This is a genomic window from Mycetocola tolaasinivorans (assembly GCF_003667565.1).
Taxonomy (GTDB): domain Bacteria; phylum Actinomycetota; class Actinomycetes; order Actinomycetales; family Microbacteriaceae; genus Mycetocola; species Mycetocola tolaasinivorans.
The window spans coordinates 172,309-229,979 of sequence record NZ_RCUX01000005.1; the positions used below are offsets into that span (position 1 = coordinate 172,309).

Below are 57,671 nucleotides of genomic sequence, written 5' to 3' on the forward strand. Positions count from 1 at the left end.
GGGTTTCGCCCGCCGGGGTGCCGGCGAAGTCGTCCAGCCCGATGCCGCGGGAGGCCTCGGGATACCCGGCCGATACCGGTAGGGTTTCCCACCCGTCCTCTCCCAAGCGGCGGATCTGCACGTCACCGGCGAATCCGTTCGGGTCCGGCACGATCAGCGAGGCGGTTTCACCGTGGATCTCGATGTTCGAGGAGCGGGTGGCTACCGCGTCGAAGCTCATGAACAGCGTCGACAGCGCGCCCGACGCGTGGGTAAGGACACCGGTGACGTGGGAGTCGGTGCTCACCGGGATGCGCTCCCCGGCACGCGGGCCGGAACCGATTGTGCGCTCATCACGGGTGTGGCTGGCCGCGCCGATCACCGAGGTGACCGGACCGAGTAGGGTGACCAGCGCTGTCACATAGTAGGGGCCCATATCCAGCAGCGGGCCACCACCGGGCACATAGTAGAAGTCCGGGTTTGGATGCCAGCGCTCATGCCCCGGGGTCACCATGGTGGCGGTGGCGGAAATCGGGCGGCCAATCGCGCCGGCATCCACCGCCGCGCGGGCGGTCTGTACGCCGGTGCCCAGCACGGTATCGGGGGCAGAGGCCACCCGAACCCCGGCAGCCTCGGCGGCGGCCAGTACCTCGACGCCCTCGGCGACGGTGGCGGTGAGGGGTTTCTCCCCGTAGACGTCCTTCCCCGCGGCAATGGCGCGCAGGGCGATATCGGCATGGGCGCGAGGAATCGTGAGGTTCAGCACCACGTCAACCTCGGGGTCGGCGAGGAGCTCATCCACCGTGAGGGCGCGTACGCCGGGAATCGGGGCGGCCTCGGCGACGCTGCGTGCGCGCTCCATGTCGAGATCGGCCACGGCGACCAGGTGCACGTTCGCGAGCTTTGGGAAGCTTGCGAGGTATTGCCCGGCGATCGCCCCCACCCCGATGATGCCCACTCGGGCGGGTGCGATTACCGACTGGCCCACAGCAGCCCCCGCTCGATGATGGTCTTCACGTTGGCATCCTGCAGCACCTCGACGCGGTGCCCCGGGGTGCTCACAAAGATGCGCCCGCGGCCCCACTGACGCGTCCAAATGGCGGGGGAGGTCACCGGCCTGTTCCAGGCATCCCAGGGGCGTACGGCCTGCGTGGTGGTCGCGAGGACGTCATTGTAGTCGTCGGCGAGTACCCAGTACTGCTCGGTAGTGAGCTCGAAGTCCTCAATGCCCGCGACGATCGGGTGCTCCCGCTGCTCGGGCAGGATATTGACGGTGTGCGGCACATAGTTATCCGACTGCTCACCGATGCGCTCGTCCTCGTGCTTGCCGGGGTGGCAGGCGAACTGTCCGCCGATGAGCTGGAGGTAGTCGGCGTTGTTACGGTAGGAGTCGGCGATTCCGCCGTGCCAGCCGGCAAGACCCGTGCCGGCCTCCACGGCGCCGCGGAGCCCCTCGAACTCCTCCTTCTCGATCGTGGTCATGGTGTTGCACTGCACGATCAGGTCCACGGTCGCCAGATAGTCGGTGTCGGCGTAGACGGCGGTGGACTCCTCCACCCGCACGGTGAAACCGTTTGCTTCGAGGAAGGGGATGAAGAGGTTGGTGGCTTCGACGGGCTGGTGTCCGTCCCAGCCGCCACGAACCACGAGGGCGTTTTTCATGGGTGTACTTTCCTTAGGGGGTTACCGGAAAACCGGGGTGAAGGTGCTGTGATCGGCGGAGCTGCGCTCCACCGCGTCGAGAACGCGCTGCACGCCGAGAGCCTCGGCGAAGGAGGGGGATGGCGCGGTACCCGCGCCGATCGCGGTCACCAGATCCACGACCTGGTGGGTGAACCCGTGCTCATAGCCGAGCCCGTGGCCCGCGGGCCACCAGTTCGCCGTGTACGGATGCACCGGTTCGGTGACGATGATGCGCTGGAACCCCTGGGTGTGTGCGGGGGCGGTCCCGTCGAAGAACTCGAGGACGTTCATATCCTCAAAATCGAATGCGAGTGACCCGAGGGTGCCGTTGACCTCCAGCCGCACCGCGTTCTTCCGGCCGAGAGCGAAGCGGGTGGCCTCGAAAATGCCCACGGTGTTATCGGTGAAGCGGGCGGTGAACAGCGCCGCATCGTCCACGGTCACGTCCGCGTACTCGCCATCGGTGGCCCCGGATCCGCCGAGCCCCACGTGCTCGCCGGCCACCGGCCGGCGGGTCACGAAGGTCTCCAGCAGCGCCGAGACGCCGGCGATATCGGTGCCGGTGACAAACTGGGCCGCGTCGATGATGTGGGCACCGATATCGCCGAGCGATCCCGACCCGGACTTTGTTTTATCCAGCCGCCAGGTCATCGGCGCGTTTTCATCGCTCAGCCAGTCCTGAAGATACTGGGCGCGCACCTGACGAACGGTGCCGAGGCGGCCCTCGGCCACGAGCTGTCGGGCGAGAGTCAGCGCCGGTGTGCGACGGTAGGAGAAGCCGCACATCGAGAACACGCCGCGGGCCTCGGCCTCCTCGGCGGCGGCCGTCATCTCCTCGGCCTCGGCCACCGAGTTCGCGAGCGGCTTTTCACACAGAACGTGCTTGCCCGCGGCGAGAGCCGCGAGGGCGATCTCTCGGTGGGTGTCACCCGGGGTGCAGATGTCGATGAGGTCGATGTCATCGCGCGCGATAACCTCACGCCAGTCGGTGCTTGCCTCGGCCCACCCGTACTTGCGGGCAGCGGCCGCGGTGGACTCGGGGTTGCGCCCGGCGATGACCGCGAGCTCCGGAGTGAGCGGGAGGTCAAAGAACCGGTGCGCGGTGCGCCAGGCGTGTGAGTGCATGGCACCCATGAAGGCGGTGCCGATCATTGCCACGCGCAGGGCGGGGGCGGGGGAATTACTCATTACTGTCCTACTTTCCAAAACCGGCGGTCAGGCCGCCGAGAAGCTGTTTGCGACCCACGAGGTAGAGCACGAGCAGCGGAATGCTGGTGAGCACAACGCTCGCGAGGATCGCCGGAATGTTCATGCTGAACTCACCCTGGAACGCCCACAGCGACAGCGGCAGCACCGCAACGTCGGCGCTCTGGGTCAGGATCAGGGGGAACAGGAAGCTGTTCCACACCTGCAGGCCCTGATAGATACCCACGGTTACCAGCGCGGGCTTGACCAGCGGGAAGGCGAGCTTCCACAGCATCTGCCAGTTGCTGCAGCCATCCAACCGCATCGACTCGAACAGCTCATTGGGCACGTTGCGCATGAAGGTGTTCAGGATGATGACGGACAGCGGAATCGCGAACGCGATCGAGGGCAGGATCAGCGCGAGCAGGGTGTCATACATGTTCGCCCGGGTGACCATGAAGTAGATCGGGATGATGGTGGCCTGCAGCGGGATCGCGAGCCCCAGAAGAAACAGCGAGTTGGTGCCGGCGAGGAAGCGGGAGTGGCCGCGCACGATCGCGTAGGAGGCCATGAAGCACACCAGCAGGATGGGGATGACCGATCCGATGGTCACGATCGCGCTGTTCAGAAAGTAGCGTGCGAAATCGTGCTCGAGCACCATCACATAGTTGTCGAGCGTGGGGCTAGCCGGCGGCAGCAGCGGGTTCGAGGAGTAGTACTCGGACTGCCGCTTGAGGCTCGTGATGATCACGTAGTAGATGGGCAGGATGATGATCGCGAGCCAGATCCAGCCGCCGAGGCCGCCCAGAATGTTCGGGCGTTCCCGGCCACTGCGTGCGCGCGGCGGCCGTGCACCGGTGTTGGTGTTGGCATCGGACGGGGTGGTGCGCGGTGCGCTGAGCGTGCTCATCATGCTCCCTCGGTCTGGCTGGCCCGGCGGTCCTTGCCGCCGAGTCGCTGAAGAATCAGGGCGAGGCTCACGCCGATCACCACGAGAATGACACCGAGCGCGCTGGCGGCACCCATGTCGTTGGCCTTGAACCCGGTGAGGTACATGTGCAGCGGCAGCAGTCGGGTTGCGTAGCCCGGGCCTCCGGTGGTGAGGATGAAGATGAGGTCGAAGTAGGTGAGCGAACCCACCACCATCAGGGTGGAGGAGGTGATGATCGTGTACTTCAGCTGCGGCAGCGTGATGTGGAAGAACTGGGCGATGGTGCCGGCTCCGTCGATCCGGGCCGCCTCATACATCGAGGCGGGAATCTGGCGCACGGCGCCCTGATAGATGAGGGTGTGGAACGGGATGAACTGCCAGGCGATCACGAAGATCACCACGAACAGCGCGAGGTCGGCGTTGCCCAGCCAGTCCTGGTTGAGCAGCGGAATGCCGAGCCCGGCCCCGAGACCGAAGTTGGGGTCGAGCAGGGCCTTGAATGCGATCGCGATGGCCGCCGAGCTGAGCAGCAGCGGCACGAAGTAGAAGACCGCGAGGAGCGCGCGGTAGCGCTGACGGCCGGCGACGAACGCGCCCAGCAGGATGCTGATCGGTGCCTGCACGATGTAGGAGAAGAACATGATCTTCGCGGTGACGACCAGGGCGTTGCCGGTGACCGGGTCGGTCAGGACGGTGGTCCAGCTGGAGAGCCCGGAGAAGGAGAGGTCGCTGATGCCGTCCCAGTTGGTAAAGGACAGGGCGATTACCCCGCCGAGCGGCAGCAGCGCGAAGGCCGAGAACATGATCAGCGCGGGGGCGGCGAACCACCCCGAGGGGCCGGACTGACCGGCCGCTCGGGTGGATCGCGCCGACCGGGTGGCCGGCGCGGAGGCGGGGCGTGCCGAACCCTGGGGGAGCTCGGCACGCGCCTCGGCGCGGGTCTTTTCGGGAGACGTGGTGGTGGACATGTGCGGGTGCTACTTCCCGAGGGTGGCGTTCATCGTGGTGGCGAACTCCTGCGGGGTGATCTTCTTCAGGAAGATCTGCTCGAGGTTCGTGAGCATCGCCTCACCCTGTGCCGGGGGGAGCGCCTGATCCCAGGAGAGCTGGAAGTGCGGGGCGTTGGAGGCCATGTCGTAGACGAACGAGAGCCAGTCGGCGTTATCAGAGGACTTCAGCTTGGCCTCGACGCCCTGTACCACGGGTACGGCACCGGAGGCGATGATGTCATCCACGTACGCATCGTTGTTCAGCCCGTCGGCGAGGTAGGCCAGCGCGGCCTTCTTCTGTTCCTGGGTGGCCTTCGAGGAGATCGACCAGAAGTTGGTGGGGTTACCCACGATGTTCTTCGGGTCGCCCACCCCGCCGGCCACGGTCGGGAAGGTGGTGTAGCCGAGCTTGCCGTCCTTCACGAAGTCGGGGGAGTCGGTCTTGAAGGTCTGGTAGCTCCACGCGCCGTGCAGAACCATCGCGGCCTTGCCGGTGTGTACCAGCGCGAGGTCGGCACCGCTGTCGGAGGACACCGAGGCGAATCCGTTGATGAATCCGCCCGCGTCGACGAGCTGCTGAATCTTGGTGAGGGCCTCGATGATGGCCGGGTGCGACCAGGCGTCGGGCTTGCCATCCAGCACCGCCTGGAACGCCTCGGGCCCGCCGATGCGATCGGAGAGGTACTGCAGCCACATCAGGCTCGGCCACTTGGTCTGCGCGCCCAGTGAGAACGGTGCGATGCCCTTCGCGTTGAAGGTCTTAACGAGGTCGAGCAGATCATCCCAGGTCTTCGGCGGGGTGACCCCGGCGTCCGTGAACATCGCGGTGTTGTAGTAGAGCACGACCGGCTGCAGCTTGTTGTTCGGGATGGCGTAGGTCTTGCCGTCCACCGTGCCGTTCGCGAGAACCGAGGGGATGTACCGCTTCAGGACCTCGGGGTTCTCGGCGACGAAGTCGGAGAGATCCTCGATCTGCCCGGCCTTTACGAAGTCGGCGAGCACGCCGCCGCCCCAGCCGAACACGAACGTGGGGCCCTCGCCCGCGCCGATTGCGGTGCGCAGCTTGGGCTTAAAGCCGTCCTTTGCGAACGCGTTGAAGTCGATCTTGAGGTCGGAGTGTTCCTTGTTCCAGGTTTCCACCGAGGTCTTCATCACGGTGGTGTCATCGCCGGTGAGGGCCCACATGGTGGCCGCTCCGGTGGTTTGGCCCGGGCCGCCGGATCCGCAGCCGGTGAGGGCGAGCGCCAGGGCGGCGCTTCCCGCGATGAGGGTGAGCAGGTTTCGTTTCTTCATTGAGACTCCAGTGCTAGGGGACGCGGGCCTGGAGGCACCGCGATCAAACAGAGGTTTCAACGCACCGCTTCGTCGTTGAAGCCGGTGAACAGCGCAGTGGTTGATCGTACAACCCGTTCGAAATAGTTTCGAACACTTTTAGGTCGTGCTCGAAAGAATAGCCGCGACTCCGGGGGTGGTCAAGGGAAAGTTTGCGAATAATCACCTGATATCCACCCGCACCGCGATGAACGTGGTAGGAATAGGCAACGAATAACTTTCGAGCCCGCGATCGAAGCGGATCCGGGCATCAGGCGAATGGAGCTGGCATGACGGATCATCGGATCACCCTCGCGGAGATTGCGGCGCTCGCCGAGGTGTCACCCAGCACCGTCTCCAAGGTGCTCAATCAGCGAGACGACGTGGCCGCGAGTACCCGGCGGCGGGTTCAGGCCGTGCTGGATCGCGAAAACTACGCGGTGCCCGGGCGGCGCATGCCCGCGGTGCAGGATCACCCGCTGGTGGACTTTGTGACCTCAAACCTCGACAACGCCTATGGAGTCGAGGTGCTGCGCGGGGTGGTGCGGTACGCGGAGAGTACCGACGTCGAGGTCGTGGTGAGTCGCATGCCCGATGCGCGGGTACGCCGTGATCAGCCCGCGGCCTGGGCGGAACGCGTGGTGGCCTCGGGGCGGCGCGGAATGATTCTCGTGACCTCGGACCTCACCGCCGAGGAGCTCGCGGAGTTTCGCGCGCGCTCGGTATCGCTCGTGGTCATCGACCCGCTGAACCCGCTGCCGGGCGAGCACGTGAGCGTCGGATCTACAAACTGGGCGGGCGGACGCACCGCGGTGGATCACCTGATCGAGCACGGACACCGGCGGATCGGCTATATCGGCGGCCCGGAATCGGCCGAGTGCAACACCGCGCGCTTCAACGGCTACCTGGGTGCGCTGCGCGCCGCGGGCATCGCGGTGCGGGACGAATACATCACCGGCACCTCGTTCGGCCCCGAGGCTGGTATCGCCGGGCTGCGCCACTTCATGGCGCTCGAGGAACCACCCACCGCGGTGTTCGCCGGCAGCGACTCGACCGCGGTGGGCCTCATCCAGGAGGCCCGTCGCCTCGGCGTGCGTATCCCCGAGGATCTCTCGATCGTCGGCTACGACGGCACCTCGCTGAGTGAGCAGACCGTGCCGCGCCTGACCACCGTGCAGCAGCCGCTTCAGGAAATGGGGCGTACCGCCCTGCGCCTGGTGCTCAGCCAGGCCGCGGGGGACGACCTGGGTTCGCACCACATCGAGCTCGCCACGCACCTGATCGAGCGCGACTCGGTGGCGACGCTCACGCCCGCACCGTAGCCGACGCACAAAACCGCGGCATCTCGCACGGGATGCCGCGGTTTTGTGCGTGGAGGGGCGCTAGCGTGCCGGGTAGATCACGGTTTTGAGGGCGGACTCCTGGGTGCTGGCCTCCAGGGCGGTCTCGACCTCGGCGAGGCCGTACTGCCCGGTGACGAGGCCATCGAGGTCGATCTTGCCGGCGGCGACGAGGTCGATCGCGAGCGGCCAGGTGTTGGTGTAGCGGAAGATGCCGGTGACGATCAGCTCGTTGTTCTGGATCACCGAGACGGGCAGGGTCATCTCCGGCGAGCCGAGGCCCACCAGCACCACGCGGCCCGCGGGGCGCACGGCTCGGATGCCCGAGGTGACGGCCGCGGCAGCGCCCGAGGCATCGATGAAGGCGTCCACTCCGAGGGTGCTGACATCCTCCTCACGAGGATCCAGCACGCGGGTGGCGCCAAAGCGCAGTGCCTGCTCGCGGCGGCTCGCGCTGAGGTCGCTGACGATTACCTCCAGTGCGCCGTACGCGCGCGCGACCTGCGCGATGATGACTCCGATGGGTCCGGCGCCGGCGATCAGCACGCGCGAACCCGCGGTGAACTCCGCCTTGCGAGCGGTTGCGATACCGACCGAGAGTGGCTCGATCAGCGCGGCGGCCTCATCACTCACGGAGTCCGGCACGTCGTGCGCGAAGTGCGACTGAATGACCGCGTACTCGGCGAAGGCGCCGTCGATCGGCGGGGTCGCGTAGAACTCCATGTGCGGGTCGAGGTTGTAGTTTCCCTCGAGGGTTTCGCGGGAGTTGGCGCGCGGGCGCTGCGGTTCGATCGACACACGGGAACCGATGCGGGCGGGGTCAACATCGGCACCGACGGCGGCAATCACACCCGCGGACTCGTGCCCGAGAATCATCGGCGCCTCGACGATGAAATCGCCAATCCGGCCCTCGTGGAAGTAGTGGACGTCGGAACCGCAGATGCCGACGGCGGAAATCTTTACCAGCACCTGATCGGCGTCGAGGTGCGGGAGCGCGCGCTCCTCGAGGGCAACCTGACGCGCAGCGTGAAGGACGCTGGCGCGCATGGTCTGGGGGAGTTCGGGGGAGTGTGAGGGCGTCGACATTGAGTTCCTGACGGGACGGGACACAGTTTGTTGTGTCAATCAATAAAATGGTGTTTCCCTTGCACCATACAGTGATCACCGTCTCGGGGAAAGTCCAGAACTAAAAACCTGTAAATGGGTAAGCAAAACGCCCCGGACAACGAGGGGGAGTGTCCGGGGCGTTCGCGTGGTACTGGTTTGGGAGGCGCGGCTGGCTTAGGAGGCGCGGCGTGCGCGGGCGGCGCGACGCTTCAGTGCGCGGCGCTCGTCCTCGGAGAGGCCACCCCAGACGCCCGAGTCCTGACCGGTCTCGAGTGCGTACTGCAGGCACAGTTCGGTGACGTTGCAGCGACCGCAGACCGACTTGGCCTTCTCGATCTGGTCGACGGCCGGGCCGGTGTTACCTACCGGGAAGAAGAGTTCCGGGTCGGCTGTTAGGCAGGCAGCTTTATCGCGCCAGTCCATGGGGTTGCTCCTTTTTTGAATACGGTTCCCAACCAGCTAAGGTCGGTGTGAGGGGATCGTACCGAGTCTCAGAGGTCGCGAACACATAACGCGGTGGTGCTCACGACCCTGTGAGCGGCGACTCGGCCTCAAATATGGTCGCATATTGGCCACCACAGCGCAAGAGTTTTCTAAGGGTTCCTCCATGTCCACATCTGATGTCACCGATCGTTCATCCGTTCCCGATGAGCCGCGGGTGCACCGAAACCTTCGCCTGCTGAGCCTGATTCTCGGAATCGAAGCGATCGCAATGGTGATCGTCACCGGCGTTCTGGTAGTGGATCTCTTCACTCAGCGAGCCACTTCGATGGCCACCGCCGTCGCGCTGACCGCGCTGGTGGCGCTCGGTGCGGTGTGGGTGATCGCCCTCTTTATCGGGTCGCTTCGGGTGGCGCAGTGGGTGCGCGGAGGCGCGCTGATCTGGCAGGTTATTCAGCTGGCGATCGCCGTGGGTGCGTTCCAGGGGGAGACCGCGCAGCCGCTGATGGGCCTCGCGATCCTGATTCCCACCGCGGCCGCCATCGCGCTGCTGCTGAGCAAGCCGGTGACCGAGGCGCTGCGTCGCCGCGAGCTCGACCAGTACCGTGATGAGGTCGATCCGCGCGGCTAGCTCGCCCGCGACGAGGGCGACGAGCCCGGCTAACTGACCCGCGCGGTCAGGCTGCGCCGACTTGCGAAGATCGGCTGGCCGAGCAGGATGCCCGCCAGGATCAGCACCAGGCCCAGTATCTGCTGCAGGCCGAGGGATTCGCCCGCCAGCAGCGTGCCCAGGAGCACGCCAACCACGGGGTTGAGGAGGCCGATCAATCCGACGCTGCCCGCGCTCAGGTGCTTGAGTCCCGTGAACCAGGCGGTGTAGGCCAGCGCCGTGGCGAGGATAGAGACGTATCCAAACCCGAGCAGCATGCCGCCATCCAGCGCGGGCGGCGCCCCCTCGACGATGATTGCGGCCGGAATGAGCACGAGTGCGGCGGCGAGGAGCTGCCAGGAGGTGAGCGAGAGTGGGTCGACCTGCCCGGCCCAGCGCTTGGCGAGGACAAAGCCCACGGCGGTGAGCAGCATCGCGGTAACCGAGGCGAGCACACCGAGTGTGTTGATCTCGCCCCCGCCGCCGCCCAGCATGATGGCCACGCCGGCGAGGCCAAGTATGGCACCCGCGAGGGCGATCGCCCGTGGCTTTTCCTTGATGAGCGCCCAGGCGACGAGCATCATGAAGATCGGGCCGGTGGCCATGATCGTCGAGGCGATGCTAGTGGGCAGCAGCTGTGCGGCCACGTAGACCAGGGCGAAGAACGCGCCCATGTTGACGGTGCCGAGGACGAGCGCGCGCCACCACCAGGAGCCCCGCGGCAGCGTGCGCCGAATCGCGAGCAGAATGAGCCCGGCCGGCAGTGCGCGAATCACCGATCCCCAGAGCGGGGAGTCCGCGGGGAGGAGGTGGGCGGTGACGTAGTAGGTGGCGCCCCAGAGGATCGGGGCGATCGCCGTCACCAGAATCCAGCGCAAATTAGTTTCCATGGAAGATACTGTATCAGCTTCCATGGAAGCTATTTCGGAAATCGGCTAGGCTTGGGGCATGAGCACACCCGAAACGAGCGCGCCGGATCACGTCGACCGGATCCAGGCGGCCTGGGCGACCGAGCGTCCCGACCTCGACGTTTCCCCGCTCGGGGTCATCGGACGCCTGCACCGCGTGGGCAGCTTCCTGATGGTCGACCTGCTCGCAAACTACGCGCGCTTCGGCCTCGGCGAGGGGGACTTCGACGTGCTCGCGACCCTGCGGCGCGCGGGCGAGCCCTTCGAGCTCTCACCCTCGGATTTGGCGCGCAACACCATGGTGACGACCGGTGCCATGACCAAGCGCATCGACCGCCTGGAACGGGCCGGGCTCCTTACCCGGCGAACCGCCGAGGCCGACGGTCGCGCCCGCGTTATCGCGCTCACATCGGAGGGGAGGGACGTCATCGACATCGCGTTTACCGCGCATATCGGTGAGGAGCACCGCCTCGTGGCCGAGCTAGATCCGCGGGATCGCGCCGATCTCGAGCGTATCCTGAGCACCTGGCTTCGCCGCCTCGACTCCGCCGAGGATGGCGGGCCGGTGGAGGGCGGGCCGGTGGATGGCGAGCCAGCGGATACCAACCCCGAGGGCTAGATCGGATCCGGCAGGTTCTGGGTGTCCGGGGTTTCGCCGTCCGGGTCCTCGCCGCGACGGATCCTTCGCTTTCTTTCGCCGCCCCACCACATGATGAGCAGCGGAACCACCAGAACCAGGCGGCCGAGGGAGTCACCCCAGGTGGCGTTTTCGGGCTTGCCGGGGGTGATCGCAAAGATCACCACGATCGCCGGAATGATCGCGCCGAGCCACACCGGATTGCGCACGGAGAGCCAGTGGTGCAGCCAGAGCCCGCCGACACCCAGGATCGCGCCGATGCCGATCGTGAGGATCAGCAGCCAGAGCGGCATGTCGCTCAGGCGGGCATAGTCCTGGTTGAACGGATTGGCGAAAAACCGCTGCGCGGAGAACTCGGAGAATGCCGAGAACGCGAGGATGGGGCCGGGCACTAGGAGTCGATACCGAGCTTCTTGCGCAGGCTCGCGACGTGCCCGGTGGCCTTGACGTTGTACCAGGGCAGGGTCACGACGCCGTTTTCGTCGAGCACCACGGTGGAGCGTAGGGTGCCGAGGATGATCTTGCCGTAGTTGTTCTTCTCGCCGTACGCGCCGTATGCCTGGTGGACCGCGAGGTCTTCATCGCTGAGCAGCGGGAAGGGGAGGTGGTCGCGCTCCTGGAACTTCTTGAGCTTGCCGGGGGCGTCCTTTGAGATGCCGATGACGGTGTATCCGGCCGAGGCCAGCGAGGCGATATTGTCGCGGAAATCGCAGGCCTGGGTGGTGCAGCCCGGGGTCATCGCGGCGGGGTAGAAGTAGAGAATGACCTTGCCGCCGCGCAGATCCGCGAGGTGCACGGGCTGGCCGTCCTGATCGAGGAGCGTGAAATCGGGGGCGGTGTCGCCGAGTGCGAGACGGGGGTAATCGGTCATGTTTCCACCCTAGCGATTACCCCCGGCACCGACGAGTCTCCCACACGGGGATGACGATCGATGACGCGCTAGATCTCGGGTACGGTGCGCTGGGTCTCGGGTTCGGCGCGCTTCGCGAAGGTCTTGAGCAGGCGCTGCAGCGAGTCGAGCCGGGCGGGGCCGGCCTCGCCGAGTTCGCCGGAGGCGGCGGCCGCGGCGATCGCGCAGTCCGGGGCATCCTCGAGGTGGGTGCAGCCGCGCGGGCAGGTGTCGGCAACCTCGGCGAAGTCGCCGAACGCCTTCAGGATGTTGTCGGTGTTGATGTGGCCGAGCCCGAAGGAGCGCACACCCGGGGTATCGATGACCCAGCCCGCACCCTCGGCATCAGAGATGCGGTACGACACAGTGGAGGAAGAGGTGTGGCGACCGCGACCGGTGACGGCGTTGACGTGCCCGGTGGCCCGCTGAGCGCTCGGGACGAGAGCGTTGACCAGCGTGGACTTCCCCACCCCGGAGTGGCCCACAAACACCGTTGAGTGGCCGCGCAGGGCCGCGTGGATCTCGTCCAGCGGCATCTCGTCGGTGCGGCTGGTGAAGACCGGGATATCGAGGCCCACGAAGTTCGCGAGGAACTCCTCGGGGTCGGCGAGGTCGGTCTTGGTGACCACGAGCATCGGGGTGACCCCGGCGTCGTAGGCGGCAATGAGGTAGCGGTCCACCAGTCGGGCGCGCGGCTCGGGGTTTGCGGCGGCCACCACGATCAGCATCTGATCGGCATTGGCCACGATGATGCGCTCGACCTCGTCGGAGTCGTCCGCTGAGCGGCGCAGCAGCGTGCTGCGCTCCTGAATGCGGACAATGCGGGCGAGCGTGCCGTCGTCTCCGGAGAGGTCGCCCACGAGGTCGACGCGGTCGCCCGCGACGATGCCCTGCTTGCGCAGCTCGGAGGCGCGGGAGGCGGTGATCATGCGCTCATCGGTGCCGTTTTCGTCCACCATCACCTGGTAGCGGCCGCGGTCTACCGCAACGATCCGCCCGGTCTGGGCATCGCTGTGGCTCGGCCGCACCTTGGTGCGCGGGCGGGTGCCCTTTCGGTTGGGGCGGGTGCGGATCGCTGACTCGTCGATGTAGTCATCGTCGTCGTCGGGCCCGGTGACCTCATCCCACCAGCTCATGCGTAAACCGCCGTCACCGTGGTTTCGCGGCTCATGCGCGGACCGCCGCGGTCGGGTCGACGGTGCCGATCAGCATGCGCGCCCACATCTGCGGGAAGTCGGGCATGGTCTTGGCTGTCGCGCGGATGTTCTCGATCTCGACACCCGGGGTGACCAGGCCGATGATCGCGCCGGCGGTGGACATCCGGTGATCCTCATAGCTGAGCCACTGGCCGCCGTGCAGCGGCTGCGGGGTGATCCGCAGGCCGTCTTCGAGCTCCTCAACCTGGCCGCCGAGGCGTTCGATCTCGGTGCGCAGTGCCGCCAGGCGGTCGGTCTCGTGGTGGCGAATGTGCCCGATTCCGGTGAGCGTTGTAGGAGTGGTGGCCAGGGCGGCAAGGGCTGCGAGTGGGGGAGCGAGCTCGCCGCCGGTGGTGAGATCGATGTCGGCACCCACGATGGTCTCGGGGCCGGTCACGGTCAGTACGCCGTCGGCATATTCGACGGTGGCACCAAACTGCGGCAGCAGCTCGGCGAGGTGGGCACCCACCTGGGTGGTTTCGGCGGGCCAGTTCGGCACCGAAACGGTGCCGCCGGTCGCGACCGCGGCCACGAGGAACGGGGCGGCGTTCGAGAGGTCGGGCTCGATGATGACGTCCTGGGCACGAATGGTCTGCGGGGCCACGATCCACTCGCCGGTGGCGGGGGAGGAGACCTCTACACCGTGATCCGCGAGCACGCGGATGGTCATGTCGATGTGGGGAATACTCGGCAGGCGCTCACCGGTGTGCACAACGTGCACGCCCTCGGTGAATGAGGCACCGGCCAGCAGCAGCGCCGAGACGAACTGGCTCGAGCTGGAGGCATCGATCTCGATCCGGCCACCGCGCACCTCGCCGGTGCCGTGCACGGTGAAGGGCAGCGTGCCGCGGGCGTCGTCGTTGATGTCGACGCCGAGGGCGCGCAGAGCGGAGATCAGGGTGTTCATCGGGCGTCGACGGGCCGAGGGGTCGGCGTCGATCGTGGTGGGCCCGAGGGCGAGCGCCGCAACCGGCGGCAGGAAGCGCATGACGGTGCCGGCCTGGCCGCAGTCCACCGTGGTGGAGCCGAGGAGTTCCTCGGCGGGCTCGATGCGCAGGTCGTCGCCAAAGCCACCCTCGGTGGCGGCGGGAATCTTCGTGATGGTGACGCCCAGCGCGCGCAGCGCGGCGACCATGTTGTCGCTGTCCTGCGAGTGCAGGGGTGCGCGCAGCACGGTCGGGCCGTCGGCCAATGCGGCAATAATCAGCTCGCGATTGGTCAGTGATTTTGACCCGGGAAGGGGCACCGTGGCGCGGATTGGCGCGGATGCGAGGGGCGCGGGCCAGTCTCCGGTGTCTCCACCGGGGCGGTTAACGCCATAAATATCGAACTCGGGGGCGGAATACTGTGACTCAAGCATTGTTTACCTAATCTAGCGGCACTCAGCGACGAAAGGTGGACGGGTGGCACTTCAGACCCCGGTGCGGGACGAGTTTGCAGAGGTAATCGGCGACCTTACAGACCCCGCGACCGCACTCGACGTAGACTGGGAGGCGATGTCAGAAGACGAAGTATCCCAGAATCCCCCCGCGGGCGAAGACCCTCGGGCGTTGTTCGAGGAACAGGCACTGCCGTTCCTTGACCAACTCTATGGTGCCGCCATGCGGATGACAAAGAATCCGCCGGATGCCCAGGACCTCGTGCAGGAAACCTTCGTGAAGGCCTATGCGGCATTTGGGCAGTTCCGTCAGGGAACCAATCTGAAGGCCTGGCTGTACCGGATTCTCACCAACACCTACATCAACCAGTACCGCAAGAAGCAGCGCGAGCCCTATCAGGGCACGATCGATGATCTTGAGGACTGGCAGCTGGGTGGCGCAGAATCCACCACCGCGCGCGCTTCGCGTTCGGCCGAGGCCGAGGCCATCGACCGAATGCCGGACAGCGCGGTCAAGGAAGCGCTGCAGGCGATCCCGGAGGACTTCCGCCTCGCCGTCTATCTGGCGGACGTGGAGGGCTTTGCCTACCAGGAAATCGCCGACATCATGAAGACCCCGGTCGGGACCGTCATGAGCCGACTACATCGAGGACGTCGCCTGCTGCGCGACCTCCTCGCGGACTATGCAATCGAACGTGGGATCTCGATCCCCTCAGAGGCAAGGAGCGGTCAATGAGTGGAGACTGCGGCTGCGAAGCAGCCAAAACGAATTTGGAAGAGTATCTGCGTAACGAGGTCTGCAAGACGGACGCCGCGGACATTCGGGCGCACCTGGAAACCTGCCCGTCCTGCCAGGGCGAGGCGGATCTCTCGCGCACCCTGACCGAGGTCATTCAGCGCGCGTGCAAGGAGTCCGCCCCGCAGGACCTGCGCGACCAGGTGCTCGAGCGCCTGCGCAGCATTCAGGCCTCGCACGGCTAGCGACGAACGATCACGGCCCCGCGCCGCAATTGGGTTCCCACTCGATGGCGACGCGGGGTTTTGTGCGCGTGCCGAGGGTAGCGCGTAGCGAAGTGTGACGGCCTGGCACTGGTGCCGGGGAGGCGCGGGGCACTAGCGTCTGGAATTGGATGCATTATCGCGTCCCTTCCCGACCCGAAAGGCCCGCCCGCCCGTGAAACCACTGTTGTCGTCCGTGGTGGCCGCAGCGCTGCTGTTTGCCCCCGCCCTCGGCCTCGCGCCCGCCCAGAAACTCGCGACCCCCTCACCCGCCACCTCCGCGTTTGGTGCCCCGGTGACTGTCGAACCCCGGCCCGGTTCACCCGTGATTACGGCGCTGGAGCTGGACTCCTTTGCTCCCGGAGACACCACACTGCCGTCCGTGTGGTCGCCGTACTTTGCCCTCCTGTTTTCGGTGAGTGCGGATACGCCGCGGCCCGGTGACATCGTGACGATTGACCTCCCGTCCGATATGCGCGCCATCATCAACAATTCGGAGGTGTCGGTCACCCTCGCCGAGGGGGAGGACCCGACCCGGATCGGCACCGTGAGTGCCGTGAATGACGGTTCGCGGGTGTTGCTTGCGTTTACCGATGCCGTGAGCGGGGTTCGCGACCTGCGCGTCAACTCCATCGTGATGGCGCAGATCGCGAATCTGCGCGGCGAATCCGGTACCTACCGTGGGTCGCTTGCGACCTCATCCGGCACGTTCCCCGTGAGTGCCGACTATTCGGCTGCGCCGCCAGGCTTTAGCTCCGTCGGTGCCTACTGGGTGAACCCGCGCGGGAGTTCGGCCCCGCCCACCGACGCAGCCTTTGTGGCCCAGGAGGCGTTCGCGTCGCAGCCCGAATCTGCGAGTGCGGGCGGGCAGCAGTTTGTCACCCTGAGAGACGCCAGCCGACCCCTGGAATCCGATGTCGCGGTCCTGTGCACGGGCCTTCGCCTGACCGAGGTTCCCGAAGTACCGGAGACGCTCTCGTCCACGCTGACAACGGGCACGCCGCTGACCGCGGGCCGGGATTTCACCACGGATTGCGGCGAGGATGCGGACGGTCGCGCCGCCGTGACGGCGGTCATTCCGGAGCCGAAACCCGGTGTGTACTACGTAGTCTCTCAAGACTTTGCCGTGACGACGCTGGGTGGCACCATCCCAGTCGTGCCCAATGAGCCACCGATTCCCTCTCGGGCACTCAGCGTGTACGGCTGGGGAATGAAAACCGGTGCTGTTGGATCTCCCAACGTCGGTGGCCTCTCCAGCGTCATCTACTCCGGAGTATCGGAGTCACTGGCGATAGCCACGCCCGCAACGATCGGTGTGGACGTGGTTCGTGGCACCGTACCCAAGCCCGGCACCGTGGTGACCGGCGGGGAGAAGATCGATCTCTCGCTGACGGTGCAGAACACCGGCAACCTGCCGGTACAGGCCACCGTGCGCGACGTCATCAGCGGCGTAGCGCCCGCGCTGCTGGAGGTTCGGGTGGAACCCAGCGCGCTGGGCTCCGCAACCGTGAGCCGGGGAGACTCCGACGTGAGCGTTGCCTGGACCGGGCCACTCGAACCGGGCGACTCTCACACCCTGAGCTACTCGGTGCGGGTGAGCCGCACCCTGACCGAGGCGGCCGAACTGCGCTTCAACGCGCGCGTGGATGCGACATCTGACACCGGGCTTGATGCCGAGCAGGAGAGCCCCGAGGTAGAGTTCCCGGTGCGGGCCGATCCGACGGCTACGGTGAGCCCGAGCCCCTCGGAACCCGCGAGCTCGAGCCCCTCGCCGAGTACGAGCTCGTCGGGTACCCCGACCTCCACGCCGTCGGGTACCCCGACCTCCACGCCGTCGGGATCGGCCACGCCAACCGCAACCCCCACGGCCACGCCAACCGCAACGGCAACGCCCACCGGTACCCCGTCGGGATCGGCCACACCGACGGACCCGACGGCTCCTCCGACATCGCCCACCGGGCTTCCCGCATCTCCCACGGCCTCCGGCGGTCCGGGTGAACTGGGAGCCACCGGAACCGATCTGCCGCTCGCGGCCGGCACCGCGGCCATCGTGGTGCTTCTGGGAGCGCTCGCGCTCGCCGGAGACCAGCGTCGCCGACGCCGAACCACCGCGAACGACATCTAGGTCGTCCCCGAAGTACGGCGTTCCGCCCACTCTTCGGAGTGGGCGGAACGCGTGCGGCATGCGCGCCCGGTTCCCCGAGGGTGCCAGTCAATGGGGGCCATTCTGCCCTCCCGAATGGCAACCGACGTTGTCCTATTTTTCCTGCAATAGGCCGAGCAAGGCCAGGAGAATTCGGGCCTGAAACGAACCTTCAGTGTCGACGCTCGCCTTATTCTTCCGGGGCTCCGCACCATTTTTACCGTGCAGGTGAGAGGGGAACACCACCGTTGTTACCTCCTCATTCGTGAGCTTTCTTCCGTTGGTCAACAAGGCTTGTGGCATCGCCCAACTCTTTGGGCACAGCCGAACCGAGGAGGAAAGCTCGTGAAGACAGTATCCGTGAGACTGGCTGGGGCAGTGGCATTCGTCATTATCGCGGTGGCAGCGGCAGTGGTCGACACTCCGAATTCGCCTCATACATCACAAATCATCAACGTACCGATCAACGGAGAACATGATTTACCCCTGATGGCTGAGGCCGCCGCCGACCCGGGCGCTGGAGCGCTCGCAACGAAAACAGCCGAAAAAACGATTGCCGAGGCAGGGGGAATTCCGGCGGATCTCCGTGAGGTCCTCCGAGAATTGCAAGCGACTCCTGTGCACGACCAGCTCAACGCCGTCGTCTGGAACCCGGATACTGAGATTCTTGATGTGTATGTTTACAACGCCGATGTCGACGCTCTGAGCCCACTTTTGGATGAGCTATTCGGCAGCAGGCACCGACTAAACATTGATGACTTTCGGACCAGTGACCTCATCGAAAAAATGGAAGAAATCGCGGTGCACGCGCAGCGTGCTGGAATCCCCCTCTCCGGAATGAGCGTGGAGCCTGGCAGGAACGCCCTGGTGGTCACGCTTCTCGAAGAGTCGGCTTCTGAGAGTGAGAAAAACCGGCCGATACGACGTACCCTGCAGGGCACCAGGCTCAGTGTGGGTCAGGCCCAAGACTTTCTGCGAGAGCGGAGCTCCGTTCCCCTGATCTTTGTGAGGGAAGCGGTGGCTTAGCGGGCAGAGGTCTCCGATGGCGAACCGTCCGAATCCAGCCGGGTTGCGATCAGGGCGATGCCGAACCCGATCGTCGCCCCTAGGAACACGGGGAGGAACGCACCGGGGATCTCCGACCAGACGCGCGCACCGAGCATCGCCTGAACGGCGAAACCGCCGAGTGTGCCCAGCACCGTGATCGCCCAGAGCAGCGTGAGGAGCAGCCGGAATCCGCGCCTGGTCATCGCCTCACCGCGGGTAAAAAGGAGCGCCCTGAACCCGGTTTTTGTGCCCGTGGTGCGTGTCATTTCTGCCTCACCATTCTCGTCGTCGAGGGGATGCTTCGTGATCCGTGTGGATCCCTCAACGCTATCAACCGGTATCCGAGGTGTCCAGACGTACCCCGCCGCGGACGCAGCGGGATGCCGACGGGTGCTCCCCTGGACGTACCCCGCCGCGGACGCAGCGGGATGCCGACGGGTGCTCCCCTAGACGTACCCCGCCGTAGCCGCAGCGGGGTACTGACGGGTGCGTCCCTAGTGGGCCTGGTCGCCCGGCGACAGCCGGATGTCCTCGTTGTCGAGCATGTGCTGCACGCTCGCGAGGCGCGGGGAACTGTAGTTACCGGTGGAGCGGGCATCGAGCAGGGCGCTGCGCTGAGCATCGAGGATGACCCGGCGCAGGGCCCGGAACTCCTCGCTGACGCTCATGCCGTTCTCCTCGTTCTCGGCCTCCACGCGCGCGGTCCACTCCGCACGCACCGCCATCTGCTTGCGCGTGCGCTCGAGCAGTTCGGGGGAGAACTTCTTGCCGTCCGGGCGGCGCAGTTCGGGGCTGGCGAGGGCCGCCTCGCTCGCCTGATTAATCTCCTCCATCAGGCTCTGCAGCTCGCGCTTCTCGGCCTCCGCGGTGGGGCCGGAAACACCGAGCTTCCGGATCACCCAGGGCAGCGTGCCACCCTGCAGCATGAGCGTGGTGAATGCCACGGTGAACGCGATCAGAACGAGCTCGGCGCGGTGCGGGGTGCTGAGATCCAGCGACTGGGCCGCAGCGAGCGTCACAACGCCGCGCATACCGGACCAGGCGATGACCGTGCCACCACGCCAGCCGAGACCCTCGTTCGTGAGGAAGTTGAGGTCGGCGCTGCGGCGGGCGAGTAGGCGGCGGGCGCGATCCTTGCGGGCGTCATCCCAGCGCTCGTTATCCACCTCCTCGATCTTTGAGCGCACGCTGTCGATCCGGGGCTGCATCTGCGCGGCCCGGCGCTCCTCGGAGCGCAAACCCCAGATCATCGGGGTGACAAAGAGGAAGCGCAGCACGATCAGCAGGGCGGTGATGATCAGCCCGATCGTGATCGTCCAGACCGTGCCGGTCTCGCCGGCACGGGCATCTCCGAGCAGGCTGTTGAGCTGCATACCCATCACGAGGAACACGCCGTTTTCGAGCAGGAACTGCACGGTGCGCCAGTTCAGTCGCTCACTCACTCGATCCTGGGCACGGAAGTATCGGGCACCGCGATGCCCGGTGATCAGACCGGCCACCACCACGGCGAGCACCCCCGACGCATGGAACTCCTCGGCGGGAATATACGCGACGAACGGCACCACAAACGACAGCGCGGTGTTGAGTACCGGGTCGTTGATTTTCGAGCGGATCCACACGGTCACGTACCCGGCAATCACACCCACCACGATCGCGAGGGCGGCCGCATAGAGGAAGTCTCCGAGCGCACCCCAGATGGATACCGCGCCGGCGGTCGCGGCCACGGCCGTACGCAGCAGCACCAGGGCCGACGCATCGTTCACGAGGCTCTCGCCCTCGAGCAGGGTGACCAGCCGGGTGGGCAGACCCAGCCGCTTGGCGATCGAGGTGGCCGCCACGGCATCGGTGGGGCTGACCACGGCACCGAGCGCCACGCCCAGGGCGAAGCCGAGGTCCGGGATCAGGAGGTTCAGAATCCAGCCGATGAGCAGCGCGGTCAGGATGACCTGGGCGATCGAAAGCCATCCGATCGGCCGCATATTCCGGCGGAAATCCATCAGTGGAACGTTCACCGCCGAGGAATACAGCAGGGGAGGCAACACCACCACGAGGATGATCCAGGGATCAATGTGGAAGTCGGCGGGCAGCCAGGGCAGGAAGCTCATCCCCACACCCACCAGCACCAGGATGAGGGGGGCGGCGACCCCGAGCCGGTTTGCGAAGACGCTCACCAGCACGAGAATGAACACACCAACCACGAGCATGAGCGCAAATTCCATCTGGTCAGTTTACGCTTCGTGGATTAACGAACGGTAGCGTTTGGCCCGAACGGGGCCAACCTTCGCGCGGCACCCAGCGAACGTATGCCGATTTAGGCACCCGTTCCCAGGCGTCGGGCGAGCGCGGCCTCCTCCCGCCTGGTGAGGGCTGCCGCGAGGAGCTGGCGGCGATTATCGCTGGCCTGGCCCAGCTCGAGCGCCAGGCGCGGGTGCTTGGCGATGAGGTGCTCCACGAGCTCCCGCGGTACCGACAGCGCCGAGACCACCCCGACGGCTCGAGCGGTATCCGTTTCGGGCTGCTGGGTATAGACCCCCATACCCACCGATTCCGGCGGTGAAAGCGTGTGATAGGGGATCGCAAAGGGGCCGTCCTCGGCGGCGAGGGACACCCCTCCCTCCATGATGAAGTACAGGTTTGCGGAGGTCGCACCGCGCCGGGTGATAGTCTCACCGGTTCCGAATCGCTCCAACCGGCTCTGCCTCTCGATCTCGGCGGTATCGGCCTCATCGCAGCGCAGGCGCCGGGCAACCCGCTCCGCGGCGGCGAACGTACGTTCAGGGGTTGTCGAAGCATCGCCTCGCTCGCCGTCGAGGCTGAGCCCGGCCCGCCGTGCAGCAAACCAGAGCCAGTCCAGAAGCACCGCGATCGTGGGCTCCTCATCGGCCGGCCGGGCCACCGCGATGGAGACCGTGAACGATCCGGCCCCTCGGGGAACCACCTCGATCACCGTTTCCTGGATTCGCAGCGGAAGATCGCGGGCCACCCCGCGCACGAGTCGTGCCACATCGCTCGGGGCATCGGTTTTCGCAAAGGTCAGCGTGGTGGTGGCCTCATAGTACTGAGAGACCCGGGAGAGGTTGGTGAAGCTCGATCCAGCCAGGGTGGCGGTGGGAATGATGTGCGTGCCGTTTCCGGTATCGATGTGGACCGCGCGCCAGTTCACCTGCACCACCCGGCCTCGAACGGAGCCGGCATCCAACCAATCACCGAGCTTGAACGGTTGCTCAAACAGCAGGAGGAGCCCCGAGATCACCGAACCGGCGGCATTCTGCAGCGCAAGACCAATCACGATCGAGGTCACCCCGAGTGCGGTGAACAGCCCGCCGACATCAGCGCCCCACACCCACTGGAACAGCAGCGCGAAGCACACCCCGATCACCACGAGCTTCATGATGTCGATGAAGATCGAGGGGAGGCGCTGGCGCCAGCTGCCCGTTTCCGCCGTCGCAAACAGGGCAAAGTTCAGCATGTTGATGACCACGAGGATCAGCACAAACCCGAGCACGGTTGCCACGATGCGTGACCAGTTGACCTCGAGGGCGAGATTGTCAATCTGCGTGATCAGGATGAGCAGTGCGGCGAGCGGCAACACAAAGTTTCGGATCAACCGAAGGATTCCCGCCGCGCGGCTCTCCCGGCGCTCCAGTACTCGCAGCAGCTCGGTGCAGATAATGAGCAGCACGGGAAGACCGATCGTGACGATCAGGACCGGCACAAACCAGGGCTGCCGCCACGGCTCAAACACCGCTGGCCGCCATATCAAGCCTCCACACCTGCTGGCTACCGGCCGCGGTTTCCACCATGCCCACCGAGGTCACGGGGAACAGATCGCCGAGCCTATCCACCACCCGTTGGGAGATCAGAATCCCCGGATCTCCCGTGGTGTCCTGCAACCGGTAGGCGAGATTGACAGCCTCACCCCACATGTCGTAGACCACCGATGTGCGTCCGATTAGGCCGCTGGTGACACTTCCGCTGTCCACGCCCGCACGAAGCGCGAGGTTGGTGCCCCACTGCGAGGAGAGCCGGGAGACCAGCAGTTCGGCGGCGTGCGCAAACTCAATCACGCGGCGGGCGCTGTCGACCCGCGGGACATTGAGCCCGCAGCTGGCCAGGTATCCCTGCTTTGTGGTGCGCACACGTTCAACGCCATAGCGCTCCGCGAGGTCATCCATTCCGGTGAGGATCTCGTTCAGGGCGGCGAGAGACTGCCCCGAGTTCATCCCGGTGGCATAGTCGTCAAACCCGATAAAGTCCGCGTACACCACGGTGACATCGGAGTGATCCTCGGCAATGGCCTCGTCCCCCTGTCGGTACCTCTCGGCCACGGCCTCGGGCATGAGGGAGAGGAGCAGACGGTCACGTTCCGCACGCTCGGCATCCAGCAGGTCGGCCTTGGTCTGAAGGCTGCGAGAGAGTTCGTTGAAGGCGCTTCCCACCTCAGCAAACTCATCACGGGTGCCGGTGTCCACCGTCACGTCGCGCTCGCCGGAGGATACCCGTCGTACCCCGCCGAGCAGCCTATTGAGCGGCCGAATGAAGACGCGAGCGAGGAGCAGCGCGATGACCGCAACGATCAGTACCAGGGCACCCGCGGAGAGCATCACTATTCGCGTAAAGACCTCGACCGGGGCGAAGGCCTCGGCCTCATCGATGCTCGCGACGACGACCCAGCGCGGGCCATTGTCAATGCGCAGCGGCGCATAGGAGCTGAGCTTCTTGATGCCGAGATAGCCGGTGGCGAGGGAGGTGCCGTTTTGGCCCTTGAGTGCCCGCTCAACCGGGGTCGTATTGATCTCCTGCAGCAGTACGGTGCCCTTCACCTCAACAATACGCTTCGCCGTAGCGGGTGGGAGGCCGTTACTGATCGCTGCTTTTTCATAGGTTTCTGGATGCTCGACCAGGGCTCGGGAAACACTGCGCATCAGGTGATCCTCGCCCACGAGGTATACCTCGCCGGATTTTCCGAGCCCCTGCGCCTCCCATGATTCGGCACCGGTCAGGGTGTCGTTTAGCTGCTGGATGGGTACCTGCGCGGCAAGGACCCCGGTGATCCCGCCCTCGCGCGTGCCCACCGGGGAGACGATCCACGCGGTCGGGACATCGAGTGAGGGCACGTAGCGTTCAAAGTCCGTGGTGACCACCGTATTTACCGAGTCGCTACGCAGTACCTGGGAAACAGCCTTCGACAGGGCGGACTGATTTTCCGGCGTGTCAAACAGGTTGAGCCCAAGATCCACACCCTTGTACGCGGTGTAGACGATCTGTCCCTCGGTGTTAATCAGCACCATATCCTCGTAGCCGAGGTTGTCGATCAGGTCCCGAAAGTACGGGTGATATCGGGCATGGGCGGCGGACCACGCGCTGCCGTCCCCGGCATCGTTGACGGTCAGAGTCTCGTCGTAGTTGTCGATACCCGACGTATACCGCGCCTGCAGATAAACGCCGGCGTTGTTGTTGGGGAGTAGCCCAATCGCGTCATACCGTTGCCCGCTGCGCTGCTCCAGCTGCGGAATAAAAGAAGATCGGTAGAAACTCAGCACCCGCTCGCGATCCGTCGGGTAGGGGCCTGCCTGATCGAGGTCGCGAAACCCATCATTGAAGGCGACGGAGGCCTCCGCGGTATCGCTGGTGATCGAGTTGAGGCGAACGTTGGTTTGGATCGTCTGGATGGCGTTTTCCACCTCGTTTGCCCGCAGCTCGCGAATGGTGGTGAGCTGCTTGAACGCCGCCGCATTGAGCGAATCTCGCCCGTTAGCGTAGCCGATAATTCCGGTCACGATGATCGAGATCAGACTCACCGCGAGCAGCATTATCAGGAGCTTTGACTGGATCCCCAGCCCGCCCGCCGGCCGCCTGAACACTCGTCGAACGGTTCTAGACTCGGTCATGGCGCTCCTCTGAAAATCGGCGATGACGATTTCGACAGAAACCGCCGGGGCGGTGTTTCGGATGCTCTCTATACCGTTATATCTGTCGGGAGAGGACGCTGTATAGATCCCCTGATCGAGGGTGCTTTTTCTCAGAGTCTCCGGCTATAGCCGCGGATCCACCGGCTCGGATTCCAACGCGAGTATGCCAAACACCGCCTCGTGTACGCGCCACAGCGGCTCGCGCTGCACGAACCGGGTAAGGGCCTCGATTCCGAGCGCATGCTCGCGCAGGGCGAGGGAGCGTTTGAGCCCGAGGTGGCGATCGCGCAGCCGGGAAAGCTGCCCGGGATCGGTGTAATCGGGGCCGTAAATCAGGCGCAGATACTCGCGTCCGCGCACCTTGAGGCCCGGTTGGACGAGTCCGTTCTTCTCGAACGTGGTGCCCGCATACGGCTTGACCACCATGCCCTCGCCACCCGCGGCCGTGAGTTCCAACCACCAGTCGGTGGCGGCCGAAACCGAGGCGGGGTCGGCGGCGTCCACGCGCAGGCGGCGGGTGGTACGGAACGTCACCGGATCGGCTGCCACGAGCGCATCGGCGATTTCCAGATGCCAGCCGTGATCGCGCTCATGGTGCACCGCATCGCGAGAGGCGAGTAGCTGAAACGGCGCAAACTCAACCCCGTCGAGGCCGTCGACCGGCCACACGTATCGGCGATAGGCACGGCTGAAGTCCTCAATATGCCCGAGCCGAGATGTGGTGCGCTCGGCCTCGCCTGCCGCCTCGACCCCGCGGGCGAGGGCGAGCGCGAGGTCCGCCCCCGCGGCCCCGAGGCTCGCTCGGGCGGCCGCGGCGGTCGCGGCATAGGTGCCCCGCAGCAGATCTTCGGCCTTGAGCGACCAGGGCAGCAGCTCGCCATCCAGGAGCAGCCAGTCGGTGTCGAGGCGCTCCCAGAGACCGGCAGTTTCGGCCGCCGAACGGATCCGATCGAGCAGGGTTTCGGTGGTTTCGGCATCAAAGAAGGTGCGTCCGGTACGCGTAAAGATCGCGCCGGTAACGCCCGCGGGGGTACCCAGGAGCGTGGCGGCCGCCGCGGCATCCCGGCACACCAGCACGTGGGCGCGCGAGCCCATGTGCTTCTCCTCGGCGATCAGATCGGTGACCCCGGCCGCGAGATACCCGGCAAACGCCTCGGTGGGATACTCCAGATATCCCGGCTCCCGGCTGGTTTCCACCGGTGCCATCGTGGCCGGCAGGGTGGGCAGCAGATTGGGGGAGAGCGCGAAGCGGCTCATCACCTCGAGCGCTCCGGCCGCATTTTCCGGGCGGATCGCCACCCGCCCGTGCAGGGCGGTTTCGATCGAGCGCCGCCCCAGGACGTCCTCGAGGCGCAGCTCATCGGCGGCGCGATCCCCGGCGGCCACCGGAACGGCTGGTTCGGGCAGCGCAGGCGCGGCCGTGGGGGTCGTCGCGGGTGTCGCTCTCGGCACGACCGCGGCGGCCACACCCTGCCCCGCCGGCACCGGCACGTCCTCGGGATCACCGAGCGGGCGGCGCGGCTCGGCATACTGACGCTCGGCGGGTACCTGCACGAGCTCGCGTTCGGGATAGCGCAGGGCGCTCAGCTTATTGCCAAACGAACAGCCGGTATCCAGGCACAGGGTGTTGTTCACCCAGCGGGTCTCGCTCAGCGGGGTGTGACCGTAGAGCACCACCGCGGATCCCCGATAGTCGCGCTGCCAGGGCAGGCGAATGGGCAGGCCATAGTCGTCGACCTCCCCGGTGGTGTCGCCGTAGAGCGCAAAACTGCGCACCCGACCCGAGCTGCGCCCGTGATAGGCCTCCTTGAGCCCCGCATGGGCGACCACGAGGTTTCCGTCATCGAGCACCAGGTGCGACACGAGCGAGTACAGCCAGGCCCGCACCGCCTCGGTGAACTCCGTCGGCTCGGCCGCGAGCTGGGCCAGGGTGTCACCCAGGCCGTGCGCGAGATTGACCTTCTTCCCACCGAGCGCGCTGATCAGCGCCTGCTCGTGATTTCCCGGCACCACGAGGGCATGACCGGCGGCGTGCATACCCATGGCCAGGCGCAGCACGCCCACCGAGTCGGGGCCGCGATCCACCAGGTCGCCGAGCAGGATCACCCGGCGGCCCTCGGGGTGCACGGCATCGACGGGTCGTCCCTCCGCATCGCGCGCAATGTCGTAGCCCAGCGTGGTGAGCATCGTTTCCAGCTCACTCAGGCAGCCGTGCACGTCGCCGATAGCGTCGAACGGACCGTGCTGATCGCGCAGATCGGTGCGCAGCCGCTCCCGAACGATCACCGCGGCATCGGCCTCCTCGGGGGAGGAGAGCACGTGGACCCCGCGCAGGCCCTCGCGGCCGAGCGACTTTCGGGAGCGCCGCAGGGCGTCCCGCTGGCGGGTAATCACGGCATCCGAGTTCTGGCGATCCGGGCGGTTGCGATTGCGCTCACGACATACCGCCTCGGGCATATCCAGCACGATGGCCACCGGCAGGACGTCGTGCGCGCGTGCCAGTTTGATCAGCGAGGCTCGCGATCCCGGCTGCACGTTGGTGGCATCCACCACGGTGAGCCGGCCCGCGGCGAGGCGCTTACCCACGATGTACTCGAGCAGGTCGAAGGCGTCGCCGCTCACCGACTGATCGTTTTCATCCCCCGAGATCAGCCCGCGGCAGAAATCGCTCGAGACAACCTCGAACGGACCAAACTTTTCGCGGCCGAAGGTCGACTTGCCCGAACCCGAGGCCCCGATCAGGAGTACCAGCGACACCTCGGGAATGCGGATCTCGACGGGGCCGATCTGCTCGCTCATGCTGCTCCTCGGATAAAGGTGGCCAACTGGGTGGGGGCGCCGGTCTCGGCATCCTCCGGGCCAAGACCGGAATAGGAAACGTGATAGCCGTGGGTGGCGGCCACCCGATCGGCCCAGGCGGCAAACTCACGCCTCGTCCACTCGAAGCGATGATCCGGATGCCGGAAACCACCCGCGGAGAGCCCCGGATAGTGCACGTTGTACTCGGCATTGGGCGTGCTCACCAGCACGTGAGCGGGCCGCGCGTGGGTAAACACCGCGTGCTCCAGGCGTGGCAGGCGTTCGGGGTCGAGGTGCTCGATGACCTCCATCAGCACCATCGCGTCGGCACCGGCGAGGCGGTCGTCGCGGTACGTGAGGGAGGACTGCACCAGCTCGAGCCGGGCACGCTGCGACTCCGGCATGCGGTCGAGCCCCAGCGCGCGTTCGGCCTGTGCCAGTACCGAGGGTGAGACATCCGCCCCGATTACCCGGGTGAAGCGGGCATCGCGCAGCAGCACGCTCAGCAGCGCGCCCTGCCCACACCCCATATCCACCACCGTCGAGACGGGCAGCTCGCGCAGCCGTTCGAGGATGCCGTCGCGGCGCTCGCGGGCGAGGGAGACGCGCGGGGTCGGGGTACTCGTTTCCGGTTCTGCGGGGGCTGCGCCCGCATCGAGTCCGGCGTTGGCCTCGGCCACGTACTCGCCCTGATGGATCAGCGCTCGCCGCAGGATCAGCTCGCGCAGCGGATGCCCGGCCAGCCAGTCACCGCCGTGACGCAGCAGCGTCTGCGCCTCGCTCTGGTCCACCCAGTAGTGCTTTGCACCATCCAGCACCGGCAGCAGCACGTAGAGCTGGCTGAGCGCGCGCGACAGCACGGTCTCCTGCTCGAGCACGACCCGGCGAGCCGGGGCGTCACCCCAGGCGGGAATCTCGGGGTCCAGCGGTTCGATCACCTCGGTAACCCGCCACCCCAGCGGTTCGAACAGCTCGCGGATCAGCTCGCCACCCGGCAGCGCGGGAATCTCGACGCGCAGCGGCAGCGGCACGGCGACGATATCGGCGCGGGCGGTGGAGTTGCCGGCAATCGCGGTGGAAAACACCTGCCGCAGCGCCACCGCGAGCAGCGAGTTCGCCGCATACGGGCGATCGTTGACGTACTGCCCGAGGGTGAAGGAGTCGCGGGCAACGCCGCGGCCCCGGACCAGATCGATCGGATCCACCTCGACGAGCAGGCCCACGGTGACCCGCTCGGGCTCAAACACCGGGGTAAACACGGTGACCGTGCTGCCGTTTCTTTCTCGCCGATGCACGCGGTCGGGATGCTTGTGTAGGAGGTGGTTCAGCCCCGGGGCATGCTCGCCGGTGAGGGTGATCGACAGGTACATGCGGCCATTCTTGCACGCGGGGTTTTCGGGGTGGGGGAAGCGGGCAGAAATCTGCCGAGCGCGTCATCCGGCGAGATATTACCGCGACTTTCGAAGAACCTTCCTCCAATCACGGACTAAGTGCGGTAATGTGCGAGAACGTACGCACCAGGAGGCACAGTGACCGCCCACCCCACATTTCCCTCGGCATCCGAGCCCCGCACTACCGCGCCGCTCGAACGGGTGGTTCCCGGGGTTCCCGCCCGCGGTCGCACGGGTTTCACCCAGGCCGTCGGATCGAGTGCCGGATCGCTGTTTCACCTGATTCGCACCGGGCAGGCCACCTCGCGTGCCGAGCTCGCGCGCCTCGCCGGGGTGTCGGCCTCAACCGTCGCGATGCGGGTCGAAGAGCTCATCGCCGCGGGCTATCTAGAGGAAACCGGCAAGGGCGAATCCACGGGTGGGCGTAAGCCCCGCTCGCTCTCGCTGCGGGTGGGCAACCAGGTGGTGGTGGGGATCGATCTCGGTGAGCATCACGCGTCGCTCGGGGTGCTCGATCGCCGTGCCCGCCTGATCGCCGACTCCCTGGAAACCGTCTCCCTGGTGGATGGCCCCGAGGCCGTGGTGCGTCAGCTCGTGGACCGCAGCCGCGCGCTCGTGGCCGAGGCCGGCGAGGGCCTGGAACTCACCGGCATCGCGATGGGCCTGCCCGGCCCAGTGGACTCGCGCACCGGCAAGCTCGTGGCCCCCTCGCGCATGCCCGGCTGGAACGGGGTGGCCGTCCGCGAGCTCCTCGAGGCGTATTCCGGGCTGCCCGCGCGGGTGGATAACGACGCCAACATCATGGCGCTCGGCGAGTACGTCTATCGCGGCCAGGACATCGACAACATGGTCTTCGTGAAGGCCGGCACGGGTATCGGCTGTGGCGTGATCGCGTCGGGCGAGCTGCACCGTGGGTTCCGCGGTATTGCAGGCGATATCAGCCACGTCTCTCTGAGCGATGCCGAGCCGATTCCCTGCTCCTGTGGCCGTCTCGGCTGTCTCGACGTGATCGCCAGCGGGTCCGCCATCCTGGACTCCCTGCGCGAGGAGGGCGTCGAGGTCGAGTCGATGAACGAGCTGATCGCTATTGCGCGCGATGCCCATCCACTGGCCACTCGCTACCTGCGCGATGCCGGGCGGCGCACCGGTGAGGTGCTCGCGACCATCGTCAACTTCTTCAACCCCGAGGCGCTGGTGCTGGGCGGCAAGCTCTCGCAGTCCGAGGCGTTTGTGGCCGGCGTGCGCCAGGCAATCTATACGCAGTGTCTGCCGATGGCCACCGATTTCCTCGATGTTTCGGTGAGCGAGGTGGGCTGGCTCGGCGGCGTGCGCGGCATCGGCTGGGCCCTGCTTGAGGAGATCGTGGACCCGGCTCGGATCGACGCCGAGCTGCGTTCCGCGGTAAGTTAGCGCGGAATCGAACTAAGTTACTCCAAAAAATACGAAATATATTACGTGCTTGTTACGTTTTTGGAGTTTTAGGGCTGCGGGGTTGCCCCGCGCTCCCGAACTGCCGATGCTGGGGTTATGAGCACTTCGTTCCCCGCTATCCCGCGCATCGCGATCGCCGGCTTCGCCATCGAGTCGAGCACCTTCTCACCGCACCGCGCCGACTTCCGCGACTTCCCGATCGTCACCGGTGACGCCCTCGTGAACCGCTACGCCTCGATTGCCCCGGGCACCGAACTGCGCGACGCCGCGCGGTGGCTGCCCGTACTCGGTGCCCGCGCCATTCCGGGCGGCCCCGTGCTGGCGAACGTCTACACGAGCATTCGCACGCAGATCCTCGACGGCCTCGCCGCGCTGCTGGCCGACGGCCCGCTCGACGGCGTCTTCCTCGACATTCACGGCGCAATGAGCGTGGACGGTATGGACGACGCCGAGGGCGACTTCGTCTCCGCCGTGCGCGAGCTCGTCGGCCCCGACACCGTGATCTCGGCCGCGATGGACCTCCATGGCAACGTCACCCAGCCGCTGCTCGATGCCGTCAACCTCATCACCTGCTTCCGCCTGGCCCCGCACGAGGATGCCTGGGAAACCCGCGACCGCGCGATCATCAACCTCGTGACCGCGCTGCGCGAGGGTCGCACCCCGCTCAAGGCCTGGGTGCGCGTGCCGATCCTGCTGCCCGGGGAAAAAACCAGCACCCGGGTGGAGCCCGCGAAGAGCCTGTATGAGCGCATTCCGGCGATCGAGGCGCTGCCCGAGGTCGTGGACGCCGCGATCTGGGTGGGATACGCCTGGGCCGATGAGCCCCGCTGTAACGCCACCGTCGTGGTCACCGGCTATGACCGCGACGTGATCGCCGCCCGCGCCCACGAGCTGGCCCGCGCCTTCTGGGACGTCCGCGACGAGTTCGAATTCGTGGGCCCGCCCGGAACACTGGCCGAGGCGGTGGACGCCGCGCTCGCGAGTGACACCCACCCGTACCTGATCAGCGACTCCGGTGACAACCCCGGTGCCGGCGGCACCGGCGACGTCACCTGGACCCTCACTCAGCTGCTCGCCGATGAGCGCCTGACCTCCGAAGACTCCCCGATCACCCTCTGCGCCTCGGTCTTTGACCGCGATGCCCTCGACGTCCTCTCCCGCTCGCCCCTCGGCGAGACGGTGGACATCGAGGTCGGTGCCCGCGTGGATCACGGCCCCGCCGGCCCCGCCCGCGTCGTGGGTGTGCTGCACTCCCTGCACTCGGGCGACCCGGCCGCGGGCCGCATCGCCGTCATCCGCGTGGGTGGGCTGCACGTGATCGTGACCGAATTCCGCAAGGCATATCACGCGGTGACCGACTTTACGGCGATCGGGCTCAGCCCGAAGGATGCCCAAATCGTGGTCACCAAGATCGGGTATCTCGAACCCGAACTCTACGATGTGCAGCGCGGATGGACCCTCGCCCTCACCCCGGGCGGCGTCGACCAGAACCTCGAACGTCTCGGACACCACCGGATCGACCGGCCAATGTTCCCCTTCGATACGTTCGACCACGAACCCGCGCTCGAGGCAGTGATCCTGCCGTGAGCGCACCCATGGAAAACAGCGGACGGCCCGCGGTCACCCTCGAAATGGCGGTCGGCGATCTCGCCGGCACGCGCATTGCGACCGACCTCGGGCTCGACCGAATCGAGCTGTGCGCCGGGCTGGAGCTCGGCGGGCTCTCCCCGTCGGATGGTCTCGTAGAGGCCGTCCTCGAACAGGCGCACACCGCGGTTACCCCCGCAGAGGTGCACGTGCTTGTACGGCCCCGTCCGGGTGGATTCGACTTCACCCCGGACGAGGTGGCCGTCATGATCGCCGAGGTGCGCTCCTATGCGCGCCGCGGCGTGGATGGTGTGGTGATCGGTGCGCTTCGCGACGGCGAGCTCGACCGTGACGCCCATGAACGGCTGATTGAGGCGGCGGAGGGGATCCACGTGACCCTGCACCGCGCATTCGATTACGTTCGCGATCAGGCCCGCACCCTGGAGTCCCTGCACGGCTCCGGAATCGGGCGAATACTCACCTCGGGTGGCGCGAGCAGCGTGGGGGATGCCATCTCCCGCCTGCGCGAGCTGGTACCCCTCGCCGGCGACATCACCCTGATGGCCGGTGGCGGGCTCTCGCCCGAGAACTGCGAGGCCGTGGCGGCGACCGGGGTGGGTGCGCTGCACTTCTCCGCTCGCTCGGCGCGGCCGGCCGAGGCCGGGGTGTCTCTCGGATCGGCCACCGGTGAGGGCCCGGGCCTCGTGTGGTCCACCGATCGCGATCGCGCCGCTACCTTTGTGCGTTTGCTACGCGCCGGGACCCCCACCCAGGCGTAGTTATCCGAACGTGACCTGCTCCGGCTACCCGGAGGGGGTTAATTCGTGTAACAGTGTACTTACGCCAATTTTCGAAGCAACTTTTGAATTAATTTGGCAATGCCAAAACAAGGAGGTTTGATGCGTACTTTATCGACCCGTCGCTGGGTGGCCACTGTGGCCGCCGCGGCCGCGGCAACCCTGATCCTCGCCGGTTGTGCCGGTGGAACCGAAGACGGCGGAAACGGCGGAGGCTCCGCGAACAAGGAGTCCGTCAGCTACGCCCTGCCCGCGGGCACCGGCCCCAACTGGCTGCTGCCGATGTCCCCGCCGGACAAGATGGCCACCCACAACAAGGCCCTGAAGTCCACCATGTGGGTCCCGCTGTTTGAATACGACGGCACCGGCGGCGCAATGGGCTGGGACAAGAAGGCCTCGGCCGCCAAGTCCTACGAGTTCTCCGCGGACGGCTCCTCGGTCACGATCACCCTGAACGACCTCAACTGGAGCGACGGCAAGCCCGTCACCTCCCGCGACGTCGAGTTCTGGTACAACCTAGCCCGCTACAACAACACCAAGATCGGTGGCTACTCCAAGGGCAACATGCCCGACAACGTCACGAAGTTCGAGATCAATGACGACAAGAACTTCACCCTGACCTTCGACAAGGTGTACAACCAGGACTTCCTGCTGGCCAACCAGCTGACCCTGATCTACCCGATGCCGCAGCACGTCTGGGACAAGTCGGCCGATGGCGAAGCCGTGGGCGACCTGGACCGCGACGAGGCCGGTGCGCAGAAGGTGCTCGACTACCTGTTCAAGCAGGCCGAGGACATGTCGACCTACGCCACCAACCCGCTGTGGAAGACCGTCTCCGGCCCCTACACCGTGGCCAAGTGGACCGACGCCGGCCAGGTCGAGCTGACCGCCAACGAGAAGTACACCGGCGATGACAAGGCGAAGATCAAGAACGTCACGTTCATGCCCTTCACCTCGGCCGACGCCGAAATGAACGTCGTGCGCTCGGGTGACGTGGACTACGGCTACATCACCTCCGCTCAGCTGAGCTCCAAGGCCCAGTTCGAGGACCTCGGCTACACCATCGACCCCTGGAAGGGCTGGTCGATCACCTACATGCCCTACAACTTCGCAAACCCGAAGATGGGCCCGGTCTACAAGCAGCTCTACGTGCGTCAGGCGCTGCAGCACGCAATCGACCAGAAGTCGATCTCGGACGTCATCTGGAAGGGCGCCGCGACCCCGGGGTACGGCCCGATCCCGCAGGAACCGGCCACCGACTACCTCTCGGACGAGCAGAAGAACAACCCGTACCCCTTCGATCTGAAGACCTCGGAGAAGCTGTTCACCGACCACGGTTGGGCCAAGAACGCCCAGGGCGTGCTCACCTGTGAAAACGCCGGTGCCGGCGACAACCAGTGTGGCGAGGGAATCGCCGCTGGTCAGGCCATGAACATCGTGGTCACCACCCAGAACGGCTCGCAGGAGACCGACAACATGATGGCCGAGATCAAGTCCTCGCTGCAGAAGGTCGGCGTGAACATGACGATCGACGCCATCCCGCTGGACTCGGTCCTGACCGAGGCTCAGAGCTGCAAGACCGGTGGCGACTGCAAGTGGGAGCTCGTCTTCTTCGGCACCGCCGGTAGCTGGTACTTCTCGGCCTACCCCAACGGTGAGCGCGTGTTCGCCAAGGACACCAAGTGGAACGCCGGCCAGTACGACAACCCCGAGGCCGAGAAGCTGATCACCGATCTGACCTTCTCCACCGATAAGGACATCGCCAAGAAGTACTCGGCGCTGCTCGCCACCGACCTGCCCGTGATGTGGATGCCGAACCCGGTGTACCAGGTCTCGGTCATCAAGAAGGGCCTCGACATCGGCGGCCAGCAGGACCCGGGTGCGTCGTTCTACCCGCAGCGTTGGTCCTGGAAGTAATCGGATAACACCCCTCTAACGGAAGCACCATGAGCACTCTGACAAAAACCAAGCGACCACGGGGAAACATCGGTACGTTCCTCGCGCGACGGATATTCCAATCCGTGATCGTGATCCTCATCGTCACGCTCATCGTGTTTTCACTGTTACACCTGGCGCTGCCCCAGGGCCCCGCACTCGGGGTCCTGGGTATGCAGGCCACACAGGAGCAGATCGATGCCTTCAACCACAAGAACGGCTTCGATCTGCCCCTGTGGCAGCAGTATCTGAACTTCCTGTGGCAGCTGCTGCACGGGGATCTCGGGGCCTCCTTCACCCTGAACAAGCCGGTGTCGGTGGCGATCGGCCAGCGCCTCCCGAAGACCATGGCGCTCGCCCTGATCGGCATGATCGTCGCCCTGATCGTGGCGATCCCGATGGGTATCTACCAGGCCACCCGCCGCGGTAAGGCCGGCGATGTGGCACTGACCGCGTGGAACTTCGTGATCTACTCCACGCCCTCCTTCTTCCTCGGACTGATCCTGGTGATCGTGTTCAGCCAGTGGCTGCGCTGGTTCCCCGCGCAGGCGCCCCAGGGCTCCACCGTGGGCGAGGTACTGTCAAACCCCGCGGGGCTCGTGCTCCCGGTGCTGACCATGGCTCTCGGCATCATCGCGACCTTCTCGCGCTACATGCGCTCGGCCACGATCGACAACCTCTCCGAGGACTACGTCCGCACCGCCCGCGCCAAGGGCACCTCGGTCACCGTCGTGGTGACCCGCCACGTGGTGCGCAACTCCCTGACCCCGGTCATCGCGATGCTCGGCTACTACCTGCCAGTGATGTTCGGCGGCATGATCGTGGTCGAATCGCTCTTCAACTATCCGGGTATGGGCCTGCTGTTCTGGAGCGCCGCGCAGACGTCGGACTACCCCGTGCTGCTCGGCTGCGTGCTGATCATCGCGATCGCCACCGTGGTGGGTTCGCTGCTCGCCGACCTCATCCAGGCCCTGCTTGACCCACGAACCAGAGGGGAACTCGCATGAGCGACGTCACCGCAACCCCGGCCGCGGCCTCCGCACCGCAGCCGCGCACCGCGAAGCCCGGCCGCCGGGCCCTCGCCCGCTTCACCTCGAACCGTCTGGCCGTGTTTGGCCTGATCGTGCTCGTGTTCTTCCTGCTGTTCTGCTTCCTCGGTCCGCTGTTTTACCAGACCGACCAGGTGCACACGAACCTCGCCGAGGCGTCGCTGCGGCCGGGGGAGCGGGGCCACCTGCTCGGCACCGATGACGTGGGGTATGACGTTCTTGGCCGCCTGATGATCGCCGGTCAGACCTCGATCATCATCGGTCTTGCGGCCGGAGTTCTGGCCACCCTGATCGGCTCCTTCTGGGGTGCCATTGCCGGCTACGTTGGCGGCTGGGTCGACTCGGTCATGATGCGCATCGTTGACGCCGGAATCGCGATCCCCGCAACCTTCCTGCTGCTGATCATCTCGACCATCGCCCGCCCGAGCGTGCCGCTGATGATCGTGGTGATCGGGCTCGTCTCCTGGCTGGTGCCCGCGCGTCTGGTGCGGGCCGAGTCCATCTCGCTGAAGTCCCGCGAGTACGTGCTCGCGATTCGCGCGATGGGTGGCACCCACAGCCGGGCGATCACCCGCCACATCATCCCCAACTCGGTGGGCACGATCATCGTCAACGCGACCTTCCAGGTGGCCGACGCGATCCTCCTCGTGGCCTACATCTCCTTCCTGGGCATGGGCGTGCAGAAGCCCGCGACCGACTGGGGCGCGATGCTCACCAGCGGTATCTCCTACACCTATGCCGGTGCGTGGTGGCTGATCCTGCCCGCCGGATTCTGCATCGTCCTGATCGTGGTTGCGTTCAACTGCATCGGTGACGGTCTGCGCGACTACTTCGACGTGAAGGGACGACTCAAGTGAGTTCCGAAACCACTCCGGCACGGGAGCCCGTGCTGGACATCACCGACCTCACGGTCGACTTCCACACCGATAACGGTGTGATCCCGGCCGTCAAGGGCATCTCGCTGACCCTGTATCCCGGCGAGGTGCTGGCCCTGGTGGGCGAGTCCGGTTCGGGAAAATCGGTCACCTCGATGGCCGTGCTGCGCCTGCTGCCCGGCACCGCGAAGGTGGGCGGCACCATCCGCTTTGCCGGGAAGGATCTGGCCACGCTCAGCGAGGCCAAGATGAACGGCGTGCGCGGCAAGGACATCGCGATGGTGTTCCAGGAGCCGATGACGGCCCTGAACCCCACGATGCGCATCGGTGATCAGATCACCGAGGTGCTGCTCAACCACGACATCTGCCCGAAGGACCGGGCGTGGGAGCGCGCCGTGGAACTGCTGGGCCGGGTGGGCATTCCCGAGCCCGAGCGCCGCGCCAAGGGGTACCCGCACGAGCTCTCCGGCGGTCAGCGTCAGCGCGTGGTCATCGCGATCGCGCTGGCCTGCAACCCCCGCATCATCATCGCCGACGAGCCCACCACGGCGCTCGATGTGACCGTGCAGGCCGAGATTCTCGACCTGATCCGCGGCCTCGCCGCCGAGTCGAACACCGCGTTCCTGCTGGTCACCCACAACATGGGTGTCGTGGCGGATGTGGCCGACCGCGTGGCCGTGATGTTCCGCGGAAACCTCGTGGAGGAGGGGCCCGCCGAGCGCGTGCTGCTCGCCCCCGAGGCGGACTACTCGCGCCGCCTGCTCGACGCCGTACCCAAGCTGCCCGAGGCGGCCTGGAGTGAAATCGCCGGTATCGAGGAGGGCGTGCCGGGTCAGGTGCTGCAGCTCGACGGTGCGCTTTCGATCACCGAGTCCGCCCCGATTGACGGCGCGGTGTCGGTGAGCGATGCCGAGTTCGCCCGCGCTCACGGCACCGATTCGGCCCTCGAACTGATCGACGCCACCGTGCAGTACACCCGGAAGGGCTCGACGTTTACCGCACTGGATGCGGTGAGCCTGACCATCGCCCGCGGCGAGATCGTGGGGCTCGTGGGGGAGTCGGGCTCGGGAAAGTCGACCCTCGGCCGCGCCGCCCTCGGGCTCGCGCCGCTGGCCGGCGGCACCGTCAATATCTTCGGCCAGCCGGTGCGCGATCGCGCGCTGCTCAACCGTCGCGAGCGTCAGGCCCGCGCACGCGTGGGCGTAATCTTCCAGGATCCGGGCTCCTCGCTCGACCCACGGATGACCATCGCCGACTGCATCGCCGAACCCCTCGTGGTGCACGGCTGGCAGGGGAAGCGTGCCTCCTCGGCGCTCCGCCGAAAGCGCGTGGCCGAGCTGCTCGACGCGGTGGAGCTGCCGCGTGACTTCGCCGATCGCTACCCGCACGAGCTTTCCGGTGGCCAGCGTCAGCGCGTGGGCCTCGCCCGCTCGATCGCGCTCGAGCCCGGCCTGATCATCGCCGATGAGCCCACCTCGGCGCTCGACGTATCGGTGCAGGCGAGCGTGCTCGCCGTGCTGCGAGAGCTGCAGGAGCGGTACGGATTCGCGTGCCTGTTCATCAGCCACGACCTCGCGGTGGTGCACGATATCGCGCACCGCGTGGCGGTCATGTATCGCGGCGGCATCGTCGAGGAGGGGCTGAGCTCCGACGTGCTGGTACGCCCGCAACACGAGTACAGCAAGCGCCTGCTCGCCTCGGCACCCTCGCCGGATCCGGTGGAGCAGGCCCGACGCCGGGCCGCCCGCGCGGTGCTCGCCGAGAGCGTCGCGTGAGCGCTGCGGTAGCCGCCTCGGGGGAGTCAACGGTGGTTGCGGGTGTCGACATTGGCGGCACCTCCACCCTGGTGGTCTTTGTGGATGAGCGCGGCAGCGTCATCGCCGAGCGCGGCGGGGAAACCCCCGCGCATGTGAGCGGCGAGGCGATGGTGCAGCTCGCTGTGGACCTCATCGCCGAGCTGACCGCCGAAACCGGGATGACCCCGGCGGCGGTCGGGATCGGTGCGGCCGGGGTCGTGGATCCGGTAGCCCGACGGATCGTCGCGGCGAGCACATCGTTTGTGGGCTGGGCCGGATACAGCGTCGGTGCGCACCTGGATCGTGCCCTCGGCGTTCCCAACTCGCTGGTCAACGACGTGAACGCGTTCCTGCTCGGAGAGGTGGCCTTCGGGGCCGCCCGCGGGCTCGACAACGCGGCCGGGATCACCCTCGGCACCGGTGTGGGCGGCGCGATCTACCTCGACGGCGCGCTCTGGGAGGGCCCCGAGGGGGCAGCCGGAGAACTCGGACACAGCCCGAGCTACGTCGTGCCGGGGCACGGCGAGGAGCCGTGTACCTGCGGGCAGTCGGCACACCTCGAATCGATCGCCTCGGGCCGCTCGATCGAGCGTCGATATCGCGCGCGTGCCGGCCAGATTGCCGCCGACCTCCCGGCGGGCGACGGCGCGGCACTCGCGACCCGTGCCCGCACTGGTGACGGCGCGGCGGCCCACGTCTTCGCCGAGGCCGGGCTCATGCTCGGCCAGGCCGCGGTGACCCTCGCCGCGACCCTGGACCTCGGCCACCTCGTGGTGGGCGGCGGCGTCAGTGGTGCCTGGGACCTCATCGAACCGGGTGTGCGCACCTACCTCGCCGAGCATCCGCCGGTGAGCGGCCGCACCCTCTCGGTGGTGCGGGCCGAGCGCGGATCGCACGCGGTCGCGCTGGGGGCGGCGAGTAGCGCGCGGGCGTTACTCACCGAGGATGCGCTGATCGCGAGCTAGCTCCGTCCGGCGTCCGTGAGGACCGTTCCTGGTAAACGGCGTCGCGTTATTCCCCTCACCGGGGGTGGCGCGACGCCGTTTGTCCGTTGCGCTGTCGTACCGGGGAGAACCCCCGGATCGCCGCAATTCCGGGGGTGAACGCGTGCCGTATGGGCTGTTGGCCGCTCTCAGGGAGGCGGTGCCCTGAATTCACGTGAGATCCCCTGTTTCGCGCGGCTAGAGTGACTCGGAGCACAACGCGAACGACTGGGGAAAAGGGGACGACCGCGTGGTTTCGATAGAGAAACGTGGCGTCGCGCCCTCCGGGCGTGACGTTCCCGAGGCAACCTCCGGAACCCACGATCCCAAGCGCCCGCTCCGGATGCAACCCCGGCCGAGCACCGTGCCAGGTTTGCCGAGTGCCCCGCAGATTTCCCCGAGCGCGCTGCTTTCCGGTGGTGATTCTCGTCCGGACTCGGCTGACGAGATGCTTATGACTGACGGATCAAACGCGGTCGATGAGGTGGCTCGCGTCGAGTTCGGGACCGCCGTCGAGAACAACGCCGAAACGGTAGCCGCCGACGCCCCAGAGGCGTTGAGCGCGGGGAAGAGCGAGGTTTTGAGCGCGGGGGAGAGCGAAGCCGAGGCCGAGGATGAGGGCGCGCCCGAGCTCGAGGCTCCCGTCGCCCCGGCACCGTTTGCGTTTGTTCTTGGTGCCGGTCAGCCCCCGGTACCGGAGCTCCCCACCCGGCGGTCGCGCCGACTCGCGTCCCAGCAGGGGCAGCCTCGGGTGGGTCAGTCCGCACGCACTCTGGGCGGTGCCGCGCGCACCCCGGTGCAGGCTTCGGCCGAGCGATTCTTCGGTGCGCTGAGCGCCTCCAAACCCGTTGATACGGCGGTGGAGCCGGATCCGGATGAGGTTCTCCCTGAGCCGGTTGCCGAGCCCGACTCCGAGGCTCTTGAAACGCCCGTCGCAGAATCGGCGGGGGCAGAACCGGCGGGGTCAGATCCGATCGCGAACACGGAACCGGATACCGAATCGGGTTCTGAGCCGGCAGCGAACCCGACTCTCAGTTTGCCCTCCGGCACGGAACCGGAATCGGAACCAGAACCAGACTTGGCCTCAGAATCGGAACCAGAACCAGACTTGGCCTCAGAATCGGAACCAGACCTGGCCCCGGAACCGGAACCAGACCTGGCCCCGGAACCGGAACCAGACCTGGCCCCGGAACCGGAACCAGACTTGGCCCCGCAATTGGTATCAGAACCAGCCCCGGCCGTTGCCGCCGATCCTCCTGCCGAACCACCATCCGACTCGGCCACGTCCGGTCCCACTCCGCGACGCAGGGTGAGAGCCTCGGCCCGTTTTTGGGTGGCGCTCGGCCTGGGCATCGCCGTGCTCGCCGCTGTCATCGCGGTATTCCTGATTCGTGCGGGTGGAGCCGAGGCTCTGGCCGCCCCGTTCACCACGCTGACGGATACCGAGGACGGATACACCCTGGCCTGGGAGGGCCCGGCGGTGTCGTACTCCGTTCTAATCACCGACGCATCGGGAGTGTACGCGAGCGAGTATGCCGTGGGCATGACCGATACGCGAGAACTCACGATTCCGCGGGATGAGGTGGGGGCAGCCCCCTGCTTCATCGTTGTACCCGCGGAACTCCAGCCCGATCTGGATCCCACCGCGGACGGGGAAACCCTCGCGCGGCAGGGTGCCAGCCGGATCTGCCCCGATGCGTTCTCCGCAGCGTGATGCACGGGCCCTGGCCGCGGCGGATACCGCGGCCCAGCAGCATGCCCGCGGCGCGTCTTCGCGCAGCGCACTCGGAGACCGCCACATGACGCTCATGCGTCTCGGCCGGGAGGAACCCGCCGAACTACACCTGCATCGCGATCACACCGGTGCGGAGGCCTTCTTGCTGTCGTCCCGCGACGCCTCCACGATCCAGATCGGTGTCGGAGAAGCACTCATTATCCGGATCCTCGATGCCTCCGGCAACCGGTATGAGCGCACCGCGGATGACGATCTTCCCGCTCTCTTCCGCGACGTCCTGAGCGTAGAGATTCTTCGCGCTGATCCCGCAACCCCGAACCCGGTCACGACACCCGCGGACGACACGGTGCTGCGGGCAGCGGTCACGACGCCCGCGGACGATACCGTTCTGTGTTTCCCGGCACCGCCCGCGTCGGAAGACCCCGATGCCACCGTCCTCGGTTCGCGATTTTGGGCCGCCGGTGTCGTCGTTCGTGAGGAGTCGCGCGGGGTCACCCGAGTGGCGGCACCTCCGGCATCGACGGCACCGCGTCAGAGCTCAGTGATCGTTCCCGATGAGGCCACCATTTTGCGCCCCCGGGCGGGAACGGCGGAGCCCTCGGCGGTTACTCCGTCACCCGTCCCCGTCTCGATGCCGGGTGAGGACGAGCCCGGCTTCACCGACACGCTGGCCGCGCGAGAGCTCACGCTGACCGTAGACTCGGCGGGCCAAAGGCAGCGGTTCCACTTTGCCGAGACGGCGATTATCGGTCGTGCTCCGAGCCGGCCCCGGGACCCCGCCCTGCGCGACGCCGTGCTGGTATCGGTGGCAGCGCGCAGCATGGGAATTTCGGCAAACCACGTGCGCCTGCGGCGAGAGGGACCGCACGTCATGGTGCGCGACCTCGGCACCGGCAATGGCACGCGCATCGTCCCCGTACTCGGTGACCCCTATCGCCTGCGCGGCGATGAGGAGATCCCGCTGCCGGCGGGCGCGCGGGTGGATCTCGGCGAGGACACCACGCTGTGGATCGGGGCGGATGCGAATGGTGCGTAGGCTCCCCGCTCCACCTCCCGCGCTTCCGGGGTATACCTACCTGCGCTCGTTGGGCGTGGGCGGCTTCGCCGACGTTTACCTGTACGAGCAGTCGCTTCCGCGGCGGCAGGTGGCGGTAAAGGTGCTGCTCCCCGGGCTGTCTGATGAGGCCATGCGCCGCATGTTCCTGACCGAGACGACGCTCATGGCGCAGCTCTCCGCGCACCCCGCCGTCCTCACCGTGTACGAGGCAAACGTCGCCTCTGATGGCCGGCCCTACCTGGTGATGGAGCACTGCCCGAGCGGATACGGCGAGCGTTTTCGTGCGGAGCCGCTGGCCCTGGATGAAGTGTTGGCCACGGCTATTGCCACCGGCGGAGTGCTCGAAACCGCGCATCGCAGCGGCATCCTGCATCGCGACATCAAACCCGCAAACATCCTGACCACGGCGTACGGAAAACCCGTGGTCGCAGATTTTGGTATCTCCTCGACCGTGGCCCAGTCCGAGGGCGGACACACCGTGGGGCTGTCGATTCCGTGGTCGGCTCCCGAGATTGTGTCGGGTCACACCACCGGAACCGTGCGCAGCGAGGTCTGGGGGTACGCCGCCACCGTGTACGCGCTGCTCGCCGGGCGTTCCCCGTTTGAGATTCCGGGACGGGACAACTCCGGCAACGCGATCGCGAAGCGTCTCCTCTCGGGATCCCGGGTGGCGAGGATCGATCGATCCGACGTGCCCGAGGCCCTGCACCGGGCGCTGGCGCGGTCGCTCAGTAAGGATCCCCGGTCTCGGCCCGACAGTGTTCTCGATCTGCTGCGCACCCTTCAGCTCGTGGAGGCCGAGCTGGGGCTCCGACCGAGCCCGGTGGATATTCTGCGCACCCAGGTGATCGATTCGGAACGGTTCGAACGCGAGGCCCGTGCCGTGCCCGCACCGTCCGCGGGCGAGACGGTGCCGCGCCGAACGCGGAGGGCGCCGGCGCGCGTCACCTCGAAGCGTCTCGAGACCACCGGAAGCCTGCTCTCCGAAAGCGCGCTCACGCACACGGTGCTGCGGGCACCCGCCGCCGCGCGTCGACGCCCGAGAGGGTGGCTGATCGCGCTCATCACGGCATCGATTCTCGCGCTCGGTGGCGGGGCAGCGCTGTACGCGGCCACCCGGACGCCGGCCGAGATTCCCACCGTGAACGGCATCACCATTTCGGGAACCGCAGACACCCTGCACTTCACCTGGCCAACGGAAATGCTCGCCTCCGGCGACGACTTCCTGGTGCGGGTGGACGGCGGAGTGGGGTTGCGTCAGCGCACCGGAACCCTGAATCTTTCCCGCGCGGAGTACCCGCCGCGGGTGTGCATCACGGTCAGCGTGGTGCGCGATGGAGACACCGGCCCGGCGAGCCGTGCGGTCTGTGCCCGAGGGGCCGAGTAGGGCGAATTCAGATGAGACGAAACCGAGTGATACGGAGGGGTACGTGATGCGTGCGGGAAAGCGGCAGTCCGAGGCGGGTACCCGCCGTCGATCGGTGGTGCTCTCCGTGCTGTCTACGCTCACGGTTGCGGGGCTGGTAATCGGGATCGCCGTCTTCGGCCAGGGATTTGACCGCCTCGCTCCGCGGCTGGAAAGCGGGTCCGTCTGGGTGGCAAACGGCGCCCGTGCCCTGGTGGGACAGGCCAATACCGAAATCGGCCGGTTGAACTCGGCCCTGGCGACCACGCCCGGGGACACCCGGATCCTGCAGGGCCCCACCCGGGTCACCCTCCACAACGGTGCGGAAAACACCCTCACGGTGCTCGATCCGGCGCTCGCCACCGTGCGTGAAACGGTGCCGCTGCCCGCGGGAAACCCGCGCGTGGTGGAGGCCGGGGAGTCCCTGCTGATCCACGTGCCGGAGAGCGGGGATGTGTGGCGCACCTCGATCGAGGAACTGAGCGGTTTTCGCGCCGATTCGGCCCCGGAAATGAACATCGGGGTGGATGCCGTCCTGAGCGCCGACGCCGACGGAAACTACGCGGGATACAGCCCGAAGAGCGGCCAGCTCGTCACCGGATCCCTGAGTGGGGGTTCGGCCCCGCAGACGAGGTCGATTCCGTTTTCCGAACCGCCCACCGACCCGCTGATCAGCCTGATCGGTGGTCGGGCCGTGATCCTCAGCCCGGGAGGCGCGGAGGGCACCGCCGATGCGGCCTCCACCGGGGAGCTGTGGGCCGGGGAGCACCTGATCCCCCTGCGCGGGCTGGGCAGCGATGCCCGGACCGCGCGAATCCTCGCCCCGAGCGTTGACGCCCCGCGCCTGCTGATCGCGACGGAGGACGGGGTGCTCGCCGTGAGTCCGGGCGCGCAGAGCGCGGTACCGGTGTATGCCGGGCCCGAGGTGTCGGGGCAGCCCGCGATCCCGGTGCGCGTCGAGGGGTGTGACTACCTGGTGTGGTCGGGAGGTCAGGCGCTGCGTGCCTGCGGCGATAACGCGCTGGCCGCGTTCACGCTGACGGGAACCTCCGCCGCGAACGTTCCGCTGATCGCGGTGAACGCGGGCTCCGTGGTGGCAAATGATCCCCTGACCGGGGCCACCTGGGAGCTGCGCCGCGAGGGCAAGTCGATCAACAACTGGGTCGACTTCACCGATGACCAGGTGTCCGACGCGTCCCGGGAAAATGAGCGGGATGTGCCGCCGGAAACCGAAACCCTGCAGAAACCACCGATCGCCGAGGACGATTCGTTTGGTGTGCGCGCCGGCCGAGGAAACGTTCTCCCCGTGCTGCTGAACGACAGCGATCCCAACGGTGACCCGCTACTCATCAGCGCCGTCACGGAAATTGACCGCGAGGTGGGGCGGCTCAGCATCATCGAAAACGCCCAGAAGATCCAGTTCACCCCCGGGCCGGAGATGCCCACCGAACTGCGGTTCGGATACACGATCGATGACGGCTTCGGGAACTCCGACTCCGCAACCGTCACCCTCACGCTGCGGGCCCCCGGGGAAAACTCGCCGCCGGTTCAGGTACGCCAGACCCGCACCTCGGTGGCCGAGGCGGGCACCGCGCGGCTGTCGATCCTCGACGACTGGATCGATCCGGACTCCGATCCGATGTACCTGGCCCATGCGAGCACCGGTGAACCCGACACCGTTACCCATTCGCCCGACGGGGTCGCGCGTTTTAGCGAGGGCGGTGGGATAGGGGAGACCCGCACCATCGCGGTGTCGGTGTCCGACGGTGTTTCCCTCGGAACGGGGGCGGCCAGCGTGAGCGTGGGTGCCCCCGGAACCGTGCCGCTCATTGCCGAGTCCTTCACCGCCGTGGGCTATGCGCAGCAGGATATTTCGGTCAGTGTGCTGGACAGCGTGCGCGGTGGCACCGGCCGAGTTTCGCTCACCGGGGTGTCTTCGGAGGGGAACGAGGGTACGGTGCGGATCACCCCGGACTATGCCTCGGGAACCTTCACCCTGGCGGCGTCCCGACCCGGTAACTTCCGGGCCGAATACTCGGTGACCGACGGTAACCTCAACGCCGCGGGCATCGTACGGTTCGCGATCATGCCGAGCCCCGAGGGGGAGAGCACCCCGGTGACGGTGCCGGTTACCTCCTTCCTCTATCTGCAAAACACCACACTGGTTGATGTTCTGGCCCCGGCGAGCGATCCCGCTGGCGGTGTTCTCACGCTCTCCGCGGTGGAGGCACCGCCCGAGGGATCGGGCATCACCATCGAGGTTTTGGAACACCGGATGCTCCGGGTCACGTTGAAGTCCGGACTGGGCGGTGCCCCGGTTCCGATCGGCTTCACGGTGTCAAACGGCACGACCAGCGCAGAGGGCGTACTGACCCTCGTGGAGGTTCCGGAACCCGATCGGCTTCAGCCTCCCGTCGCGCAGCCGGATGCGGCGGAGGTGCGGGTCGGGACCGTGGTGGAAATCCCGGTACTCGACAACGATGTGCAGCCAAATGGAAAACCCCTCACCCTGTCCGACACCCTCTCGGAGGGGCTGGCCGCGGGCGAGGGCACCCTCTTCGTTGACGGGGATCGTCTGCGGTATCTGGCTCCGCAGACCCCGGGCACCTACGTGGCACGCTATCGGGTGAGCAGCACCGACGGCCAGTGGGCCGAGGCACCGGTGACGCTGACCGTGCGCGAGGTGGATGCCGCCCACAACCGACCACCGGTGCCGCGCACGGTGACGGCGCGAGCCGTTGCCGGCAAAACCGTGACGATTCCCATCCCGCTGGATGGAATTGACCCGGATGGCGATGCCGTCACCCTGAGCGGGGTGTCCACGAATCCGGCGCTGGGTGCCGTATCCGGTGTCGGCCGGGACACCATCGAATACACCGCCGGCGCATTCTCCGGCGGCACCGACACCCTCGAATACGGGGTCGTGGACGCCCTGGGGGCTGCGGGAACCGGCACCATCAGGATCGGGGTTCTGCCGGCCGGAGCGGACGCGGGAAACCCGATCGCGATGGACGACCTGGTGGCCACCCGCCCGGGAACCAGCCTGAGCGTACCCATTCTCGATAACGACTCGGATCCGGAGCGCGGCGAGCTGAGCCTCGTGTCGATCGAACCGGGCCCCGGAGTCTCCGCCGAGATTCGGGGAAATCAGGTGGCGCTCGAGGCACCCAGGATGCCCGGATCCTATGGCATCCTCTACACGGTCACCAACGCGCGCGGCGGGCAGAGCAGCGCCTGGCTGTACGTGCAGGTGGCCGAGGATGCGCCGCTGGCACGCCCCCGAGCCCGAGACATCGTGCTGTCCGCGCAGGACACCATCGGTCGGGAGCGCGTGCTCGTTGACCCGCTCAAACTCGTGACGTTCACCGAGGGCACGACCCGGGATCTCACCCTCGGTATTGAGCCGGGCTTCCCGGACGCCGTGGTCACCGAGGCGGGGCGGATCGAGGTCGCGGTGGAGAAGCAGGCACGAATCATTCCCTTCCGGGTCTCGCGCAACGATTCCCCCGAGCTCTTTAGCCTGGCTTTTATCTGGGTACCGGGAAATAGCGAGACCCGTCCCGAGCTGCGCCGCGATGCGCAACCGCTGCGCGTGGCCAGCGGGGAAACGCTGCGTATCCGGCTGCAGGACCACGTGGTGGTGGCGCGCGGTCGGACGCCCACGCTCAGCGATCCGGACGGCGTGAGCGCCAATAACTCAAACGGGCAGCGCCTCGCGAGCGGAGATAACACCCTGGTATTTGTGTCGGCGCCGGGATACTTTGGCCCGGCATCGATCACGTTTACCGTCACCGATGGAACCGACCGGCTGGGAAGCAGCGCAACCCTCACCCTCCCCATCGAGGTGACGCCCCTCGAGGCGCAGCCGGCGATCCTGACGGCGAGCGCCCTCGGCCTGGAAGCGGGCAGCGAGCGCGTCCTTGACCTGCAGGCACTCACCGATATTGCCGATTCCACGCAGCGCTCCCGCCTCGCGTACACGGCGGTGTCGGCGGATCGCGCGGTCGTGGACGCCGAGGTGTCCGGATCTGAGCTCACCCTGCGTGTGCCCGAGGGGGTGCGCAGTGGTGCCCAGACCACGGTACAGCTGTCGGTGCGTTCCGGCCGGCTGGAGGGTGTTCCCGCGGTGCTCACGGTGCAGATTGTGAGTTCGACGCGTCCGCTGGTCTCGCCGATTCCGGATTCCCTCGTTGTGCGCCGCGGGGGTTCGGCCTCGGTGTTTGTCCTCGACAACGATGAGGCCACCAACCCGTTCCCGGGCACCCCGCTGCGGGTGGTCTCGGTGGGGGAGGGCGTTGTGCTTCCGCCGGGGATCCGGCTGTCCACCAGCGGCGATAAGCGCCGCGTGAGCGTGAGCGTGAGCGTTGACCGGACCGCCCGGACGGGCGACCTGACGGTGCCCTACCGGGTGGTGGACTCCACCGATGATCCCCAGCGGATCGCGACCGGATACATCAGCGTTCGGATCCAAGATGTTCCGGACGCCCCGGGGCGTCCGCAGCCTGTCTCCACCGATGTGGGGTCAGCCTCCGCGGTACTCGCGATTCCCCACGCCTATCCGAACCACTCGGAGATCACGGCGTATCGGGTGGTGTCGGCGGACGGCTCCGTGCAGGCGGAGTGTGGCAACCCGGGCTCCTGTGTGGTGCGCGGCTTGCAGTTCGGGGTGGACTACCGGTTCCGTGCGCAGGCGGTCAACGCGCTGGGTGCGGGAAACCTCGGCGAGCTCGGCGGCGTCGTGGTCGTGGACGGCACCCCGAATGCTCCCTCCGGCGTCAAACTCGTGGCCGCTGCCGAGGAGCATCGGCCGCGTCTGGTGGCCAGCTGGACGGCCGGTTCCGGCGGAAGCCCGGGGTCCACGATCGAGTCCTATGAGGTGCGAATCAGCGGCCCCGGTGTCGAGTATTCGCGGGTTGTGGGTGCCCGGGTGAGCACGGTAGACATCGTCGACGGTGTGCGAGCGGCGGCAAACTACACGGTTTCCGTGACCGCGCGCAACCGAACGAAGACGGGCCCGCCCGCCCGTGCCGAGGCCGTGGCCGTGGGGCCACCGCTCCTCGGCGAGGTCACCGCCGAACTCTCTGCGGATACCCCGGATTCACCGGCCACGATTTCCTGGACCGGTGCCGATGGGCAGGGGTCTTCGCGGATGCGCGTGAAGGTGTGGCGACACGATGTTGACCTCGTCGTGTGTGAGCGTGAGGTGAGCGCCGGCAGCGGAGGCTGTGTGGACAATACCGGCATCGTGGGTGCGAGCTACGCGGTGGAGATCTCCAACGGCCTGTTCACGACCCGGGTCGATTCCAATCGTATTCAGCCGAGCACACCGAGCATTCTCGGTGCCTGGGTGAGCGGGGTGGTGGCCGATTCTGGGGACATGCACATCGACATCAGCGGCGTCTATACGGATAGCCCGCTGGGCGCGTTCGACATTACGTATGTGCTGCGAACTGACGCCGGTGAAACGGAGCGGCGGGAGCTTTCCGGGCTCATCCGGCCGACACCCGAGATGTTCGGTTCGCGCGTGGAGGTGGGCCTGCGGGCCTGCCGCGGTGAGGGCTTTGAAACCTGCGGTGCGGAGTACGTGGCCGGACCGACGATCACCCCGCTGCGCACCCGCGTCGAGGTGCTGAGCTGCCCCGCTCCCGGGAGCATTCCGCAGCTGCGAGCACCGGAAAACGGCAGCATCACTTCGGTGCTTGAGGTGCGCTACTACGCGAGCTCGGCCGCTGGAGTCCAGCCCCTGGGGCCCTGGCAGCCCGCCGACACCCCGGTGCCCGAGGTGCCCGAGGATGCCGACGCGGTCCGGGTCTCCGCCCGCGCAACCATTCGTGGCCAGACCTTCACCCCGTCACTTCCGCCCGAGGCCTCGTGTGCGACCGGGGAGGGCTTTGGGGCGACGCGCATCACGGACACCTGGCCGGCGTCCATCCGTCAGATCATCAGCACGAGAGAAAGAGCACAACCGTGAACGAATCATCGAATGTCGCGATGACCAGCGAGCAGGCCGCCTGGTTCGCCCAGAACTTTGAGCGCCTGGTGGAAAACGTCGAGGGTGTGGTGCTGGGAAAGAACCACGTCCTGCGCCTGGCGTTCACCACGATGCTCAGCGGCGGCCACCTGCTGCTCGAGGATGCTCCGGGCACCGGAAAGACCTCGCTTGCGCGCGCGATCGCACAGACCGTGGACGGCACGAGTAGCCGCATTCAGTTCACCCCCGATCTTCTTCCGGGGGACGTCACCGGCATGAGCATGTACGACCAGGGACGCGGAGTGTTCGAGTTTCATCCCGGCCCGATCTTTGCCAACGTGTGCCTCGCCGATGAGATTAACCGCGCCTCGCCGAAGACCCAGTCGGCCCTGCTCGAGGTGATGGAGGAATCCCGGGTGACCGTGGACGGGGAGTCCCACCGCGTGCCAACGCCGTTCATGACCATCGCCACACAGAACCCGATCGAGCAGGCCGGAACGTATCGTCTGCCCGAGGCACAGCTGGATCGATTCATGATGAAGACCTCGCTGGGATATCCGGACGCCGCCTCGACCCTGCGGATCCTCGAGGGCGTGCGGGTGAGTGCTCACCACCGCGAAATCCCGGCGATCCTCGGCCTGGACACCCTCACCCAGATGATCGACACCGCCAAGCTGGTACACACTGAGCCGGCACTGCGCGACTACCTGGCCCGCCTCGTTGATGCCACCCGGCGTGCGCCCGAGGTTCGGCTCGGCGTGAGCATTCGCGGTGCGCTTGCGCTACTGCGTGCGGCGATGACCTGGGCGGCCGCTCACGGTCGCACCCACGTGCTTCCGGACGATATCAAGCTCCTCGCCGAGCCCGTGCTGGCCCATCGGCTGATTCTCGATCCGGAGGCCGAGTTTGACGGGGTCACGGGCAATAGCGTGATTGCGCGTGCGCTGCTCGAAGTGGCACCACCCGCGGAACGAGCCGCGGGGTGAGGGCCATCGCCCGCGTCCCCCGTTCGTCACGGCACGGCGATCGCACCGACCGCTCGCGTACGGCGGGTGCCGCACCCGCCGGAACGACAACCCGGACCGCCACCTACGGACACGGCACCACCGAGCTCGCCTCGGGTTGGCGGGCCAGCTCGCGTTCCCCCTGGGCGAGAGGCGCGCGTCGCCTGCGTCGCTGGGGGCGTCGCCGCGTTCGCCACGTTCGCCGCGTCACCACCCCGCTGGGGTGGACGGTGCTCCTCTCCGCCGCGCTGAGCCTTCCGGCCGGTGCGTTCCTGGGGTGGGTCGAGCTCGTCACCATCGGTGCCGTGCTCTGGGCGGTGGCGCTCATCTCGGCGCTGTTTTTGCTGGGCGCGCCGGGCTACGAGGTGGACATGGAGGTGACCCGCACGCGCACCACCGTCGGCGAAGCGGTGCCCGGGATACTGCGCCTGCGCCGGCGCCGACGCGGTGCCCTGTGGGGTGCCGGCGTCGAGATCGTAATTGGCGGCGAGAGCGTGCCGTTGCCCACGCCCGCTCGGCGAGGCGCGGGCACGGCCGAGAGCGCGTTTGAGGTGCCGGCGCGACACCGCGGCGTGGTGCAGGTCGGCCCGGTACGCACGGTGCGCGGAGACCCGGTGGGTCTCTTTCGGCGCACCCTGGAGTGGACGGAATCGGTGAATATTTTTGTACATCCCGAGATCATCTCGGTGCCGAGCATGAGCGCGGGGTTTGTGCGCGATCTGGAGGGTAGCCCGACCCGGGATCTCACCGCGAGCGACATCTCATTTCAATCCCTGCGCGACTACCGCGCGGGTGATGATCGCCGGCACATTCACTGGAAGGCGACCGCGCGCGTGGGGACGCTCACGGTGCGCCAGTTTGAGGAAACCCGGCGCAGCCACATCGTGGTGGCACTCGCGAGCGCGCTCGGTGACTATTCCTCCGGGGCGGAGTTTGAACTCGCGGTGAGCGCGGCGGGCTCGATCGCGATGCGCGCCCTGCGTGATGGGCGGGACGTCTCGGTCCTCGCCGGCCCTCCCACGGCATCCATCGGTGAGGAGCCCGCACGCTCGGCATCCGCCGGTGAGGAGTCCGTGCGCGCGGTGTCGGTGTTGAACACGCGGGGCCGCGATCCGCTGCTCGATGATCTGAGCGAACGGGAGTGGGGCGATACCCCGCGTGGGCTGGGTGAGCTGGCGATGCTCGCGGCGGAGTCGATTCCCGGAATGTCGCTGATCTTCCTGGTGTGTGGGTCGACTCCCAATCTGCGTGAGCTGCGCTCGTGGTCGCTACGGTTTCCGCTCGGAACCTCGGTGGTCGCGGTGATCTGTGCGCCCGAACAGCCCCCGCGGATGCGGCGTATCCAGGAACTCCGCGTTGTTGATATCGGGTATCTCGGGGATATTCGGGATGCCCTGACCCGGGCGGCACGCGTATGAGCCGGCAGTCGCGCGATTTTTCGCGCTCTTCTCGTACGCCCGCTGCCTCCGAGCACCGCACCCACGGTGCCGAGGGGATCCTGCTGACCCTGCTGGTGCTGGCCGCGGCGACGCCGCTGTGGTCGCTCTATGCCGACCCCGCGATCCTCCGGCTCGTGGGTGTTTCCGCCGCGGTCGCGCTCGGACTGGGTATGCTGGCCCGGGTCGGCCGCTGGCCGGGGGCCGTGGTGATCGCCGTATCCGCGATCGTTCTCATCGTGCTGGCGGTACCCCTCGGGGTGCCCAGCCGGGCAGAATTCGGTGTCGTGCCGACGGTGGATGGGCTGCGCGAGGCGGCCTGGGCCGCGGTGGCGGGCTGGAAACAGATTGTCACCGTCGAACCGCCGCTGGGCACATATCGCGGGGTGTTGGTACCCGCGCTGATCGTGGTGTTTGGGTGCGCGATGGCCGCGCACTGGCTCCTTGATCGCACGAGATCACGCGGGTGGAGCCTTCTCCCGGTGGTGGTAATCCTCGGCTTTGGCATCGCGATGGGGCCGAGTGATCCGCCCCTCACGGTCGCGAGCGGCATCGCCCTCGCGGGCTGCGGGCTGCTCTGGGGCACCCTGCTGACCCTCGGGGTGTTTGCGCGCGCCCGCGGGGATGCTCCGACGCGAGGCGGATTCGCCGCCCGGTCGAGCAGGGGGATGTCCGCACTCCTGGTGGTGGGTATCGCCGCGTCAGCCGGGCTCGCTGCGGGCATCGCCGTGGAGCCCCGGCTCGATCGAGAGGTGGCGCGCACCCGGGTCGTCGCACCGTTTGACCCGCGGCAGTTTGTGAGCCCGCTCGTTGCCTACCGAAACTCGGTAACCTCGCCGGCCAACGCGCAGACGCAGCTGGAAATCGAGGGGGTTCCCGCGGGCACCCGGGTGCGGCTCGCAACCCTGGACGACTACGACGGCCAGGTGTTTTCCAGCGGGGCCGGAGCATCCGAAACCGAGTCGGCAGCGGGTGCGGGCAGCTACCGGCAGGTACCCGTCCGGATGAGCGATCCCGAACCCGGAGACCCGGTATCGGTGCGCATCACCGTCCGCGAGTTGAGCGGGGTGTGGTTGCCGATCGTGGGTTCCCCACGCAGCGTCGCCTTTGCCGACATCGACCGTGCCGAACACTTCTACTACAACGGGCCGGCGAACGCCGCCGCGCTGGCGGAGGGAATCACCCCCGGTCTCACCTACTCCCTCGAGACCGTCCTCCCTGAGGACCTCGACGACGGCGCGCTGGCGGGGCTGCGGCCGGGTACCGCACTTCAATCGGATGCGCCGGTAAGCCCGGCGCTGCTGGAACAGGCGGCCGAGGGTTTCGCCCCGACCTGGCTCACCCCGGGGGAACGGCTTCTGGAGATCACACGCTGGCTGCGCAGCGGCTACATCAGCCACTCGGGCGAGGGGGAGCCCTTTACCCGGCCCGGGCACTCTGCCGGGCGGCTCAACGTTCTGGCGGAGAGCGCGCCCCTGATGGGCGATGCCGAGCAGTATTCCACCGCCCTCGCCGTGCTCGCCCGCGGCATCGGTTTTCCCTCCCGCGTGGTACTGGGGTACGTGGCGAATAGCGAGCGCATCCTCGGGGATGATTTGACGGCCTGGACCGAGGTGCAGGACGCCTCGGGACGCTGGATCGGGATCGATCCGGTGCCGCTCGTGCGCGAGATCCCGCCGGATGAGGAGACCCCGGTGGAGGCGCAGCCCCAGCCGGAAACAGTGCTGCCTCCACCCCCGGCGATCATCGAGGACCCCCTCGATTCCCGGGCCACGGATGATGAGGGCACCCCGGAGGAAGAGGAACCCGCCGAGTGGCTGGCCACGCTGCTGGCGATCTGGCACGGCGGGTGGCCGGTTCTCCTCGCCGCCGTGATCCTGTTCCTGCCGCTGTGGGGGCTGGCGCTCGTGAGGGGTGTTCGCCGCCGTCGCCGACGGCGACGTGACCGGGCACGACGCACGCTCGTCGGCGGCTGGAACGAGGTGCGCGACGCGCTGATCGATCGGGGCACCGATGTCCCCGTCTCGGCGACGCGTTTCGAGACCGTTCGGGCATGGTCTAGCGCGGATCCCCGGGCGACTCCGGAAACGGCGGTGCGCGTCTCGGTACTCGCCGAACGGGCGAACGCGGCGGAGTTTGCCCGCGACCAGGTCTCGACGGCGGAGGTTTCGGCCTATTGGGCCGAGCTCAGGCAGGAGTTGCGCGCGCTTTCTGCGGGGGAGGGGCCATGGGCCCGGTTCCGGAGATTCCTGACCGCGCGCTCGATCCGCGACAGCATTGCAGACCGGTGGGCTGGCACTCGCCCCGCCACGAACCACGAGATGAGAGGAAATAACCATGGAAGCTCGGCATCGCGTCATTCTGGACAGCGGCGAGCGTTTTGATGTGGCGCGGCCGACCGTGCTCGGTCGGGGGCCGGAGGGCCACGGGCTCACCGAGTCGATCGACAACGAGCAGGATCCGCAACTGATTCGGGTGGATGACCCGGATCGCTCGATCTCGCGCACACACCTGATTCTCGGTGTCTACGACGGCGAGCTGTGGGCCGCCGATACGGCCTCGGGCAATGGCAGCGTTCTCGTGTATCCGGATGGCAACAGCTACCCGATGGCGGCCTGGACCCGCTACGTGGTGGACCCCGGTTCAACCATTCGGTTTGGAGATCGCTGGTTGCAGTCCGAGCCGCTCTAGCCCCGCACACACGCCGGGTGCATAAACACACAGTGGCCCGCCGGAAAACCGGCGGGCCACTGTGTCTGTGCGAAACCTACAGCTCGAGCGCGCGAGCCAGCAGGGCGGTCTGTTCGGCGGCGTGACGCTTCGCAGAACCGGTCGCGGGGGAGGCCGATGCTGCGCGGGCCACGACGCGCACGCGGCGCTCGGGGTCCAGCTTGCGGGTCTCCAGGGCGAAGAACGGCCAGGCACCCTGGTTCTCCGGCTCATCCTGCACCCAGACCAGTTCGGCGTTGGGGTAGCGGGCCGCGATCTCCTTGAGCTCGGCACCGGGCAGCGGATAGTACTGCTCGAGACGCACCAGCGCGATCTTCTCGTTCGGGTTCTTCGCGAGCTCGGCGGCGAGATCCCAGTGGATCTTGCCGGCGTGTAGCAGAACGCGGGTCACGGCGTTCGGATCGGTGATCCGAGCGTCGTCGATTACCGGCTCAAACTTGCCCGAGGTGAAGTCCGAGATCTCGCTCGTGGCACCGCGCAGACGCAGCATGGCCTTCGGAGTGAAGACCACCAGCGGGCGACGCGGACGGGCGTAGGCCTGGCGACGCAGCAGGTGGAAGTAGCTCGCCGGGGTCGACGGGCGGGCGACGGTCATGTTGTTCTCCGCGGCGAGCTGCAGGTAGCGCTCAATGCGTGCCGAGGAGTGATCCGGGCCCTGGCCCTCGAAACCGTGCGGCAGCAGCAGCACAACGCTCGAGCGCTGGCCCCACTTCTGCTCGGCCGAGGAGATGAACTCGTCGATGATGGTCTGGGCACCGTTGGCGAAGTCACCAAACTGTGCCTCCCACAGCACCAGGGCGTCGGGGCGCTCGACCGAGTAGCCATACTCGAAGCCCATGACCGCGTACTCGCTCAGCAGCGAGTCGTAGATCCAGAAGCGGGCCTGCGACTCGGAGAGGTTTGCCAGCGGCAGCCACTCCTGGCCGCTCACCCGGTCGTGCAGCACCGCGTGACGCTGCACGAAGGTGCCGCGGCGGCTGTCCTGACCGCTCATGCGCACCGGGGTGCCTTCAACCAGCAGGGATCCGAGCGCGAGCAGCTCGCCGAAGCCCCAGTCCACGCTGCCGTTGCGGCTCATGTCCAGTCGCTTCTGCAGCAGCTGCTGCAGCTTGGGGTGCACGGTGAAGCCCTCGGGCTTGTTGTTGAAGGCGTCACCGATCTGGTGAACCACGGCCTCGCTGACGCCGGTGGTCTCCGGCTCGCCGGTGTAGCCGTCGTCCTCGGTGTGGTCCAGCTCGGGCAGGATCAGCACGTTGGAGGCGGTCTGTGCGGCGTGGGTCTCCATGAACGCGCGCTCCAGGCGGTCCTGGAAGTCGCGGTGCGCGGCCTCGTACTCCTCCTGGGTGATGTCTCCGCGGCCGACGAGGGCCTCGGTGTAGAGCTTTCGAACGCTGCGCTTGGCCTCGATGAGGTTGTACATCAGCGGCTGGGTCATCGAGGGGTCATCGCCCTCGTTGTGACCGCGACGGCGGTAGCAGACGAGGTCGATCACGACGTCCTTGTGGAACTTCTGGCGGAACTCAAACGCGAGTTCGGCCACCCGGACCACGGCCTCGGGGTCATCGCCGTTGACGTGCCAGATCGGTGCCTGGATGGTCTTGGCCACGTCGCTCGAGTAGGTCGAGGTGCGTGCCTCGTTCGGCGTGGTGGTGAAGCCCACCTGGTTGTTCACGATCACGTGGATGGTACCGCCGGTGCGGTAGCCGCGCAGCTGGGACATCTGCATGGTCTCGAGGACCACGCCCTGCCCGGCCATGGCCGCGTCACCGTGCACCAGGATGGGCAGGGTGGTGAACGTGCCGATGGGCTGGCGGTCCTGCTTGGCGCGAACGATACCCTCGAGCACGCCGTTGACGGCCTCGAGGTGCGAGGGGTTCGCGGCCAGGTAAACCGGCAGCTGTTCGCCATTGGCACCCTGGAAGATACCCTCGGTGCCGAGGTGGTACTTGACGTCGCCCGAGCCGGAGATGTTTTCGTTGACGCGCCCCTCGAACTCGCGGAAGATCTGACCGTAGGTCTTGCCCGCGATGTTGGTGAGAACGTTCAGTCGGCCACGGTGGGCCATACCGATGGCGGCACCATCGAGGCCCGCGCCGGCGGCACCCTGCAGGATGGCATCGAGCAGCGGAATGACCGACTCGCCACCCTCGAGGCTGAAGCGCTTCTGGCCCACGTACTTGGTCTGCAGGAAGGTCTCGAAGGCCTCGGCCTCGTTGAGCTTGCCGAGGATGCGCAGCTGCTCATCGCGCGTTGGCTTAGCATAGGGGCGCTCGACCTTGTCCTGCATCCACTTGCGCTGGGCGGGGTCCTGAATGTGCATGTACTCGAGGCCGATGGTGCGGCAGTAGGAGTCACGCAGGATGCCGAGCACATCGCGCAGCTTCGCGGTCTGGGTGCCGCCGAGGCCGCCGGTCACGAACTCACGGTCGAGATCCCAGAAGGTGAGGCCGTGGCTCGCGATGTCGAGGTCCGGGTGCGAGCGCTGAACGTACTCGAGCGGGTCGATGTCGGCCATCAGGTGGCCGCGCACGCGGAACGCATTGACGAGCTCCTGGACCCGGGAGGTCTTGTTCAGGAAGCCGCTGACGTCCACCGAGATGTCCGGTGCCCAGTGAATCGGGTCGTACGGAATGCGCAGGGCGGCGAAGATGTCCTCGTAGAAGCCGCGCTGGCCGAGCAGCAGCTCGTGTACGCGCTTCAGGAACTCACCCGAACCGGCACCCTGGATCACGCGGTGATCGTAGGTGGAGGTCAGGGTGATGGTCTTACCGATGCCGAGGTCAACCAGGGTCTTCGCGCTGGAGCCCTGGAACTCGGCCGGGTAGTCGAGCGCGCCGGCACCGATGATGCAGCCCTGGCCGGACATGAGGCGCGGCACCGAGTGCACGGTGCCGATGCCGCCGGGGTTGGTCAGCGAGATGGTGGTGCCCGCATAGTCGGCCATGGTCAGCTTGTTACCGCGACCG

General features: G+C 66.9%; 44 protein-coding genes (2 of these 44 only partly in view). 23 read left to right on the top strand and 21 right to left on the bottom strand.

The features are described 5' to 3' along the window. The 6 genes from D9V32_RS07770 to D9V32_RS07795 all read right to left on the bottom strand — a co-directional run. A protein-coding gene (locus tag D9V32_RS07770; RefSeq protein WP_121648333.1) for a Gfo/Idh/MocA family protein crosses the window boundary here: on the bottom strand, positions 1 to 967 show its 5' portion. 131 nt of this gene lie to the left of the window's left edge; the window shows 967 of its 1,098 coding nt (coding positions 1-967); its start codon is at positions 965 to 967; its stop codon lies off the left edge, out of view. Then, a complete protein-coding gene (locus D9V32_RS07775; RefSeq protein WP_121648334.1) occupies positions 952 to 1,641 on the bottom strand; it encodes a ThuA domain-containing protein in 690 nt (229 codons plus the stop codon). Before D9V32_RS07775 ends, D9V32_RS07770 begins: the two co-directional genes overlap by 16 nt. Positions 1,642 to 1,662: 21 nt before the next feature. Next, positions 1,663 to 2,850 (bottom strand): Gfo/Idh/MocA family protein, encoded by a 1,188-nt coding sequence (locus tag D9V32_RS07780; protein WP_121648335.1) that lies wholly within the window; start codon positions 2,848 to 2,850, stop codon positions 1,663 to 1,665. 7 nt (positions 2,851 to 2,857) lie between these two features. Next, positions 2,858 to 3,760, bottom strand: coding sequence for a carbohydrate ABC transporter permease (locus tag D9V32_RS07785; RefSeq protein ID WP_121648336.1), 903 nt, complete (start codon positions 3,758 to 3,760; stop codon positions 2,858 to 2,860). Next, positions 3,757 to 4,581, bottom strand: coding sequence for a carbohydrate ABC transporter permease (locus tag D9V32_RS07790; protein ID WP_245982189.1), 825 nt, complete (start codon positions 4,579 to 4,581; stop codon positions 3,757 to 3,759). The genes D9V32_RS07785 and D9V32_RS07790 overlap by 4 nt, the downstream gene beginning before the upstream one ends. Before the next feature lie 174 nt (positions 4,582 to 4,755). Then, positions 4,756 to 6,060: an ABC transporter substrate-binding protein gene (locus D9V32_RS07795; RefSeq protein WP_121648338.1), complete on the bottom strand. Its 1,305-nt coding sequence runs from the start codon at positions 6,058 to 6,060 to the stop codon at positions 4,756 to 4,758. A gap of 308 nt (positions 6,061 to 6,368) precedes the next feature. Between D9V32_RS07795 and D9V32_RS07800 the strand changes: the two genes are divergently transcribed. Next, positions 6,369 to 7,400 (top strand): LacI family DNA-binding transcriptional regulator, encoded by a 1,032-nt coding sequence (locus D9V32_RS07800; RefSeq protein WP_121648339.1) that lies wholly within the window; start codon positions 6,369 to 6,371, stop codon positions 7,398 to 7,400. A 60-nt stretch (positions 7,401 to 7,460) separates the two neighbouring features. Here the strand turns inward: D9V32_RS07800 and D9V32_RS07805 are convergent, their stop codons facing one another. Further along, positions 7,461 to 8,504 carry an NAD(P)-dependent alcohol dehydrogenase gene (locus D9V32_RS07805; protein WP_220700674.1) on the bottom strand — a complete coding sequence of 348 codons (1,044 nt, stop codon included), beginning with the start codon at positions 8,502 to 8,504 and terminating at the stop codon, positions 7,461 to 7,463. Positions 8,505 to 8,699: 195 nt separating this feature from the next. Further along, entirely contained in the window at positions 8,700 to 8,948 is a 249-nt protein-coding gene (locus D9V32_RS07810; protein ID WP_121648341.1) for a WhiB family transcriptional regulator, read from the bottom strand. A 184-nt stretch (positions 8,949 to 9,132) separates the two neighbouring features. Between D9V32_RS07810 and D9V32_RS07815 the strand changes: the two genes are divergently transcribed. Then, positions 9,133 to 9,597: a hypothetical protein gene (locus D9V32_RS07815; protein ID WP_121648342.1), complete on the top strand. Its 465-nt coding sequence runs from the start codon at positions 9,133 to 9,135 to the stop codon at positions 9,595 to 9,597. A gap of 29 nt (positions 9,598 to 9,626) precedes the next feature. On the opposite strand, the gene D9V32_RS07820 is transcribed toward D9V32_RS07815, so the two are convergent. Beyond that, positions 9,627 to 10,505, bottom strand: coding sequence for an EamA family transporter (locus D9V32_RS07820; RefSeq protein WP_121648343.1), 879 nt, complete (start codon positions 10,503 to 10,505; stop codon positions 9,627 to 9,629). A gap of 58 nt (positions 10,506 to 10,563) precedes the next feature. On the opposite strand from D9V32_RS07820, the gene D9V32_RS07825 reads away from it, so the two are divergent. Then, positions 10,564 to 11,142, top strand: a complete 579-nt coding sequence (locus D9V32_RS07825; RefSeq protein WP_121648344.1) for a MarR family winged helix-turn-helix transcriptional regulator — start codon at positions 10,564 to 10,566, stop codon at positions 11,140 to 11,142. Here D9V32_RS07825 and D9V32_RS07830 read toward each other — a convergent pair. From D9V32_RS07830 to aroA, 4 genes are all read right to left on the bottom strand, one after another. Further along, positions 11,139 to 11,552, bottom strand: coding sequence for a hypothetical protein (locus D9V32_RS07830; RefSeq protein ID WP_121648345.1), 414 nt, complete (start codon positions 11,550 to 11,552; stop codon positions 11,139 to 11,141). The two genes, D9V32_RS07825 and D9V32_RS07830, sit on opposite strands and share 4 nt — an antisense overlap. After that, positions 11,552 to 12,031, bottom strand: a complete 480-nt coding sequence (gene bcp / locus D9V32_RS07835; protein ID WP_121648346.1) for a thioredoxin-dependent thiol peroxidase — start codon at positions 12,029 to 12,031, stop codon at positions 11,552 to 11,554. Before bcp ends, D9V32_RS07830 begins: the two co-directional genes overlap by 1 nt. A gap of 68 nt (positions 12,032 to 12,099) precedes the next feature. Further along, positions 12,100 to 13,185, bottom strand: a complete 1,086-nt coding sequence (gene rsgA, locus D9V32_RS07840) for a ribosome small subunit-dependent GTPase A (protein WP_121648347.1) — start codon at positions 13,183 to 13,185, stop codon at positions 12,100 to 12,102. A gap of 31 nt (positions 13,186 to 13,216) precedes the next feature. Continuing rightward, positions 13,217 to 14,605, bottom strand: coding sequence for a 3-phosphoshikimate 1-carboxyvinyltransferase (gene aroA / locus D9V32_RS07845; RefSeq protein WP_121648348.1), 1,389 nt, complete (start codon positions 14,603 to 14,605; stop codon positions 13,217 to 13,219). Positions 14,606 to 14,741: 136 nt separating this feature from the next. Here aroA and D9V32_RS07850 point away from each other — a divergent pair, with 136 nt between their 5' ends. The 3 genes from D9V32_RS07850 to D9V32_RS07860 all read left to right on the top strand — a co-directional run bounded on the left by D9V32_RS07850 (position 14,742) and on the right by D9V32_RS07860 (position 17,747). Next, positions 14,742 to 15,359: a sigma-70 family RNA polymerase sigma factor gene (locus D9V32_RS07850; RefSeq protein ID WP_121648449.1), complete on the top strand. Its 618-nt coding sequence runs from the start codon at positions 14,742 to 14,744 to the stop codon at positions 15,357 to 15,359. Continuing rightward, positions 15,356 to 15,604: a mycothiol system anti-sigma-R factor gene (rsrA, locus tag D9V32_RS07855; RefSeq protein ID WP_030148920.1), complete on the top strand. Its 249-nt coding sequence runs from the start codon at positions 15,356 to 15,358 to the stop codon at positions 15,602 to 15,604. The genes D9V32_RS07850 and rsrA overlap by 4 nt, the downstream gene beginning before the upstream one ends. Before the next feature lie 193 nt (positions 15,605 to 15,797). Continuing rightward, a complete protein-coding gene (locus D9V32_RS07860) occupies positions 15,798 to 17,747 on the top strand; it encodes a DUF7927 domain-containing protein (protein WP_147440426.1) in 1,950 nt (649 codons plus the stop codon). Positions 17,748 to 17,879: 132 nt separating this feature from the next. On the opposite strand, the gene D9V32_RS07865 is transcribed toward D9V32_RS07860, so the two are convergent. Beyond that, entirely contained in the window at positions 17,880 to 18,068 is a 189-nt protein-coding gene (locus D9V32_RS07865; RefSeq protein WP_121648350.1) for a hypothetical protein, read from the bottom strand. 42 nt (positions 18,069 to 18,110) lie between these two features. Between D9V32_RS07865 and D9V32_RS07870 the strand changes: the two genes are divergently transcribed. Then, complete coding sequence (locus D9V32_RS07870; RefSeq protein ID WP_147440427.1) at positions 18,111 to 18,791, top strand: hypothetical protein; 681 nt, start codon at positions 18,111 to 18,113, stop codon at positions 18,789 to 18,791. On the opposite strand, the gene D9V32_RS07875 is transcribed toward D9V32_RS07870, so the two are convergent. The 6 genes from D9V32_RS07875 to D9V32_RS07900 form a co-directional block, all read right to left on the bottom strand. Continuing rightward, entirely contained in the window at positions 18,788 to 19,015 is a 228-nt protein-coding gene (locus D9V32_RS07875; RefSeq protein ID WP_147440428.1) for a hypothetical protein, read from the bottom strand. The two genes, D9V32_RS07870 and D9V32_RS07875, sit on opposite strands and share 4 nt — an antisense overlap. A gap of 291 nt (positions 19,016 to 19,306) precedes the next feature. After that, the gene (locus D9V32_RS07880; protein ID WP_121648353.1) at positions 19,307 to 21,031 is read right to left on the bottom strand and encodes a cation:proton antiporter; all 1,725 of its coding nucleotides are present in this window, start codon (positions 21,029 to 21,031) and stop codon (positions 19,307 to 19,309) included. Between the two features lie 92 nt (positions 21,032 to 21,123). Further along, positions 21,124 to 22,557, bottom strand: a complete 1,434-nt coding sequence (locus D9V32_RS07885; RefSeq protein ID WP_121648354.1) for a mechanosensitive ion channel domain-containing protein — start codon at positions 22,555 to 22,557, stop codon at positions 21,124 to 21,126. Next, entirely contained in the window at positions 22,550 to 24,703 is a 2,154-nt protein-coding gene (locus D9V32_RS07890; protein ID WP_121648355.1) for an adenylate/guanylate cyclase domain-containing protein, read from the bottom strand. Before D9V32_RS07890 ends, D9V32_RS07885 begins: the two co-directional genes overlap by 8 nt. A 144-nt stretch (positions 24,704 to 24,847) precedes the next feature. Further along, on the bottom strand, positions 24,848 to 27,523 hold the full coding sequence (locus D9V32_RS07895) for a polynucleotide kinase-phosphatase (RefSeq protein WP_121648356.1): 2,676 nt from the start codon (positions 27,521 to 27,523) through the stop codon (positions 24,848 to 24,850). Further along, on the bottom strand, positions 27,520 to 28,893 hold the full coding sequence (locus D9V32_RS07900; protein ID WP_121648357.1) for a 3' terminal RNA ribose 2'-O-methyltransferase Hen1: 1,374 nt from the start codon (positions 28,891 to 28,893) through the stop codon (positions 27,520 to 27,522). The genes D9V32_RS07895 and D9V32_RS07900 overlap by 4 nt, the downstream gene beginning before the upstream one ends. A 159-nt stretch (positions 28,894 to 29,052) precedes the next feature. Between D9V32_RS07900 and D9V32_RS07905 the strand changes: the two genes are divergently transcribed. The 16 genes from D9V32_RS07905 to D9V32_RS07975 all read left to right on the top strand — a co-directional run bounded on the left by D9V32_RS07905 (position 29,053) and on the right by D9V32_RS07975 (position 54,666). Next, positions 29,053 to 30,324 carry an ROK family transcriptional regulator gene (locus D9V32_RS07905; RefSeq protein WP_245982173.1) on the top strand — a complete coding sequence of 424 codons (1,272 nt, stop codon included), beginning with the start codon at positions 29,053 to 29,055 and terminating at the stop codon, positions 30,322 to 30,324. Between the two features lie 117 nt (positions 30,325 to 30,441). Continuing rightward, positions 30,442 to 31,932 carry a M81 family metallopeptidase gene (locus tag D9V32_RS07910; protein ID WP_121648358.1) on the top strand — a complete coding sequence of 497 codons (1,491 nt, stop codon included), beginning with the start codon at positions 30,442 to 30,444 and terminating at the stop codon, positions 31,930 to 31,932. After that, positions 31,929 to 32,711 (top strand): copper homeostasis protein CutC, encoded by a 783-nt coding sequence (locus D9V32_RS07915; protein ID WP_147440429.1) that lies wholly within the window; start codon positions 31,929 to 31,931, stop codon positions 32,709 to 32,711. The genes D9V32_RS07910 and D9V32_RS07915 overlap by 4 nt, the downstream gene beginning before the upstream one ends. A 120-nt stretch (positions 32,712 to 32,831) precedes the next feature. Next, positions 32,832 to 34,646, top strand: a complete 1,815-nt coding sequence (locus D9V32_RS07920) for a peptide ABC transporter substrate-binding protein (RefSeq protein WP_121648360.1) — start codon at positions 32,832 to 32,834, stop codon at positions 34,644 to 34,646. A gap of 29 nt (positions 34,647 to 34,675) precedes the next feature. Beyond that, the gene (locus D9V32_RS07925; RefSeq protein WP_121648361.1) at positions 34,676 to 35,671 is read left to right on the top strand and encodes an ABC transporter permease; all 996 of its coding nucleotides are present in this window, start codon (positions 34,676 to 34,678) and stop codon (positions 35,669 to 35,671) included. Continuing rightward, entirely contained in the window at positions 35,668 to 36,570 is a 903-nt protein-coding gene (locus D9V32_RS07930) for an ABC transporter permease (RefSeq protein ID WP_121648362.1), read from the top strand. The genes D9V32_RS07925 and D9V32_RS07930 overlap by 4 nt, the downstream gene beginning before the upstream one ends. After that, the gene (locus tag D9V32_RS07935; RefSeq protein WP_121648363.1) at positions 36,567 to 38,363 is read left to right on the top strand and encodes an ABC transporter ATP-binding protein; all 1,797 of its coding nucleotides are present in this window, start codon (positions 36,567 to 36,569) and stop codon (positions 38,361 to 38,363) included. The genes D9V32_RS07930 and D9V32_RS07935 overlap by 4 nt, the downstream gene beginning before the upstream one ends. Further along, the gene (locus D9V32_RS07940; RefSeq protein WP_245982175.1) at positions 38,360 to 39,349 is read left to right on the top strand and encodes an ROK family protein; all 990 of its coding nucleotides are present in this window, start codon (positions 38,360 to 38,362) and stop codon (positions 39,347 to 39,349) included. Before D9V32_RS07935 ends, D9V32_RS07940 begins: the two co-directional genes overlap by 4 nt. 472 nt (positions 39,350 to 39,821) lie before the next feature. Beyond that, on the top strand, positions 39,822 to 41,081 hold the full coding sequence (locus tag D9V32_RS16220; protein ID WP_183086230.1) for a hypothetical protein: 1,260 nt from the start codon (positions 39,822 to 39,824) through the stop codon (positions 41,079 to 41,081). Next, positions 41,062 to 42,138 carry an FHA domain-containing protein gene (locus D9V32_RS07945; RefSeq protein ID WP_183086231.1) on the top strand — a complete coding sequence of 359 codons (1,077 nt, stop codon included), beginning with the start codon at positions 41,062 to 41,064 and terminating at the stop codon, positions 42,136 to 42,138. Before D9V32_RS16220 ends, D9V32_RS07945 begins: the two co-directional genes overlap by 20 nt. Then, positions 42,128 to 43,546, top strand: coding sequence for a serine/threonine-protein kinase (locus D9V32_RS07950; RefSeq protein WP_183086232.1), 1,419 nt, complete (start codon positions 42,128 to 42,130; stop codon positions 43,544 to 43,546). The genes D9V32_RS07945 and D9V32_RS07950 overlap by 11 nt, the downstream gene beginning before the upstream one ends. 46 nt (positions 43,547 to 43,592) lie before the next feature. Next, entirely contained in the window at positions 43,593 to 49,535 is a 5,943-nt protein-coding gene (locus D9V32_RS07955; protein ID WP_121648366.1) for an Ig-like domain-containing protein, read from the top strand. Positions 49,536 to 49,555: 20 nt separating this feature from the next. Further along, the gene (locus D9V32_RS07960) at positions 49,556 to 50,521 is read left to right on the top strand and encodes an AAA family ATPase (RefSeq protein ID WP_121648452.1); all 966 of its coding nucleotides are present in this window, start codon (positions 49,556 to 49,558) and stop codon (positions 50,519 to 50,521) included. Next, positions 50,518 to 51,957: a DUF58 domain-containing protein gene (locus tag D9V32_RS07965; protein ID WP_121648367.1), complete on the top strand. Its 1,440-nt coding sequence runs from the start codon at positions 50,518 to 50,520 to the stop codon at positions 51,955 to 51,957. The genes D9V32_RS07960 and D9V32_RS07965 overlap by 4 nt, the downstream gene beginning before the upstream one ends. Beyond that, positions 51,954 to 54,359 carry a transglutaminase TgpA family protein gene (locus D9V32_RS07970; RefSeq protein WP_121648368.1) on the top strand — a complete coding sequence of 802 codons (2,406 nt, stop codon included), beginning with the start codon at positions 51,954 to 51,956 and terminating at the stop codon, positions 54,357 to 54,359. Before D9V32_RS07965 ends, D9V32_RS07970 begins: the two co-directional genes overlap by 4 nt. Continuing rightward, entirely contained in the window at positions 54,313 to 54,666 is a 354-nt protein-coding gene (locus D9V32_RS07975; RefSeq protein WP_147440430.1) for an FHA domain-containing protein, read from the top strand. Before D9V32_RS07970 ends, D9V32_RS07975 begins: the two co-directional genes overlap by 47 nt. 76 nt (positions 54,667 to 54,742) lie before the next feature. Here D9V32_RS07975 and D9V32_RS07980 read toward each other — a convergent pair whose 3' ends face one another. Then, positions 54,743 to 57,671: the 3' portion of a multifunctional oxoglutarate decarboxylase/oxoglutarate dehydrogenase thiamine pyrophosphate-binding subunit/dihydrolipoyllysine-residue succinyltransferase subunit gene (locus D9V32_RS07980; RefSeq protein ID WP_121648370.1), read on the bottom strand. It continues 791 nt past the right edge of the window; the window shows 2,929 of its 3,720 coding nt (coding positions 792-3,720); its start codon lies off the right edge, out of view — the gene reads right to left on this strand; it ends in the stop codon at positions 54,743 to 54,745.

Excerpts from the sequence above, each read along its gene's own strand:
- D9V32_RS07775 (WP_121648334.1), bottom strand. The coding sequence starts at position 1,641 with ATGAAAAACGCCCTCGTGGTTCGTGGCGGCTGGGACGGACACCAGCCC.
- D9V32_RS07780 (WP_121648335.1), bottom strand. The coding sequence starts at position 2,850 with ATGAGTAATTCCCCCGCCCCCGCCCTGCGCGTGGCAATGATCGGCACC.
- D9V32_RS07785 (WP_121648336.1), bottom strand. The coding sequence starts at position 3,760 with ATGATGAGCACGCTCAGCGCACCGCGCACCACCCCGTCCGATGCCAAC.
- D9V32_RS07790 (WP_245982189.1), bottom strand. The coding sequence starts at position 4,581 with ATGTTCTCGGCCTTCGCGCTGCTGCCGCTCGGCGGGGTAATCGCCCTG.
- D9V32_RS07795 (WP_121648338.1), bottom strand. The coding sequence starts at position 6,060 with ATGAAGAAACGAAACCTGCTCACCCTCATCGCGGGAAGCGCCGCCCTG.
- D9V32_RS07800 (WP_121648339.1), top strand. The coding sequence starts at position 6,369 with ATGACGGATCATCGGATCACCCTCGCGGAGATTGCGGCGCTCGCCGAG.
- D9V32_RS07805 (WP_220700674.1), bottom strand. The coding sequence starts at position 8,504 with ATGTCGACGCCCTCACACTCCCCCGAACTCCCCCAGACCATGCGCGCC.
- D9V32_RS07810 (WP_121648341.1), bottom strand. The coding sequence starts at position 8,948 with ATGGACTGGCGCGATAAAGCTGCCTGCCTAACAGCCGACCCGGAACTC.
- D9V32_RS07815 (WP_121648342.1), top strand. The coding sequence starts at position 9,133 with ATGTCCACATCTGATGTCACCGATCGTTCATCCGTTCCCGATGAGCCG.
- D9V32_RS07820 (WP_121648343.1), bottom strand. The coding sequence starts at position 10,505 with ATGGAAACTAATTTGCGCTGGATTCTGGTGACGGCGATCGCCCCGATC.
- D9V32_RS07825 (WP_121648344.1), top strand. The coding sequence starts at position 10,564 with ATGAGCACACCCGAAACGAGCGCGCCGGATCACGTCGACCGGATCCAG.
- bcp (WP_121648346.1), bottom strand. The coding sequence starts at position 12,031 with ATGACCGATTACCCCCGTCTCGCACTCGGCGACACCGCCCCCGATTTC.
- rsgA (WP_121648347.1), bottom strand. The coding sequence starts at position 13,185 with ATGAGCTGGTGGGATGAGGTCACCGGGCCCGACGACGACGATGACTAC.
- aroA (WP_121648348.1), bottom strand. The coding sequence starts at position 14,605 with ATGCTTGAGTCACAGTATTCCGCCCCCGAGTTCGATATTTATGGCGTT.
- D9V32_RS07850 (WP_121648449.1), top strand. The coding sequence starts at position 14,742 with ATGTCAGAAGACGAAGTATCCCAGAATCCCCCCGCGGGCGAAGACCCT.
- rsrA (WP_030148920.1), top strand. The coding sequence starts at position 15,356 with ATGAGTGGAGACTGCGGCTGCGAAGCAGCCAAAACGAATTTGGAAGAG.
- D9V32_RS07865 (WP_121648350.1), bottom strand. The coding sequence starts at position 18,068 with ATGCCACAAGCCTTGTTGACCAACGGAAGAAAGCTCACGAATGAGGAG.
- D9V32_RS07875 (WP_147440428.1), bottom strand. The coding sequence starts at position 19,015 with ATGACCAGGCGCGGATTCCGGCTGCTCCTCACGCTGCTCTGGGCGATC.
- D9V32_RS07880 (WP_121648353.1), bottom strand. The coding sequence starts at position 21,031 with ATGGAATTTGCGCTCATGCTCGTGGTTGGTGTGTTCATTCTCGTGCTG.
- D9V32_RS07890 (WP_121648355.1), bottom strand. The coding sequence starts at position 24,703 with ATGACCGAGTCTAGAACCGTTCGACGAGTGTTCAGGCGGCCGGCGGGC.
- D9V32_RS07895 (WP_121648356.1), bottom strand. The coding sequence starts at position 27,523 with ATGAGCGAGCAGATCGGCCCCGTCGAGATCCGCATTCCCGAGGTGTCG.
- D9V32_RS07900 (WP_121648357.1), bottom strand. The coding sequence starts at position 28,893 with ATGTACCTGTCGATCACCCTCACCGGCGAGCATGCCCCGGGGCTGAAC.
- D9V32_RS07910 (WP_121648358.1), top strand. The coding sequence starts at position 30,442 with ATGAGCACTTCGTTCCCCGCTATCCCGCGCATCGCGATCGCCGGCTTC.
- D9V32_RS07920 (WP_121648360.1), top strand. The coding sequence starts at position 32,832 with ATGCGTACTTTATCGACCCGTCGCTGGGTGGCCACTGTGGCCGCCGCG.
- D9V32_RS07925 (WP_121648361.1), top strand. The coding sequence starts at position 34,676 with ATGAGCACTCTGACAAAAACCAAGCGACCACGGGGAAACATCGGTACG.
- D9V32_RS07930 (WP_121648362.1), top strand. The coding sequence starts at position 35,668 with ATGAGCGACGTCACCGCAACCCCGGCCGCGGCCTCCGCACCGCAGCCG.
- D9V32_RS16220 (WP_183086230.1), top strand. The coding sequence starts at position 39,822 with ATGACTGACGGATCAAACGCGGTCGATGAGGTGGCTCGCGTCGAGTTC.
- D9V32_RS07945 (WP_183086231.1), top strand. The coding sequence starts at position 41,062 with ATGCGTTCTCCGCAGCGTGATGCACGGGCCCTGGCCGCGGCGGATACC.
- D9V32_RS07950 (WP_183086232.1), top strand. The coding sequence starts at position 42,128 with ATGGTGCGTAGGCTCCCCGCTCCACCTCCCGCGCTTCCGGGGTATACC.
- D9V32_RS07955 (WP_121648366.1), top strand. The coding sequence starts at position 43,593 with ATGCGTGCGGGAAAGCGGCAGTCCGAGGCGGGTACCCGCCGTCGATCG.
- D9V32_RS07960 (WP_121648452.1), top strand. The coding sequence starts at position 49,556 with ATGACCAGCGAGCAGGCCGCCTGGTTCGCCCAGAACTTTGAGCGCCTG.
- D9V32_RS07970 (WP_121648368.1), top strand. The coding sequence starts at position 51,954 with ATGAGCCGGCAGTCGCGCGATTTTTCGCGCTCTTCTCGTACGCCCGCT.
- D9V32_RS07975 (WP_147440430.1), top strand. The coding sequence starts at position 54,313 with ATGGAAGCTCGGCATCGCGTCATTCTGGACAGCGGCGAGCGTTTTGAT.